This window comes from Streptococcus sp. A12, assembly GCF_905372335.1.
Lineage (GTDB): Bacteria > Bacillota > Bacilli > Lactobacillales > Streptococcaceae > Streptococcus.
Genome location: NZ_CAJPOU010000010.1, coordinates 1 through 43,932, shown reverse-complemented (window position 1 = coordinate 43,932; position 43,932 = coordinate 1). Strand labels below are relative to the sequence as shown.

General features: G+C 41.1%; 41 protein-coding genes and 4 pseudogenes. 27 read left to right on the top strand and 18 right to left on the bottom strand.

The annotated features are described in order from the left end of the window. Together QZ158_RS02620 and mutY are read left to right on the top strand one after the other, a co-directional pair. The coding region (locus QZ158_RS02620; RefSeq protein WP_293874432.1) for a phosphate acyltransferase at positions 1 to 551 on the top strand (551 nt) is incomplete at its 5' end. Between the two features lie 91 nt (positions 552 to 642). Then, positions 643 to 1,797, top strand: coding sequence for an A/G-specific adenine glycosylase (gene mutY / locus QZ158_RS02615; protein WP_293874429.1), 1,155 nt, complete (start codon positions 643 to 645; stop codon positions 1,795 to 1,797). 26 nt (positions 1,798 to 1,823) lie between these two features. On the opposite strand, the gene QZ158_RS02610 is transcribed toward mutY, so the two are convergent. From QZ158_RS02610 to QZ158_RS02590, 5 genes are all read right to left on the bottom strand, one after another. Next, positions 1,824 to 2,171, bottom strand: a complete 348-nt coding sequence (locus tag QZ158_RS02610; RefSeq protein ID WP_293874427.1) for a thioredoxin — start codon at positions 2,169 to 2,171, stop codon at positions 1,824 to 1,826. Positions 2,172 to 2,280: 109 nt separating this feature from the next. Beyond that, positions 2,281 to 3,999: a phospho-sugar mutase gene (locus tag QZ158_RS02605; RefSeq protein ID WP_125329434.1), complete on the bottom strand. Its 1,719-nt coding sequence runs from the start codon at positions 3,997 to 3,999 to the stop codon at positions 2,281 to 2,283. Between the two features lie 155 nt (positions 4,000 to 4,154). Beyond that, on the bottom strand, positions 4,155 to 4,727 hold the full coding sequence (locus QZ158_RS02600) for an ECF transporter S component (RefSeq protein WP_125329433.1): 573 nt from the start codon (positions 4,725 to 4,727) through the stop codon (positions 4,155 to 4,157). Then, complete coding sequence (gene coaC, locus QZ158_RS02595; protein WP_293874415.1) at positions 4,724 to 5,263, bottom strand: phosphopantothenoylcysteine decarboxylase; 540 nt, start codon at positions 5,261 to 5,263, stop codon at positions 4,724 to 4,726. The genes QZ158_RS02600 and coaC overlap by 4 nt, the downstream gene beginning before the upstream one ends. 5 nt (positions 5,264 to 5,268) lie before the next feature. Continuing rightward, on the bottom strand, positions 5,269 to 5,955 hold the full coding sequence (locus QZ158_RS02590) for a phosphopantothenate--cysteine ligase (RefSeq protein WP_293874412.1): 687 nt from the start codon (positions 5,953 to 5,955) through the stop codon (positions 5,269 to 5,271). A 267-nt stretch (positions 5,956 to 6,222) separates the two neighbouring features. Here QZ158_RS02590 and QZ158_RS02585 point away from each other — a divergent pair, with 267 nt between their 5' ends. From QZ158_RS02585 to QZ158_RS02475, 23 genes and pseudogenes are all read left to right on the top strand, one after another. Next, positions 6,223 to 7,893, top strand: a complete 1,671-nt coding sequence (locus QZ158_RS02585) for a formate--tetrahydrofolate ligase (protein ID WP_293874409.1) — start codon at positions 6,223 to 6,225, stop codon at positions 7,891 to 7,893. A 79-nt stretch (positions 7,894 to 7,972) separates the two neighbouring features. Continuing rightward, positions 7,973 to 8,471: pseudogene (locus QZ158_RS02580) on the top strand (N-acetyltransferase family protein). Between the two features lie 140 nt (positions 8,472 to 8,611). Continuing rightward, positions 8,612 to 9,271, top strand: a pseudogene (locus QZ158_RS02575) (DNA alkylation repair protein). 320 nt (positions 9,272 to 9,591) lie between these two features. Beyond that, positions 9,592 to 10,668 (top strand): aspartate-semialdehyde dehydrogenase, encoded by a 1,077-nt coding sequence (locus QZ158_RS02570; protein ID WP_293874406.1) that lies wholly within the window; start codon positions 9,592 to 9,594, stop codon positions 10,666 to 10,668. A gap of 88 nt (positions 10,669 to 10,756) precedes the next feature. Continuing rightward, positions 10,757 to 11,692 (top strand): 4-hydroxy-tetrahydrodipicolinate synthase, encoded by a 936-nt coding sequence (gene dapA / locus QZ158_RS02565; protein ID WP_293874403.1) that lies wholly within the window; start codon positions 10,757 to 10,759, stop codon positions 11,690 to 11,692. A gap of 71 nt (positions 11,693 to 11,763) precedes the next feature. Continuing rightward, positions 11,764 to 12,102, top strand: coding sequence for an ATP cone domain-containing protein (locus tag QZ158_RS02560; protein WP_006597242.1), 339 nt, complete (start codon positions 11,764 to 11,766; stop codon positions 12,100 to 12,102). Positions 12,103 to 12,235: 133 nt separating this feature from the next. After that, the gene (gene ylqF / locus QZ158_RS02555) at positions 12,236 to 13,087 is read left to right on the top strand and encodes a ribosome biogenesis GTPase YlqF (RefSeq protein ID WP_293874385.1); all 852 of its coding nucleotides are present in this window, start codon (positions 12,236 to 12,238) and stop codon (positions 13,085 to 13,087) included. Beyond that, on the top strand, positions 13,074 to 13,844 hold the full coding sequence (locus tag QZ158_RS02550; protein ID WP_293874382.1) for a ribonuclease HII: 771 nt from the start codon (positions 13,074 to 13,076) through the stop codon (positions 13,842 to 13,844). Before ylqF ends, QZ158_RS02550 begins: the two co-directional genes overlap by 14 nt. 11 nt (positions 13,845 to 13,855) lie before the next feature. After that, positions 13,856 to 14,782: an ROK family protein gene (locus QZ158_RS02545; RefSeq protein WP_293874379.1), complete on the top strand. Its 927-nt coding sequence runs from the start codon at positions 13,856 to 13,858 to the stop codon at positions 14,780 to 14,782. Positions 14,783 to 14,858: 76 nt separating this feature from the next. Then, positions 14,859 to 15,701, top strand: coding sequence for a DNA-processing protein DprA (gene dprA / locus QZ158_RS02540; protein WP_293874376.1), 843 nt, complete (start codon positions 14,859 to 14,861; stop codon positions 15,699 to 15,701). Positions 15,702 to 15,793: 92 nt separating this feature from the next. Next, the gene (gene topA, locus QZ158_RS02535; RefSeq protein ID WP_293874373.1) at positions 15,794 to 17,881 is read left to right on the top strand and encodes a type I DNA topoisomerase; all 2,088 of its coding nucleotides are present in this window, start codon (positions 15,794 to 15,796) and stop codon (positions 17,879 to 17,881) included. Between the two features lie 107 nt (positions 17,882 to 17,988). Further along, positions 17,989 to 18,666: a SatD family protein gene (locus tag QZ158_RS02530; protein WP_293874370.1), complete on the top strand. Its 678-nt coding sequence runs from the start codon at positions 17,989 to 17,991 to the stop codon at positions 18,664 to 18,666. Further along, the gene (locus QZ158_RS02525; protein WP_293874367.1) at positions 18,650 to 19,354 is read left to right on the top strand and encodes a DUF3307 domain-containing protein; all 705 of its coding nucleotides are present in this window, start codon (positions 18,650 to 18,652) and stop codon (positions 19,352 to 19,354) included. The genes QZ158_RS02530 and QZ158_RS02525 overlap by 17 nt, the downstream gene beginning before the upstream one ends. A gap of 160 nt (positions 19,355 to 19,514) precedes the next feature. Next, positions 19,515 to 20,849, top strand: coding sequence for a methylenetetrahydrofolate--tRNA-(uracil(54)-C(5))-methyltransferase (FADH(2)-oxidizing) TrmFO (gene trmFO, locus QZ158_RS02520; RefSeq protein WP_293874363.1), 1,335 nt, complete (start codon positions 19,515 to 19,517; stop codon positions 20,847 to 20,849). A gap of 94 nt (positions 20,850 to 20,943) precedes the next feature. Further along, positions 20,944 to 21,771, top strand: a complete 828-nt coding sequence (locus QZ158_RS02515) for an alpha/beta hydrolase (RefSeq protein WP_061563962.1) — start codon at positions 20,944 to 20,946, stop codon at positions 21,769 to 21,771. A 35-nt stretch (positions 21,772 to 21,806) separates the two neighbouring features. Beyond that, a complete protein-coding gene (locus tag QZ158_RS02510; protein ID WP_293874351.1) occupies positions 21,807 to 22,547 on the top strand; it encodes an alpha/beta hydrolase-fold protein in 741 nt (246 codons plus the stop codon). A 21-nt stretch (positions 22,548 to 22,568) separates the two neighbouring features. Further along, on the top strand, positions 22,569 to 23,735 hold the full coding sequence (locus QZ158_RS02505) for an ATP-grasp domain-containing protein (protein WP_293874348.1): 1,167 nt from the start codon (positions 22,569 to 22,571) through the stop codon (positions 23,733 to 23,735). Between the two features lie 364 nt (positions 23,736 to 24,099). Further along, complete coding sequence (locus QZ158_RS02500) at positions 24,100 to 25,068, top strand: thiamine pyrophosphate-dependent dehydrogenase E1 component subunit alpha (RefSeq protein WP_293874346.1); 969 nt, start codon at positions 24,100 to 24,102, stop codon at positions 25,066 to 25,068. Positions 25,069 to 25,084: 16 nt separating this feature from the next. Continuing rightward, on the top strand, positions 25,085 to 26,077 hold the full coding sequence (locus tag QZ158_RS02495) for an alpha-ketoacid dehydrogenase subunit beta (RefSeq protein WP_293874344.1): 993 nt from the start codon (positions 25,085 to 25,087) through the stop codon (positions 26,075 to 26,077). A 333-nt stretch (positions 26,078 to 26,410) separates the two neighbouring features. After that, entirely contained in the window at positions 26,411 to 27,454 is a 1,044-nt protein-coding gene (locus tag QZ158_RS02490; protein ID WP_048789010.1) for a dihydrolipoamide acetyltransferase, read from the top strand. 41 nt (positions 27,455 to 27,495) lie between these two features. Next, a complete protein-coding gene (gene lpdA, locus QZ158_RS02485; protein ID WP_293874332.1) occupies positions 27,496 to 29,202 on the top strand; it encodes a dihydrolipoyl dehydrogenase in 1,707 nt (568 codons plus the stop codon). A 374-nt stretch (positions 29,203 to 29,576) separates the two neighbouring features. Further along, complete coding sequence (locus QZ158_RS02480; RefSeq protein ID WP_014713327.1) at positions 29,577 to 30,566, top strand: lipoate--protein ligase; 990 nt, start codon at positions 29,577 to 29,579, stop codon at positions 30,564 to 30,566. Positions 30,567 to 30,676: 110 nt separating this feature from the next. Continuing rightward, positions 30,677 to 31,317 (top strand): annotated as a pseudogene (locus tag QZ158_RS02475) (hypothetical protein). Between the two features lie 87 nt (positions 31,318 to 31,404). Here the strand turns inward: QZ158_RS02475 and xerS are convergent. The 13 genes and pseudogenes from xerS to QZ158_RS02410 form a co-directional block, all read right to left on the bottom strand. Beyond that, on the bottom strand, positions 31,405 to 32,475 hold the full coding sequence (xerS, locus tag QZ158_RS02470) for a tyrosine recombinase XerS (protein WP_003001539.1): 1,071 nt from the start codon (positions 32,473 to 32,475) through the stop codon (positions 31,405 to 31,407). 143 nt (positions 32,476 to 32,618) lie between these two features. Continuing rightward, entirely contained in the window at positions 32,619 to 32,909 is a 291-nt protein-coding gene (locus QZ158_RS02465; protein ID WP_293874322.1) for a hypothetical protein, read from the bottom strand. A gap of 1 nt (position 32,910) precedes the next feature. Then, entirely contained in the window at positions 32,911 to 33,282 is a 372-nt protein-coding gene (locus QZ158_RS02460; protein WP_293874319.1) for a hypothetical protein, read from the bottom strand. Continuing rightward, positions 33,264 to 33,407, bottom strand: coding sequence for a hypothetical protein (locus tag QZ158_RS02455; RefSeq protein ID WP_293874316.1), 144 nt, complete (start codon positions 33,405 to 33,407; stop codon positions 33,264 to 33,266). The genes QZ158_RS02460 and QZ158_RS02455 overlap by 19 nt, the downstream gene beginning before the upstream one ends. A 77-nt stretch (positions 33,408 to 33,484) precedes the next feature. Continuing rightward, entirely contained in the window at positions 33,485 to 34,534 is a 1,050-nt protein-coding gene (locus QZ158_RS02450; RefSeq protein WP_293874313.1) for a hypothetical protein, read from the bottom strand. Further along, positions 34,534 to 34,968, bottom strand: coding sequence for a hypothetical protein (locus QZ158_RS02445; RefSeq protein ID WP_293874310.1), 435 nt, complete (start codon positions 34,966 to 34,968; stop codon positions 34,534 to 34,536). The genes QZ158_RS02450 and QZ158_RS02445 overlap by 1 nt, the downstream gene beginning before the upstream one ends. A gap of 118 nt (positions 34,969 to 35,086) precedes the next feature. After that, a pseudogene (locus QZ158_RS02440) lies at positions 35,087 to 35,582 on the bottom strand (chloride channel protein); the annotation flags it as partial. 52 nt (positions 35,583 to 35,634) lie between these two features. Beyond that, a complete protein-coding gene (locus tag QZ158_RS02435; RefSeq protein WP_293874307.1) occupies positions 35,635 to 36,618 on the bottom strand; it encodes an acetylxylan esterase in 984 nt (327 codons plus the stop codon). 106 nt (positions 36,619 to 36,724) lie between these two features. Beyond that, positions 36,725 to 37,492: an alpha/beta hydrolase gene (locus QZ158_RS02430; protein WP_293874304.1), complete on the bottom strand. Its 768-nt coding sequence runs from the start codon at positions 37,490 to 37,492 to the stop codon at positions 36,725 to 36,727. Positions 37,493 to 37,558: 66 nt separating this feature from the next. Beyond that, positions 37,559 to 39,130, bottom strand: coding sequence for a signal recognition particle protein (gene ffh / locus QZ158_RS02425; RefSeq protein WP_009731038.1), 1,572 nt, complete (start codon positions 39,128 to 39,130; stop codon positions 37,559 to 37,561). A 17-nt stretch (positions 39,131 to 39,147) separates the two neighbouring features. Further along, positions 39,148 to 39,363 carry a hypothetical protein gene (locus QZ158_RS02420; protein ID WP_037615282.1) on the bottom strand — a complete coding sequence of 72 codons (216 nt, stop codon included), beginning with the start codon at positions 39,361 to 39,363 and terminating at the stop codon, positions 39,148 to 39,150. Between the two features lie 2 nt (positions 39,364 to 39,365). After that, entirely contained in the window at positions 39,366 to 39,698 is a 333-nt protein-coding gene (locus tag QZ158_RS02415) for a putative DNA-binding protein (protein ID WP_003001435.1), read from the bottom strand. Between the two features lie 157 nt (positions 39,699 to 39,855). Further along, positions 39,856 to 40,554 carry a GntR family transcriptional regulator gene (locus QZ158_RS02410; protein ID WP_293874272.1) on the bottom strand — a complete coding sequence of 233 codons (699 nt, stop codon included), beginning with the start codon at positions 40,552 to 40,554 and terminating at the stop codon, positions 39,856 to 39,858. A 138-nt stretch (positions 40,555 to 40,692) separates the two neighbouring features. Here QZ158_RS02410 and guaA point away from each other — a divergent pair, with 138 nt between their 5' ends. Next, the gene (gene guaA, locus QZ158_RS02405) at positions 40,693 to 42,258 is read left to right on the top strand and encodes a glutamine-hydrolyzing GMP synthase (RefSeq protein ID WP_293874269.1); all 1,566 of its coding nucleotides are present in this window, start codon (positions 40,693 to 40,695) and stop codon (positions 42,256 to 42,258) included. 354 nt (positions 42,259 to 42,612) lie between these two features. Beyond that, a partial coding sequence (locus tag QZ158_RS02400; RefSeq protein WP_293874266.1) for a hypothetical protein occupies positions 42,613 to 43,932 on the top strand: 1,320 nt, incomplete at its 3' end.

The following is a 43,932-nucleotide window of genomic DNA, read 5'->3' as shown; positions in this document are numbered from 1 at the left end:
GTCCGAATGTCAAACGCACTTCAGGTGCCTTCCTCATGGTTCGTGGATCTGAACGTTACTTGTTTGGAGACTGTGCGATTAACATCAGTCCGGATGCTGAAGGATTGGCAGAAATTGCCATCAACTCTGCTATCACAGCCAAGATGTTTGGCATCGATCCGAAAATCGCCATGTTGAGCTATTCAACTAAAGGTTCTGGTTTCGGTGAAAGTGTTGATAAAGTTGTTGAGGCAACAAAAATCGCTCATGATCTTCGCCCAGACCTTGAAATTGACGGGGAATTGCAATTTGACGCTGCCTTTGTACCAGAAACAGCAGCATTGAAAGCGCCAGGAAGTAAGGTGGCAGGACAAGCCAATGTCTTTATCTTCCCAGGTATTGAGGCAGGAAACATTGGGTACAAGATGGCAGAACGTCTTGGTGGCTTTGCCGCAGTAGGTCCTGTTTTGCAAGGGTTGAACAAACCAGTTAACGACCTCTCTCGCGGATGTAATGCAGATGACGTTTACAAATTGACCTTGATCACAGCAGCTCAAGCTGTGGAACAATAAGAATAATTGAAAGGCTTAGGAATTTCCTAAGCCTTTTTATGGTAGAGTCAGAATCTCTAAACTAGAACCCATTCTATGGTATACTAGGAATATGATGGATTTAAAAGACTATGGGATTAATATGTGGGAGGAGGAAAAAATTGCCTCTTTCCGAGAAAAGTTATTAGCCTGGTACGATGCCAATAAACGGGATCTCCCCTGGAGACGGACGAAAGATCCTTATAAAATATGGATCTCAGAGATTATGCTCCAGCAGACACGAGTGGATACCGTGATTCCCTATTATGAGCGTTTTTTGGATTGCTTTCCGACGATTGCAGATCTGGCTCAGGCTCCGGAAGAAAAGCTATTAAAAGCTTGGGAGGGCTTGGGCTATTACTCACGGGTCCGCAACATGCAGAAAGCTGCCCAGCAAATCATGGAGGACCATGAGGGTGTTTTCCCATCAAGCTATGAGGCTATCTCTCAACTCAAGGGAATTGGACCTTATACAGCTGGTGCTATAGCCAGTATTGCCTTTAGCTTGCCAGAGCCAGCAGTGGATGGCAATGTCATGCGAGTTTTAGCTCGTTTGTTTGAGGTAGACTACGATATCGGAATCCCGACTAATCGCAAGATTTTTCAGGCCATGATGGAAGTCTTGATTGATCCAGACCGCCCGGGTGATTTCAATCAGGCTTTGATGGATTTGGGCTCAGATATTGAATCCCCAGTCAATCCACGTCCGGAAGAGAGTCCTGTAAAAGAGTTTAGCGCGGCCTATCAGCATGGGACCATGGATCGCTATCCCATCAAGGCTCCAAAGAAGAAACCAGTACCCGTTTATTTAACAGCCTTTATTGTCAAGGATAGTCAAGGGCGCTACCTGCTGGAAAAAAATGAACGAGAAGGACTCTTGTCAGGCTTCTGGCATTTTCCCATGATTGAAGTGGATAGTCTATCTGAGAATCTGGGCCAATTGTCTCTATTGGATGAGAAAGAACAAGCAGAGGACAATCTAGAGATTCTCTCCTTTGAACAGGACTATGACTTGGTCATTGATTGGCAAGAGAGAACTTATCCCTTGGTCCAGCATGTCTTTTCGCATCGCAAGTGGCAGGTTCAAATCCGGTACGGATTGGTAAAAGAAGGAGAACAAGCAACCAGTGAATCGACTGTTTGGTTGCAACCAGAAGAATTTTCGGCCTATCCTTTTGCCAAACCTCAGCAGAAGATTTGGACGGCTTTTACAGAAAATGAAAATTAGCTAGAGAATAATCTCTAGCTAATTTTTTATAGATGAGCGATTGCTTTGATTTCTTCTTCTGACATGGATGAGTCGCAGCGAACGGTAACTTCACCGGCTTCGACATGTAAAAATCCAGGAACAGTAGGAATGCCATAGGTAGAGCGGAAGGCTTGCAAAGCATCAAGTTGACTTGGTTCTTCACTATTAATGAAGTAGATATGGGCTTTAGTTTCGGCTACTACCGTTGCTAATTTAGCAGCGAACTTACGGCAATATGGGCAAGTCTTACGTCCAATAAAGAAGGTTGCTGTTTCTTTTTGATCGATGGCTTCTTGCGCACGCGCAACAGTGGTTACTTCAAGATCTTTAATATCTTCTAAAAATTGTTCCATGAGATTACCTCGCTTTCTTATAAATCTAGTATGCCATAAAGGGCGAAAAAATGCTGTATTTTGATACGAAAAAAAGATGAGATTGGTTGATCTCATCTTTTGTGGTTGCTTATTTTACAAAGGCATTGATTTCAGCTTCGATGTTAGCAATTTTAGCTTGAGAATCTTCGTTGCTTTCACCAACAACGGCAATGTAGAACTTGATTTTTGGTTCTGTACCTGAAGGGCGAACGGCAATCCAAGAACCATCCTCAAGTGTGTATTTCAATACATCACTTGGAGGAGTTGTCAAGGCTGTTACAGTGCCATCAGCGGCAGTAGATGTTTGTGCTTTGAAGTCTTCAACGACAGCGATGGCAGTTCCATTGAATTCTTTTGGACCGTTTTCACGGAATTTCGCCATGATCGCTTTGATTTGCTCAGCACCGTCAACACCAGAAAGTGTAACAGAGATTGTCTTTTCAGCATAGTAGCCGTACTCTTTGTAGATTTCTTCGATACCGTCAGCAAGTGTCAAACCACGAGAGCGGTAGTAAGCAGCAAGCTCAGCAACGACAAGGACAGCTTGGATGGCATCTTTATCACGTACGAATGGCTTAATCAAGTAACCGAAGCTTTCTTCAAATCCCATCATGTAAGTGTGATTGTGTTTTTCTTCAAATTCTTGAATTTTTTCAGCGATAAATTTGAAACCAGTCAGAACGTTGAACATAGTTGCGCCGTAGCTTTCAGCAATCTTAGTTACCAAGTCAGTTGATACGATAGATTTGCAAAGGGCTGCATTTTTTGGAAGAGTACCAGCATTTTTATGGGCTTCCAAGATGTATTTAGCCATGATAGCACCGATTTGGTTACCTGAAAGGTTGAGATAGCTACCATCTTTTTGAAGGACTTCAACACCAACACGGTCAGCGTCAGGGTCAGTTGCGACAAGAACATCAGCGCCTACTTGGCGACCAAGTTCTTCAGCAAGAGCAAAGGCTGCTTGGCTTTCAGGGTTTGGAGATTTAACAGTTGAGAAGTCTGGATCTGGAGTTGCTTGAGCCTCAACGACCTGAACAGAGTCAAATCCTGCTTGAGCAAGAGCACGACGAGCCAACATTTCACCAGTACCATGAAGAGGAGTATAGACAATCTTCATGTCTTTACCAAATTCTTCAATCAAGGCAGGGTTGATGTTAACGTCTTTTACTTCTTTGAGGTATTCAGCATCAATAGCTTCACCGATGACTTCAATCAAACCAGATGCTTTTTCAGCTTCAACATCCGCAACTTCTACAGCGAATGGATTGTCGATGGCACGGATATAGGTTGTCAAAGCGTCCGCGTCGTGTGGAGGCATTTGACCACCATCTTCACCGTAAACCTTGTATCCGTTAAACGGAGCAGGGTTGTGGCTAGCAGTAATCATGATCCCTGCGAAGCAGTTGAGGTGACGAACAGCAAATGAAAGTTCTGGAGTTGGACGGAGACTTTCAAAGACATAGGATTTAATACCGTGTTTTGCAAGAACGGCTGCTGATTCAAAGGCAAATTCTGGAGAGAAGTGACGGCTATCGTAGGCAATGGCTACACCACGTTCTTTTTCTTTTCCACCTTTAGATTCAATCAAACGAGCCAAACCTTCGGTTGCTTGACGGACTACATAGATGTTAATACGGTTTGTACCCGCACCAATCAGTCCGCGCATACCTGCAGTACCGAATTCAAGGTTTGTGTAGAAGGCATCTTCCTTCGTTTTCTCATCCATGTTTTCCAAATCACGACGAAGGTAATCTGGTAAATCAGCGAAATCAGCCCATTTTTGGAAGTTTTCTTGATAAGTCATAGTGCAACTCCTTATTTCTATAAATTAATCGCTTACATTATAGCATTTTTTTTCTGAAAAAACTAGATTCAATAGCAATTGTTTTCAAATTTATATGCTGAGTGTCCACAAAAAAATCACACCTCCATTTGAAAAGTGTGATAATCGAAAATGACTTATAATGAATTCTTAACTTTTGAGAGAGGTGGGATGATCGCTAGTGTCAGAATGACTGTCGCAAGGACCTCAATCAATGAGTTGGTGGTTAAAACAGCGCCGAGGAAGGCTTGGATACCACCTGGATAATTTTTTGAAAAGAAGATGAAAATACCTGAAAGCACAAAGAAAGTGTTGGTGAAAGATCCAACAGCTGCAGCGATTGCCAGTCCGGACTTATTATGGATCAACTTGTACACAAAGTAAGGGGTGATCCCGATGAGGATACGGGGAACCAGTACGATGATCAGAGAGTATATGTTTCCTTTTTCAACAAAGGGACTGAATAAATAACTACTTGGTAGCTGAACGATGGTGTTGATGGTAAGGCTAAAGAGTCCCATCAAGAGTCCCAAGGTCCCACCAATACGAGGTCCATAAAGAATGGAGGCAATCACCACTGGAATATGAACGAAAGTCGGTGGAATTAGAAAGGGGAAGAATTGGAAGATCATGGTTGATGTAAAATGAATGGTCACCATGATAGCGAAGAAGATAGAAATTTGTGCAATGGATGAAGAAGATTTTCTCATGAGAGCGACTCCTGTATAGTAGTTAGAATGGTTTCGATGGAAGCTAAAGCGCCAGATCCCTGATCGCCACAAGCTAGTAAAGCTTCACGCGGTGGGATGATTTGGTAGCCGTAGCTTTTTAGAGTTTCAAGATTGTTTTGTGTAGCGGGGTGGTCCAACATCTTGGTATTCATAGCGGGTGCTAGGAATTTCTTCACCTCAGACGGGAGGGCCAAAGAAGTGCTTGTTACGATATTATCTGCAAAGCCGTGGGCTAATTTTGCAATGGTATTGGCACTAGCAGGTGCGACTAGAAAAAGATCGGCCTCTTTCCCCAAGTCAATATGTTGGATTTGTTTTGGATCCTCTTCTGTCATGACTTCTACCAGGACAGCTTGTTTGGAGAGGACTTGAAGTGTTAGAGGGGTAATAAAAGCTGTAGCTGCAGGAGTCATCAGAACCTTTACCTGGTGACCGAGCTTGGTCAATTGACTGGTGAGGTCTGCTGCCTTGTAGGCAGAAATGCTCCCAGTTACAGCCAGTAGTATATTCGCCATAGGTTTTATCCTTTGTTCCTAATGTGATGATAAATTTTTTGAGCAATATCCAATTTCGTTTCGGCTATTTGAGTAGCATCTTTCGTAACTAAGTAAGCACGATGTTTTCCGTCTTGAATTTCGCTTAAGTCATTGGCAACAATCATTTCTGCCTGATTTTTTTCGAGACTAGCACGAGCAACGGATAGGAGTTGATCCTGTGCTACATCAACCAGCAGTTTAAAGCCAATCAAGCGAATATTTGGATTCCACGTTTTTACTAAGGAAATCAACTTAGGATTTTTCTTCAAAAAGAGAACTTGGTAATCTTCCTCTGAAGAAATTTTCGATTCCTGGTTGGTTTGATGGAGAAATTGCTCTAAATTGCTAGCTTCTTTGACAGCCTGGAAACCTGACATATAGACAGGGCTGTAGTCAGAGACGGCCATAGCATGGATGAGCACCTGGTGAGTTGGAGTTTCTTTTTCAAGAACTGTTTGAAGTTCAGCGACATTTTTGATAAATATCTTTCTTAAATGAGGATGTTCTTTAGGCTGAACCGCAGTTGGAGTTGTTACCAGAGTCACAGAAAAACCTGCCTCTAAAAAACGTTCGGAAATGATTTTTCCAAGTTGACCAGTGGAATGGTTCGTAATCGAACGAACCTGATCGATCTTTTCACTCGTCCCACCGGAAGTAATCAAAATATTCATAGGCTTATTTTACAAGAATTTTATATTTTAGTAAAGCCAGGAACACGGCTCATACGATTGTTGGTCAAGGGGATGCAAAGGCGGTAGAGTAGACGATGAAGGGACTAATAGTTATTTCATATAGAAGGGTATAAGAAATTAGAATGAAGGCTGATAAGGTCCATTTTAAAGTCAAAAACCGAACGAATGGAAAAAGTTTGACATTAAAAATATATATCCTCGCAAAATTTCTGTATAATAGGATTATAAAATAGTGAGGAGATTCAGATGAAGACAGATATCGAGATTGCACAAAGTATTGAATTGAAACCAATCACAGATGTAGTAGAGAAATTGGGCATTCAATTTGATGACTTGGAACTCTATGGAAAGTACAAGGCAAAATTAACCTTTGACAAGATCCAAGCCGTTCAGAAGGAAGAACCAGGAAAACTCATCTTGGTAACAGCCATTAACCCGACTCCAGCTGGAGAAGGGAAGTCTACCATCACCATTGGTTTGGCAGATGCATTAAATAAAATTGGAAAACAAACCATGATTGCCATTCGCGAACCTTCTTTAGGTCCTGTTATGGGGATTAAAGGTGGTGCAGCTGGGGGAGGCTATGCTCAAGTACTCCCAATGGAGGATATTAACCTTCATTTCACGGGTGACATGCATGCCATTACAACAGCAAATAATGCTCTTTCAGCATTGATTGATAATCATTTGCATCAAGGAAATGAGCTAGGCATTGACCAACGTCGGATTATCTGGAAACGGGTAGTGGACTTGAATGACCGTGCTTTGCGACACGTATCGGTTGGTCTCGGTGGACCGCTCAATGGGATTCCTCGTGAAGACGGGTTTGATATCACCGTTGCTTCTGAGATTATGGCCATCCTTTGCTTGGCGACAGATATTGAAGACTTGAAACGTCGTTTGGCTAATATTGTGATCGGTTACCGCTATGATCGTAGTCCAGTTTATGTCCGTGATTTGGAAGTGGAAGGGGCGCTTGCCTTGATTCTGAAAGATGCAATCAAGCCAAACTTGGTCCAAACCATCTATGGAACTCCAGCCTTTGTTCATGGTGGACCTTTTGCTAATATTGCTCATGGATGTAATTCTGTTTTAGCTACCTCAACCGCTCTTCGTTTAGCCGATTACGTAGTGACAGAAGCAGGTTTTGGGGCGGATTTGGGAGCCGAAAAATTCTTGGATATCAAAACACCAAATCTTCCTGTTAGTCCATCTGCAGTGGTGATTGTCGCAACGATTCGTGCTTTGAAGATGAATGGTGGAGTTGCCAAAGATGCTCTTTCTGAAGAAAATGTAGAAGCTGTTCGTTCAGGTTTTGCGAACTTGGAGCGCCACGTAGAAAATATGCGTAAATTCGGAGTTCCTGTAGTAGTGGCTATTAATGAATTTGTCACAGATACAGAAGCTGAAATTGCAGCTCTGAAAGAACTCTGTGCTTCTATTCAAGTTCCTGTTGAATTGGCGAGCGTTTGGGCTGATGGTGCTGATGGAGGATTGGCCCTAGCAGAAACAGTAGTGGAGACACTTGAAACAAGTCCAGCCAACTACAATCGTCTTTATGATAATGACCTTTCTGTTGAAGAAAAGATCACTAAGATTGCCCAAGAAATTTATCGGGCCGACAATGTTGTCTTTGAGAAGAAAGCCAAAACTCAGATTGCTCAGATCGTGAAAAATGGCTGGGACAAGTTGCCAGTTTGTATGGCTAAGACCCAATATAGTTTCTCAGATGATCCAAGTCTCCTCGGGGCGCCGTCTGGTTTTGACATTACCATTCGCGAATTGGTACCTAAGACTGGTGCAGGCTTCATTGTTGCTTTGACAGGTGAAGTGATGACTATGCCTGGATTACCAAAACGTCCTGCTGCTTTGAACATGGATGTAGCAGAAGATGGTACTGCTTTAGGATTGTTCTAAAAAAATATATAGAGGTTGGCGGACAACCTCTATTTTTTTGCTTTTGGGGTATAATAGAGAGATAGAAAGCGAGAAGACCATGCTGAAGATAAGACCAGTCACACTTGAAGATGCTCCTGAACTTGTCAGGATTTATGCCCCTTATGTTGAGAAAACAGCCATCACTTTTGAATACCAGGTTCCGACGATTGAGGAATTTGAAGGGCGTATCGAAAAGATCCTTCAACGTTTTCCCTATTTAGTAGCTGAAGTAGACGGTCAAGTTCTTGCTTATGCCTATGCCTCAACCTATTATGATCGATCAGCATATGATTGGGTGGTGGAAGTATCTGTCTATGTAGATCAGGATTATCGTGGGCAAGGACTGGGTTCTCGTTTGTATGAGGCATTAGAGATCGAGTTAGATGTTGCGGTTCTTAGCTTGCATTACCCTGCCAAATCCAGCTAGTATTGCCCTCCATGAGAAACGAGGCTATGTGAAAGTTGCTCATTTTCCTAAAATTGGTTATAAATTTGACCAATGGCATGATATTGTCTGGATGCAAAAGACTATCGAAGGGCCTGTCAGGAAAATCTAGTAGAAACCACGACAATTGTAAATCATAATAGCTAATTATCCCTGCCTTTTGCTAATGTTAAAATGAAACTAGATGAATCGCTCAATGAAGGCAGATACTCACAATGTGCATACAGTTTATTGTAGAAGAGGAGTATTCATATGGATACAAAATTTCTTTTGAAACTGTTAGAAGACCAGGCTGATCCAGCGAAAGTCCCAGCTATGGAAGCTTATATGAAAAATAAATTCAGCTTTCTTGGCGTGCAAAAACCAATTCTCAAAAAGATTGAAAAAGATTTTTTTAAGCCTTTCATAAAGGATCCAATTGATTGGGCTTTTGTGGAAGAGTGTTGCCAGCAACCTTACCGTGAGTTTCAATATATTGTTATGGATTATCTGGATAAAAAGAAGAAAGAGCTTAGACCTGAAGATTTTCCAAAGCTAAAGGAATTGGCTCAAACCAAATCATGGTGGGACAGTATTGATCAGTTGGACCGCATCATAGGAGAGATTACTTTCACCTATCCAGAAACCAAGCAGGTTATGCTGGATTGGAGTAAGGATCAGGACTTTTGGTTGAGGCGGATTGCCATTGATCACCAGCTTATGAGGAAAGAAAAAACAGATACGGATTTGTTAGAAAAAGTGATCATCAATAATCTAGGTCAAAGCGAGTTCTTTATAAATTAGGCAATCGGCTGGAGTTTACGCAATTATTCCAAGGTTAATCCGGATTGGGTAGGGGCCTTTATCGACCGCTATCGAGATCAGTTATCTCCTTTGAGCATTCCAGAGGGAAGCAAGTACCTACCTTCTTGACAGTTTGTGGACGTTCATGGTACACTAAGTCTATGCGATGAGTCGATTGGCTCTTAGGAGCCTTTTGTGCTGAGGAGGTCTACATTCAATTGTAACGCAGGAGCGGACCTTGAACAGTTATGTGAACCGGCTGTTCTCATCGAAAGATGCCTCGATCCCTTACCTTTTGGTAGGGGATTTTTTATTTACTTAAGAATCCTTTATAAACTATAGCAATCGAATGTTGAATTGAATGCAAATTGCTCTTTTCATTTGTTAGGAAAAATAGTATAATAGATAAAATTCACAAATTTTTAGAAAATTCCGAAAGAGGTTTTATTATGGGATATACAGTTGCTGTTGTCGGTGCTACAGGTGCCGTTGGTGCACAAATGATCAAAATGTTGGAAGAATCAAGTCTTCCAATCGATAAGATTCGCTATCTAGCATCTGCGCGTTCAGCAGGGAAAGTCTTGCATTTCAAAGGGCAAGACGTGACCATTGAAGAAACAACTGAAGAGGTTTTTGCAGGAGTAGATATCGCTCTCTTCTCGGCTGGAGGATCAACTTCAGCAAAATACGCGCCATATGCTGTTAAAGCTGGTGCGGTCGTAGTAGATAATACTTCTTACTTCCGTCAAAACCCGGATGTGCCACTGGTTGTTCCTGAAGTAAATGCTCACGCGCTAGATACTCACAATGGTATTATTGCCTGCCCTAACTGTTCAACGATTCAAATGATGGTAGCTCTTGAACCAGTTCGTCAAAAATGGGGCTTGGACCGTATCATCGTGTCTACTTACCAAGCTGTTTCAGGTGCTGGTATGGGAGCCATTCTTGAAACCCAACGTGAATTGCGTGAAGTATTGAATGATGGAGTGGATCCACGTGATTTGCATGCGGAAATCTTACCTTCAGGTGGCGATAAGAAACATTACCCAATTGCCTTTAACGCACTTCCTCAAATCGACGTCTTCACTGATAATGACTACACATATGAAGAAATGAAGATGACCAATGAAACAAAGAAAATCATGGAAGACGATAGCATCGCTGTCTCAGCAACATGTGTACGTATTCCAGTATTGTCAGCTCACTCAGAGTCTGTTTACATTGAAACCAAAGAAGTAGCTCCGATTGATGAAGTAAAAGCAGCAATTGCAGCTTTCCCAGGTGCAGTGTTGGAAGATGATGTGGCTCATCAAGTATACCCACAAGCTATCAATGCGGTTGGTTCTCGCGATACCTTTGTTGGTCGTATCCGTAAAGATTTGGATGCTGAAAAAGGGATTCACATGTGGGTGGTTTCTGATAACCTTCTTAAAGGAGCTGCTTGGAACTCTGTTCAAATTGCAGAAACCCTTCATGAACGTGGACTCGTGCGCCCAACAGCTGAGTTGAAGTTTGAGTTGAAATGATTCATTAACTAAATAAATTGTAAAGGGGACAGCTATCAACTTTTGGTGCTGTCCCTCTTCCCTATGGTTGTCCCAAAAAGGAGTATGTATGTCTTATCAAGAATTAAAAAATTGTAGAATGATCACTGCCTTTATCACTCCCTTCCATGAAGATGGTTCGATAAATTTCGAAGCCATTCCTCCACTCATCGAACATCTTTTGGCTCATCACACAGATGGGATTCTTTTAGCTGGTACCACAGCGGAAAGCCCAACTCTAACGCACGATGAAGAATTGGAACTTTTTGCAGCGGTCCAAAAGGTAGTCAACGGACGGGTTCCTTTGATTGCGGGTGTCGGAACCAATGAAACCCGAGATTCCATTGAGTTTGTAAAAGAAGTGGACCAATTTGGTGGTTTTGCTGCCGGATTAGCGATTGTCCCTTATTACAACAAACCTTCTCAAGAAGGTATGTACCAACATTTTAAGGCTATTGCTGACGCTTCTAACTTGCCAATCATAATCTATAACATTCCTGGGCGCGTGGTTGTCGAAATGACACCAGAAACCATGCTTCGTTTGGCAGAACATCCAAATATCATCGGGGTAAAAGAGTGTACAACCCTTGCCAATATGGCTTACCTAATTGAGCACAAGCCAGAGGAGTTCCTCATTTATACGGGAGAGGATGGAGATGCATTCCATGCCATGAACCTTGGGGCAGATGGTGTGATTTCAGTAGCTTCCCATACCAATGGGGATGAAATGCACGAAATGTTCCAAGCCATTGAGAATAATGATATTAAAAAAGCGGCGGCCATTCAGCGCCGATTTATCCCGAAAGTCAATGCTCTCTTCTCTTATCCAAGCCCAGCTCCAGTTAAAGCAGTTTTGAACTATATGGGCTTTGAAGCAGGGCCGACTCGTTTGCCATTGGTCCCAGCACCTGCTGAGGAAGCTAAGCGCATTATCAAGGTTGTAGTGGATGGAGATTATCATGCGACAAAAGAAATCATTACGGGAGTTCTTCGTCCGGATTATTGATGTTTTAGATTCTTGACAAATCCCCTATTTATTTAGATAATAGAAGTATATTGATGATCAAGGAGAATAAGATGGAAGTCATTAAACGTAGTGGTGAAGTTGTAGAATTTGATCCAGATAAAATCTATCAAGCTGTTTTGAAGGCAGCACAAACAGTCTATGTCTTGACCGATGATCTTCGCCAAAACTTGGCGCAAGTGACTAAAAAAGTTGTGATGGATTTGGAAGAAGCGAAAGTGGAACGTGCTACAATCAGCATGATTCAATCAATGGTTGAGCACCGTTTACTTGGTGCTGGTTATATTACCATTGCTGAACACTATATTTCTTATCGTTTGCAACGCGATTTGGAAAGAAGTGGTTATGGAGATCACATCGCTGTTCACTTGCACTTTGAACAAATTCGCTAAAATAAGAAACGAAGTTACAAATGTAGCTTCGTTTTTTTATGGCAAATATGGCAAAATGGGAAGCAGTTTTAAAAGAAAATACTGTATTTCATGGTATAATAGATAGGATTGAATGTTGAAAGGATTTCATATCATGGCGATTATTCAATGGTTTCCTGGACATATGTCCAAAGCTAGAAGACAAGTACAAGAAAATTTGAAATTTGTGGATTTTGTGACGGTTCTGGTGGACGCACGTTTGCCCTTATCTAGTCAAAATCCGATGTTGACAAAAATTGTTGGTGACAAGCCTAAGTTGATGATTCTGAACAAGGTAGACTTGGCCGATCCTGTCGCTACAAAAGAATGGCAGGAGTATTTTGAGTCACAAGGAATCAAAACTTTGGCTATTAACTCCAAAGAGCAATCTACGGTTAAGAAAGTCACAGATGCTGCTAAGTCTTTGATGGCCGATAAAATTGCCCGCCAGAAAGAACGGGGGATTCAAATCGAAACCCTTCGGACCATGATTATTGGGATTCCCAACGCTGGTAAATCAACGCTGATGAACCGCCTAGCAGGGAAAAAGATTGCGGTTGTTGGAAATAAACCAGGAGTGACCAAGGGGCAACAGTGGTTGAAAACCAATAAGGACCTCGAAATCTTGGATACCCCAGGGATTCTTTGGCCAAAATTTGAAGATGAAGATGTAGCTCTAAAATTAGCTTTAACGGGTGCCATTAAGGACCAGTTATTGCCAATGGATGAGGTGACTATTTTTGGTCTTGAGTATTTTAAATCCCATTACCCAAAAGAGTTACAAGAACGCTATAAGCAAATGGATTTGGAGCAGGAAGCGCCAGAAATCATCATGGAAATGACTCAACGCTTAGGCTTCCGAGATGATTATGATCGCTTCTACAGTTTGTTTGTCAAGGATGTACGTGATGGTCGTTTGGGTCGCTATACCCTTGATCGTGTAGGTGAAGTGGATGCCAACGATTAAAGAAATCAAAGAGTGTTTAGCAACGATTGATGAGCTAGATCATCCCTTATTTGAAGAGTTGATCCTTGATGGTCGAGCGGGCGTTCAAGCGGCTATCAGCAAACGAAAACGTGAACTCCAAAAACAAGTGGACGAAGACTTGCGTTTAGAAAAAATGCTAGCCTATGAGAAAGAACTTTATGCTCAAGGGATTCATCTTATTGCAGGTGTGGATGAAGTAGGGAGAGGCCCTTTGGCTGGCCCTGTCGTCGCAGCAGCCGTTATTCTGCCGGAAAATTGTAAGATTCCAGGTTTAAACGATAGTAAGAAAATTCCAAAATCGAAGCACTATGCTATTTATCAAGCGGTTTTAGACCAAGCTCTCTCTGTCGGGATTGGGATAAAAGATAATCAGGTCATTGATCAGGTTAATATTTATGAAGCAACCAAATTAGCCATGCTAGAGGCAATTCAAGAATTGGACCGACGACCTCAACACCTCTTGATTGATGCTATGAAATTGGATCTCCCTATTTCTCAGACATCCATCATCAAAGGAGATGCTAATTCTCTGTCTATCGCTGCGGCTTCTATTGTGGCGAAGGTGACACGAGATCAGATGATGGCAACCTATGACCAAGAGTATCCAGGTTATGATTTTGCTCAGAATGCGGGGTATGGGACAAGCAATCATCTTGAGGGCTTGGAAAAACATGGGGTCACCCCTATCCATCGCAGAAGCTTCGAACCCATTAAGTCCATGACGGATCTTGACTAGGAGGGAAGGAAATGCTCTTATCCTTTGACATTGGCGGAACCTTTATTAAATATGCCTTAGTGGATGAAGCCTATCAGGTGAGTGATTCCTCTAAAGTTCCAACACCAGCTACTATTGAGGAATTCTGGGAAGCTCTTGAGCGCGTGATTTGCTTGTTCCAGAATCGAATCACTGGGATCGCCATCTCTTGTCCGGGTGAAATCAATAGTCGACTGGGATTTATCTTCAAAGGTGGCCTCATTCCTTATTTAAGGAATATTCCTTTAGCTTCTCGTTTAAATAAGACTTTTCAAGTCCCTGTGACCATCCTCAACGATGGGGATGCTGCAGGCTTGGCAGAAGCACGAATTGGAAACCTCCAGAATTGTGACTGTGGTGCAACCTTTGTGTTAGGAACTGGGGTAGGCCTAGCCTTGACTTCCAATGGTTCCTTAATTTCTACCTGGAATCTCAAGGATTATCTTCGTTGGCCAAGCTTAGGTGAGAAGCAAGTGACTCCTGAACAAAAGCAATATCAGACCGAGATTTTGAGACATGGGATTTCCAGTTTGGTTCAAAATTTAGGCTCTGCAGTCAATTTTGTGGCTAATGCTAGTCGGCTCTTAGAATTACCAGAAGAAGATGGGATTCAAGTTTTTGAAGTCCTTGAAGCTGGTCATCATGAGGAATTGCAAGACTTATTTGCTTCTTATTGTCGGGAAATTGCGATCCTAATCTATAACCTTCAGTCTTTGGTTCGCCTTGAAAAAGTGACGATTGGTGGGGGAATTAGTAGTCAACCCCTTCTTTTAGAAGAGATTAACCATCAGTATAAAAGCCTGATGGAGGAAAGTGGGGAGCAACGATTTTCTTTAGTGGAGATTCAAGCAGCTCGTTACCACAACTCAAGTAATCTTTTGGGGGCAGTTTGTCATTTTAACATCTTAGAAAATCATTAAAAAGTTCTATTTTTAGAGCTTTTTTTGTTTTCTTTTACGAATATTATAAATAGATAGTAGAAAATGAGGTTTACAAATGAACAAATATGAACTTTATAAATTAAAGGTTGCTGGCCTGTCAAATTTACAGGTTTTTAACATTGTCAATTACTGGGAAATGAATGGGGAGTGGCCCTCTTTAGAATTAATGGCAAAAATTGCAGGTTGTCGCAATCAAACACTATTTATGGAACGGTATATCCGGATTGATGACAAGGTCTTGAGAGAAGAGTTCAAGGAGTTTGATTCGATTTCTATTATGGATCCGGAATATCCTGAAGAACTTCTCTGGATGCATAACCCACCTGTTTTGTTGTTTTACTCAGGCAATATTGATCTTCTTAAACAGCCAAAGATTGCGGTCGTAGGAAGTCGATCCTGTAGTCGTAACGGGATACAATCCGTCGAGAAAATCATTAACGAGTTAAATAATGAATTGATTGTGGTGAGCGGATTAGCCAAGGGAATTGATGCTGCAGCCCATTATGCTGCTATTCGAAATGGAGGAAAGACAATTGGAGTGATTGGGACTGGCTTAGATATCTTCTATCCTAGATCCAATAAACAATTGCAGAAGTACATGAGTGGGAACCATTTAGTGTTAACAGAATACGGTCCAGGCCAAGGTCCGCAAAAACATCATTATCCAGAACGTAATCGGATTATTGCTGGGCTTTCTAGAGCAGTGATTGTGGCGGAAGCGCGGATGCGGTCTGGAAGTCTGATTACCTGTGAGCGTGCTATGGAAGAAGGGCGAGATGTCTTTGCTATTCCTGGGTCGATCTTGGATGGACGTTCAGATGGCTGTCACCACCTCATTCAAGAAGGTGCAAAGCTGGTCACCAGTGGAAAAGATGTCCTAGATGAGTTTGAATTTTAAAATGAGTTTTCCTATAGGAGAACTTCACGGTTGACATCCCGAAAAAAATAGTTTACACTCTATGAGGTTTATTACAAAATAGAGGTAAAAAAGTGGCTACTAAAACAAAAAAGAAAACCACAACAACTAAAAAGAATTTAGTCATCGTGGAGTCTCCTGCGAAAGCGAAGACGATTGAAAAGTATCTTGGTAGAAATTATAAGGTCATGGCCAGCGTGGGTCATATTCGTGACTTGAAAAAATCTACCATGTCTATTGATTTTGAGAACAATTACGAACCAGAGTACATCAATATTCGCGGAAAAGGTCCTTTGATCAATGATTTGAAAAAAGAAGCTAAAAAAGCCAAACAAGTCTTTCTCGCAAGTGACCCGGACCGTGAAGGAGAAGCTATTTCTTGGCATTTGGCGCATATTCTTCAGTTGGATAAGGAAGATAAGAACCGCGTTGTTTTCAACGAAATTACCAAGGATGCGGTAAAAAATGCCTTTCAAGAACCCCGTAAGATTGATATGGATCTGGTAGATGCTCAACAAGCGCGCCGTGTCTTGGACCGGATTGTTGGGTACTCCATCTCACCAATTCTATGGAAAAAGGTGAAGAAGGGACTTTCGGCTGGTCGGGTGCAATCCGTTGCTCTTAAATTGATTATTGACCGGGAAGAAGAAATCAATGCCTTCCAACCAGAAGAATATTGGACAATTGATGGAACCTTTAAAAAGGGGATCAAGCAATTCCAAGCCAATTTCTATGGAATGAATGGCAAGAAGATGAAGCTTCAAAACCAGGAGGATGTGAAAGCCGTTCTTTCACATCTCGATGGGAAAGAGTATATCGTTGAAAAGGTAGAGAAGAAAGAGCGCAAACGCAATGCGCCGCTTCCTTACACAACTTCTTCCATGCAGATGGACGCAGCCAATAAGATTAACTTCCGTACTCGTAAGACCATGATGGTGGCCCAGCAATTGTACGAAGGTATCAATATTGGATCTGGTGTTCAAGGTTTGATCACGTATATGCGTACGGATTCGACTCGGATTAGTCCAGTCGCTCAAAATGAAGCAGCTAGTTTTATCGTTGATCGATTTGGAGACAAGTATTCTAAGCATGGTAGTCGGGTTAAGAATGCTTCTGGTGCTCAAGATGCCCACGAAGCCATTCGTCCTTCTAGCGTCTACAATACGCCTGAGAAAATTGCCAAGTATTTGGACAAGGATCAGCTCAAGCTCTACACCTTGATCTGGAATCGTTTTGTGGCTAGTCAGATGACAGCAGCTATTTTTGATACCATGAATGTCCGTTTAGGGCAAAATGGAGTTCAATATACAGCAAATGGAAGTCAGGTGAAGTTTGACGGCTATTTGGCGATCTACAATGATTCGGACAAGAATAAGATGCTACCGGACATGGAAGAAGGTGACACCGTCACTCAGGTCAACAGCAAACCTGAACAGCACTTTACCCAACCACCAGCTCGTTACTCTGAAGCGACTTTGATTAAGACTTTAGAAGAAAATGGAGTTGGTCGTCCTTCAACTTATGCACCGACCATTGAGACCATTCAAAAACGCTATTACGTGAAGCTTGTAGCCAAACGCTTCGAGCCAACCGAATTAGGAGAAATCGTCAATAAACTGATCGTTGAATTCTTCCCAGATATCGTCAATGTAACCTTTACCGCTGAGATGGAAGGGAAGTTGGATGATGTTGAACTCGGGAAAGAACAGTGGCAAAAGGTCATTGATTCCTTCTACCAACCCTTTAAAAAAGAAGTAGCCAAGGCTGAAGAAGAGATGGAGAAAATCCAAATCAAGGATGAGGCTGCTGGATTTGACTGTGAGGTTTGTGGAAGTCCGATGGTTATCAAGTTGGGTCGATTTGGTAAGTTCTTCGCTTGTAGCAATTTCCCTGATTGTCGCCATACGCAAGCTATCGTTAAGGAAATTGGAGTGGAATGTCCAGACTGTCACCAAGGCCAAATCATCGAGCGTAAAACCAAACGGAACCGTCTCTTCTATGGCTGCAATCGCTATCCAGACTGCGAATTCACCTCTTGGGATAAGCCAATTGGCCGTGACTGTCCGAAATGTGGTCACTACCTAGTTGAGAAAAAAGTTCGTGGTGGCGGTAAGCAGGTCGTATGTAGCAACGGCGACTACGAAGAAGAAAAAGTAAAATAAGATTTTAGAATCATTTGATGTCTATTATAACGGCAATTTTAACAAATGTCTGTTATAATAGACATTTTTGTTTTTTTTCGTTATAATAGACACAAGGAGGTGGGCTTATGTATCTTGCTTTGATTGCAGATGTCATTGATTCCAAAATGGTTCAAGAGCGTTTTGACCTGCAAAAACAGTTAGAAAAAACGCTTCAAACGATGAATGAACTATTTGGAGAATTCTTAGCATCCAATTTTACCTTGACCCTAGGCGATGAGTTTCAGGGGCTCTTAAAGGTGGATGCTCCGGTTTTTCAAATGATCGATACCCTGCGTTCTTTACTAACTCCTACTCAACTTCGTTTCGGGATTGGTCTCGGGGAGATTGTAACGGATATTGATCCCTTACAAAGTATCGGTGCGGATGGGCCAGCCTATTGGAATGCACGCGCCGCCATCAATCTGGTTCATCAGAAAAATGACTACGGCAATACCCAGATCTATTTTTCAAGTGGGAAGGAAAAGCAAGACTTCTTTGTGAATGCCCTCATCGCTTCCGGTGAAGCTATTCGTTCGGGTTGGCGTGGCAGTCAGGAAGAAATCCTGCTAGATCTTCTTAAGAGATGTGTATATAGTGAGAATTTTAGTCAGCAGGATTTGGCCCAATCGCTGGAGATAAACCCAAGTGCTCTCTCTAAACGGCTGAAAAGTAGCAGTATCCGTGTTTACTTACGGGGGCGAGCAGCAGCACTAGCTAGTATTCAAAGTTTAGCGAAAGGAGAGGCTTATGACAGGATTATCTAGTATCGTAACAAATCCATACTTGCTTCTCTTGTTGAGTTGTCATTTGTTATCGGATTATTATTTTCAAAGCCAAAAGATGGCGGACCACAAGGACCAGGATAAGAAGGTGCTCGGCCTTCACGTTCTGTATGTAGCTCTGCCTCTATTCGTCGTTTCCCTCTGTCATCTGGACTTGTGGTGGATTTGCTTGATTATTTTGTTTACTCATGCGGGAATAGATTTCTTGAAACCGATCGTGCAGAAGCAATTGAATGTAACAGCCGCATGTACTTTTGCATTGGATCAAGTCTTGCATGTCGGTATCATTAGTTTCCTAGTCCTTTGGGGAGCTAAAAATGGCACGACTTATTTGCCTATTGACAGTTTAAAGCTAATCTATTATGTCCTCCTAGTGGGAAAACCGACCAATATCGTCTTTAAAATTCTTTTTGCTAAGTACCAGCCGACGATGGAGGAGAAAATGGATACCATCACTGGGGCTGGTTCCATGATTGGCTTCTTAGAGCGGTTGATTATCGGTGCCTGTCTCGTCTACGGCCAATTTGCTTCTATCGGACTGGTCTTTACGGCAAAATCTATCGCCCGCTACAATAAAATTTCGGAGAATCCAGCCTTCGCAGAGTATTATTTAATCGGGTCCTTATTCAGTATCCTATCAGCCCTCTTTGCTGCTTGGTTGTGTCTATAAGAAAACAAATAACAGACTTAGGTCTAAGACAGGAAGGAAAACCCTCCCTGTCTTTTTACTTGGCTTTCTGGTATAATGGACCAAGTAGAAAATTAGAAAGATTTGTGGGTGTCTAACAGTCCAGTGGGGTGGTTTGGATACCCAAAGAGGTATTAGTGTCATGTCTCAATCTTATATCAATGTTATCGGTGCAGGCCTTGCTGGCTCGGAAGCGGCTTATCAGATTGCCCAACAGGGTATTCCGGTCAAGCTTTACGAAATGCGGGGAGTCAAATCTACTCCACAACACAAAACAGACACCTTTGCTGAGTTAGTCTGTTCCAACTCTCTCCGAGGGGATTCTCTAACCAATGCTGTCGGGCTCCTCAAAGAAGAAATGCGACGTTTAGGTTCTGTTATCCTTGAAGCAGCAGAAGCGACTCGTGTACCGGCTGGTGGAGCATTGGCAGTTGACCGGGAAGGCTTTGCTAGTCGGGTAACGGAGAAGGTATCTCAACACCCGCTCATCGAAGTGATTCGCGATGAAATTACAGAATTGCCGACAGACGCGATCACAGTGGTCGCAACGGGTCCTCTAACCAGTGATGCCTTGGCGGAAAAGATCAACGCGCTCAATGGTGGCGATGGCTTCTATTTCTACGATGCAGCAGCTCCTATTATCGATGTCAATACCGTTGATATGAATAAGGTTTACCTCAAGTCTCGTTATGACAAAGGAGAAGCGGCTTATCTCAACTGTCCCATGACCAAACAAGAGTTTATGGACTTCCATGAGGCTTTGGTGAATGCGGAAGAAGCCCCGCTCAACTCTTTTGAAAAAGAAAAGTATTTCGAAGGTTGTATGCCAATTGAAGTCATGGCCAAACGAGGCATCAAAACCATGCTCTATGGTCCTATGAAACCAGTTGGTCTCGAGTATCCAGATGACTACAAAGGACCTCGTGATGGGGAGTTTAAGACCCCTTATGCGGTAGTCCAATTGCGTCAAGACAATGCGGCTGCTAGCCTCTACAATATCGTTGGCTTCCAAACGCATCTTAAATGGGGCGAGCAAAAACGAGTATTTCAAATGATTCCTGGTTTGGAAAATGCGGAGTTTGTGAGATATGGTGTCATGCACCGCAATTCCTACATGGACTCTCCAAATCTGCTTGAACAGACTTATCGTTCTAAGAAGCAAGCCAACCTCTTCTTTGCAGGTCAAATGACAGGTGTAGAAGGTTATGTTGAGTCAGCTGCCTCAGGTTTGGTAGCTGGAATCAATGCAGCTCGCCTTTTCAAAGGAGAAGAGGCAACCATCTTCCCTGATACGACAGCTATCGGAAGTCTAGCTCACTATATTACCCATGCTGACAGCAAGCATTTCCAACCCATGAATGTCAACTTCGGAATTATTAAGGAGTTGGAAGGCCCACGCATTCGGGATAAGAAGGAACGGTATGAGAAAATTGCCGAACGTTCTTTACAAGATCTGGCTACATTTATTGGAAAATAAAGTCAATCAATGAAAAAGTTTGGAGAAATCCAGACTTTTTCTTATAAAAATGGTATAATTAATAAAAATTTAGAATATAGAGAGTTTTCTGACAATGAATAAATCCTACTTTTATTTAGAGATGAAGACACACGAGTTGAAAGTGCCTTATACCGGAAAACTCCGTCGTGTTCGAGTCTTATTACCTAAGAATTATGAAACAGATACAGATCGTCGCTACCCTGTGGTTTATTTCCACGATGGGCAAAACGTTTTGTATAGCAAGGAAGCCTATGCGGGTCATTCCTGGAAAGTTATTCCAGCCATTAAGCGAAATCCAGACATTAGTCGCATGATTGTCGTTGCCATTGATAACGATGGTTTGCAACGGATGAACGAATACTCTGCCTGGAAGTACAAGGAGTCCAATATCCCTGGTATGCAATTTGGTGGCAAGGGTGTAGAGTATGGGGAGTTTGTCATGGATGTCGTCAAACCCTTTATCGATCAAGAGTATCGTACCCTTGCTGACAGAGAACATACAGCCATGATTGGATCTTCGCTTGGTGGGAATATCACCCAATTTTTGGGCTTGGAATACCAAGACCAAATCGGTTGTCTGGGAGTCTTCTCCTCTGCCAACTGGTTGCACCAAGAGGCCTTTGACCGCTATATCGAGCGGAAGAACCTTTATGCAGATCAACGGATCTACATCTATGTGGGGACTGAAGAGGCGGATGATACAGATAAAACGCTAATGGCTGGGAATATCAAGCAAGCCTATATTGACTCATCCCTTCGTTATTATCACGACGTCATTCAACAAGGTGTTGCTTTGGAAAATATTGCCATTCGGATTCAATCTGGGGCTATTCACCATGAAGAAGCCTGGGCTGAGAATCTTCCAGAATGCCTTCGTTTTTTGGCAGAAAAATGGGATTAATTGTCTTAAAATAAATAAAGAGAAAGAGGGAATTTATGAATATTGAACATCTAAGCCACTGGAGTGGCCAACTCAACCGCGAAATGTATCTAAACCGCTATGGACATACGGGGATTCCTGTTGTGGTCTTTGCTTCATCAGGTGGGAGCCATAACGAGTACTATGACTTTGGTATGATTGATGCTTGTGCTCAGTTTATCGAAGAAGGTCGGGTTCAATTCTTCACCCTTTCGAGTGTCGATAGTGAAAGCTGGCTTTGTGATTGGAAAAATCCTCATGATCGAGCAGAGATGCACCGTGCTTACGAGCGCTATGTGATTGAAGAGGCCATTCCTTTCATCAAGCACAAAACAGGCTGGTTTGACCCGATGATGACAACTGGTTGCTCTATGGGAGCCTACCACGCGCTTAATTTCTTCTTGCAACATCCAGATGTCTTCAACAAGGTTGTTGCTTTGAGTGGTATCTATGATGCTCGTTTCTTTGTTGGTGAATTTGGTGGCGATGAAGCGATTTATCAAAACTCGCCATCTGATTATATTTGGCATCAAAATGACGGCTGGTTTATCGATCGTTACCGTCAGGCTGAGATTGTCGTTTGTACCGGCCTAGGTGCTTGGGAACAGGATGGCCTACCATCTTTCTACAAACTGAAAGAAGCCTTTGACCACAAAAATATCCCTGCTTGGTTTGCAGAGTGGGGACACGATGTAGCCCATGATTGGGACTGGTGGCGCAAGCAAATGCCTTATTTCCTAGGACAAATGTATCTTTAAGTTAAAAGGGAGGAGATCTCTATGAATTATCTTGTTATTTCACCTTATTATCCGCAAAACTTTCAACAATTTACCATCGAGCTGGCTAACAAAGGCATCACGGTCTTAGGGATTGGACAGGAGCCTTATGAACAGTTAGACGAGCCATTGCGCAATAGTTTAACAGAGTATTTCCGAGTTGATAACATGGAAAACTGGGACGAAGTGAAGCGTGCAGTAGCCTTTCTTTTCTACAAACACGGGCCAATCGATCGCATCGAATCTCACAATGAATACTGGTTAGAATTGGATGCGGCGCTTCGTGAGCAATTCAATGTCTTTGGTGCAAAACCAAAAGATTTGAAGAAAACCAAGTTTAAATCAGAAATGAAAAAACTCTTCAAGAAATCAGGTGTTCCAGTCGTACCTGGTGCAGTGGTCAAAGTCGAAAAAGACATAGACAAGGCTGTGAAGAAGATTGGGTTGCCATTAATTGCCAAGCCTGACAATGGTGTAGGAGCAGCAGCAACCTTCAAGCTTGAAACAGCAGATGATGTGGACCATTTTAAGGCAGAATGGTATGGTCATACCGAGTACTTCTTTGAGAAATTCGTCACTTCTAGCGAGATTTGTACCTTTGATGGTCTGGTCGATCGTGATGGTAATATTGTCTTCTCGACTACATTTGACTATGCTTATACACCACTCGATTTGATGCTCTACAAGATGGATAACTCTTATTATGTCCTTAAAGAGATGGATCCAAAATTGCGTCAATACGGAGAAGCGATTGTTAAAACTTTTGGCATGAAGGAGCGTTTCTTCCACATTGAGTTCTTCCGTGATGGGGATGACTATATTGCGATTGAGTACAATAATCGCCCTGCAGGTGGCTTCACCATCGATGTCTACAACTATGCTCACTCGATCGATTTGTATCGTGGCTATGCTGCTATTGTAGCCGGCGAACATTTCCCAGCTTCTGAGTTTGAGCCACTTTATTGCTTGGCGACTTCACGCCGTGCCAATGCGGCTTATGTCCTTTCTGAGGAAGAAGTCTTGGCCAAATACCAAGATCAGTTCCGTGTGAAGAAAGATATGCCTGCAGCCTTTGCGGAACTCCAAGGGGACTACCTTTACATGTTAACAACTCCAAGTCGTGAAGAGTTAGAACAAATGATTCATGACTTCGGCCAACGCCATCAATAAATGATTGAGAGTGGGACAGAAATCGGTAATTCTTTAGAATTCGATTTCGTCGTCCCACCTCCGCACAGTTGAGTAGGGCTGTAAAAGCTGATGAAATCAGCGTAGTAGAGCCCACTCAACCACTGCGTTTTGCTTGATAATCCAAAGACAATTGAGAGGCTAGGACTTTTGTCCCAGCTTCTTTTTTGATGTGACTTGTATAGTATGTGAAAGTTTGTGAAATGTTTAATAAATTCGCTTAAAAGCCAGCCTTTAGTGCTATTAGAGGGTGTTTGATTGTGATTTTTTAAGCAAATTCTTTGACAGTGCTTACATTTTTGGCTAGAATGAAAGAGAATGAATAATTGCTTAGAAAGGCGAAATAATGGCAACATTAGATAAAAGTCTCTTATTGGATATGTTCCGTAAAATGGAAGAAATCCGTCGCATGGACTTAAAAATTGCACAGTTAGTAAAAAAAGGAAAAGTGCCAGGAATGACGCACTTTTCTGTTGGGGAAGAAGCGGCGAACGTTGGAGCGATGTTGGCTTTGAACGATGATGATTTGCTGACATCTAACCACCGTGGTCACGGACAAGCCATCGCTAAGGGAATCGATTTGAATGGTATGATGGCAGAAATCCTTGGTAAGTATACCGGTACTTGTAAAGGGAAGGGTGGATCCATGCACATCGCCGACCTTGATGCTGGTAACCTTGGTGCCAATGGTATCGTTGGTGGTGGTATGGGGATTGCCGTAGGTGCAGCTCTTACCCAACAAATGCATAAGACTGGAAAGATTGTTGTCTGCTTCTTTGGGGACGGCGCAACCAATGAAGGTGTCTTCCATGAAGCGGTCAATATGGCCTCCATTTGGAATCTTCCGGTAATTTTCTACTGTATCAATAATGGTTACGGAATCTCTGCTGACATCAAAAAAATGACCAATGTGAAGCATATACATGAGCGTAGTGCTGCTTACGGCATTCCTGGAATGTTTATTCCTGATGGAAACAACGTCATTGATGTCTATGAAGGATTTAAGAAGGCAGTTGACCATGTTCGTTCTGGTAAAGGCCCTGTTTTGATTGAAAGTGTCACTTATCGTTGGCTTGGTCACTCATCTTCAGACCCTGGTAAATATCGGACACGTGAGGAAGTCGAGGAGTGGAAGAAGAAGGATCCAATCGAAAACCTTCGCAAGTATCTCCTTGAAAATGAGATTGCGAGCGCAGAAGAATTGGATCAGATCCAAGAAGAAGTAAAAGAAGCAGTGGAAGCTTCAGTAAAATTTGCGGAAGAAAGCCCATTCCCTCCACTCGAATCAGCTTTCGAAGATATTTACGCAGACTAAGGAGGAGTAGAGAATTATGGAAACTAAATTAATGTCTTTCCGCGATACCATTATCCTTGCTATGTCTGAGGAAATGCGTCGCGACGAAAATGTATTGTTGATGGGGGAAGATGTCGGAGTTTTCGGTGGAGACTTCGGAACTTCAGTAGGAATGCTTGAGGAATTCGGTCCAGAACGTGTTCGTGACTGTCCAATTTCTGAGGCTGCGATTTCAGGTGCGGCAGCAGGGGCAGCCATGACCGGACTTCGGCCAATCGTTGATATGACCTTCATGGATTTCTCAGTAATTGCCATGGATGCTATTGTCAACCAAGCTGCTAAAACTCGCTACATGTTTGGTGGAAAAGGGCAAGTGCCGATGACCGTTCGCTGTGCTGCAGGTAACGGAGTTGGTTCTGCAGCTCAACACTCCCAATCTTTGGAATCATGGTTCACCCATATTCCTGGTTTGAAAGTTGTTGCTCCTGGTACGCCAGCGGATATGAAGGGGCTTCTCAAGTCATCTATCCGCGATAACAATCCAGTAATCATTCTTGAGTACAAATCAGAATTCAATCAAAAAGGGGAAGTGCCAGTGGATCCAGGCTACACGATTCCACTTGGTGTCGGAGAAATCAAACGCGAAGGAACTGACGTCACTGTTGTAACCTACGGGAAAATGCTTCGCCGCGTGATGCAAGCAGCTGAAGAATTGGCAGAAGAAGGTATCTCAGTAGAAGTAGTAGACCCACGTACCTTGGTCCCACTCGATAAAGAGATTATCATTAACTCTGTCAAGAAGACAGGAAAAGTAGTCCTTGTCAACGATGCCCACAAAACAAGTGGCTATATCGGTGAAATTTCAGCTATCATTTCTGAATCAGAAGCATTTGATTACTTGGATGCACCTATCCGCCGTTGTGCAGGAGAAGATGTGCCAATGCCTTACGCACAAAATCTTGAGAATGCAATGATCCCAACAGTTGAAAGCATCAAAGAAGCCATTCGTAAAACGTATAACAAAGAATAATACATAACATAAATTATGTAATGTCATTTAAATTAGACGAGGAAACTTTGTATCTTTTTAGGTACAAAGTTCTCTGCGTCCTTGATATCTTAGATTAGTGCACGGGCTAAAAGCTCGGAAAAAAGATAAATCTCCTTGACTTCATCGAAGTCTGCGTCGATTTCCTATTTTTCGGTCGCTTTTAAACGCCCTTTGCATCATAAAATTGAACTCGGGCTAAAGTCTGTGTGAAAAAGATAAACTTTCCTAGAAACTAAAGTTTCTTCGTCAAGTTTCCTATTTTCACTTTGACTTTTGACGCCCTTAGTATCTTATAATAGAATAGGAGAGGTCATGGCTGATGATAAGCTAAGAGCGACTCCTGCGGCTAGAAAATTAGCGGATGATCTTGGGATCAACCTCTATGATGTTTCTGGTTCAGGCGCAAACGGTCGTGTCCACAAAGAAGACGTGGAAACATATAAAGACACAAATGTGGTTCGCATTTCACCACTTGCAAAACGAATTGCTTTAGAACACAATATTGCTTGGCAAGAAATCCAAGGAACTGGTCATCGTGGTAAGATCATGAAGAAGGACGTCCTTGCTTTCCTTCCTGAAAATATTGAGAATGAGACCATTAAGTCACCTGCTCAAATTGAGAAAGTCGAAGAAGTTCCTGATAATGTGACACCTTATGGTGAGATTGAGCGGATTCCGATGACACCAATGCGTAAGGTAATCGCTCAACGGATGGTGGAATCTTACTTGACAGCACCAACCTTTACATTGAACTATGACGTTGATATGTCTCAAATGTTGGCCCTTCGTAAGAAGGTATTGGATCCAATCATGGAAGCAACTGGTAAGAAGGTGACTGTAACAGATTTGCTTTCTCTAGCAGTGGTTAAGACCTTGATGAAACATCCATACATCAATGCGTCATTAACAGAAGATGGCAAAACCATCATCACTCACAATTATGTCAACTTAGCGATGGCAGTTGGGATGGACAATGGATTGATGACTCCAGTTGTCTACAATGCTGAAAAGATGACCTTGTCAGAGTTGGTCGTAGCCTTCAAGGATGTTATCGGCCGTACCTTGGATGGTAAGCTTGCTCCAAGTGAATTGCAAAACTCAACTTTTACTATCAGTAACTTGGGGATGTTTGGCGTTCAATCATTTGGACCGATTATCAACCAACCAAACTCTGCCATCCTTGGAGTTAGTGCAACGGTTGAAAAACCAGTGGTTGTGAATGGTGAAATTGTCATTCGTCCAATCATGAGCTTGGGCTTGACCATTGATCACCGCGTTGTCGATGGAATGGCTGGTGCCAAATTCATGAAAGACTTGAAAGCCTTGATTGAAGACCCGATTTCAATGTTGGTCTAATCAACGAGAGAGAATAGAAACAAGAAGAAGAGGGAAATAAAATGGCCTTAGAAGTAATTATGCCAAAAGCCGGCGTAGATATGACCGAAGGACAAATCGTTCAGTGGAATAAAAAAGTCGGCGAATTTGTAAAAGAAGGAGAAGTTCTCCTTGAAATCATGACAGACAAAGTCAGCATGGAGTTGGAAGCGGAAGAAGATGGTTACTTGATCGCTATCCTAAAAGGGGACGGTGAAACAGTTCCTGTAACAGAAGTGATCGGTTATCTTGGTGAAGAAGGGGAAAACATCCCAACCGCTGGAGGAGCTGCACCAGAAGCAAGTCCAGCTCCAGCTGCAGCAAGTGCTTCAAACGATGACAATAAGAGCGATGACGCTTATGATATCGTAGTGATTGGTGGTGGTCCTGCTGGTTACGTATCTGCTATTAAAGCAGCTCAATTAGGTGGTAAGGTTGCTCTTGTTGAGAAATCTGAACTTGGTGGAACGTGCTTGAACCGCGGATGTATCCCAACTAAGACTTACCTCCACAACGCTGAAATTATCGAAAATATCGGACATGCGGCCAACCGTGGTATTATCATTGAAAATCCAAGTTTCTCAGTAGATATGGATAAACTTTTAGAAACTAAATCTAAAGTTGTTAATACTCTTGTTGGTGGTGTTGCGGGTCTTCTTCGCAGCTACGGAGTGGATGTTCACAAGGGTATCGGTACCATTACGAAAGATAAGAATGTCTTGGTAAACGGTTCTGAATTGCTTGAAACGAAGAAGATCATCCTTGCTGGTGGTTCCAAAGTCAGCAAGATTAACGTTCCAGGTATGGAATCATCCCTTGTCATGACCAGTGATGATATCCTTGAAATGAATGAAGTTCCAGAAAGCCTTGTCATCATTGGTGGTGGTGTTGTTGGTATCGAACTTGGTCAAGCCTTCATGACCTTCGGTTCAAAAGTTACGGTTATTGAAATGATGGACCGCATCGTTCCAGCTATGGATGCGGAAGTATCTAAGAACCTTCGCTTGATCCTTGAACGTAAAGGTATGACCATCTTGACGGATACGAAATTGCAAGAAATCATTGAAGAAGATGGCAAACTCCGTATCAAAGTTGAAGGAAAAGATGATATTATCGCCAACAAAGCTCTTCTTTCAATCGGGCGTGTTCCAGATCTTGAAGGTATCGGAGATGTTGAATTTGAATTGGATCGTGGACGGATCAAGGTTAATGAATACATGGAAACGTCTGTTCCAGGTATCTATGCGCCAGGTGATATTAACGGTACCAAGATGTTGGCTCACGCTGCCTTCCGTATGGGTGAAGTGGCGGCTGAAAATGCTCTTAAGGGAAATCATGCTGTTGCCAAATTGAACTTGACACCTGCAGCCATCTACACACTTCCAGAAGTTGCAGCTGTTGGTTTGACAGAAGAACAAGCTCGTGAGAAATACGATGTTCAAATCGGTAAATTCAACTTTGCGGCGAACGGTCGTGCTATTGCATCAGATGCAGCTCAAGGTTTTGTTAAGGTTATTGCAGACAAGAAATACGGTGAGGTTCTTGGGGTTCATATCATTGGTCCAGCAGCAGCTGAATTGATCAACGAAGCTTCAACCATCATTGAGATGGAAATCACTGTGGAAGAAATGCTCAAGACCATTCATGGACACCCTACCTTCTCAGAAGTGATGTACGAAGCTTTTGCGGATGTACTCGGCTTGGCAGTTCACTCACCTAAGAAGAAATAATACTATTCTTTCAACTAAATTTTCTTAAAGTAGTACGGACGGCAGCGACCTCTCTTAGAGTTCCATGCCTAAAAATTGAGCCACTTGTCTCAATTTTTCCGAGAAATAGCTTAATAAATAATTTTCCTTATCGAAGAAATGTTTGGAAGGATTAGTCAGACGCAGTGGTTGATTGGTATCTTTGTTCGCTGGACAAGCTTCAAAGATACCTAATCAACTGTGCGGGGGTGGGAATACGAACTTTTTTACTAGCGAAGTTCTGTCCCACTCCCTTCTTTTTACTACTTCAGAAAATTCAAGTGAAATTCAACTATTTCTGTCTAATGCTTATCTTACTATGAGTAGGATTTATAAAACGAATTTTTGGAATTACTATGAAATACATTATTAATTATTCAAATGATACTGCTTTTAATATTGCTTTAGAAGAGTATGCTTTTAAGCACCTCTTGGATGAAGATCAAATCTTCCTTCTTTGGATTAACAAACCTTCTATCATTGTTGGTCGTCACCAAAATACCATCGAAGAAATCAACCGTGACTACGTTCGGGAGCATGGGATTGAAGTGGTTCGTCGGATCAGTGGTGGTGGGGCTGTTTATCACGATTTGAACAACCTCAACTACACCATCATTTCAAAAGAAGATGAAAACAAAGCCTTTGACTTCAAGAGTTTTTCTACTCCTGTGATCAACACCTTGGCTCAACTTGGGGTTAAGGCTGAATTCACGGGTCGTAACGACTTAGAGATTGATGGCAAGAAATTCTGTGGAAATGCCCAAGCTTACATTAATGGTCGGATCATGCACCATGGATGCCTTCTTTTTGACGTTGATTTGTCAGTCCTTGCCAATGCTCTCAAGGTTTCTAAAGACAAGTTTGAGTCCAAAGGGGTTAAATCAGTCCGTGCTCGTGTGACCAATATCATCGATGAGTTGCCAGAAAAAATCACGGTTGAAGAGTTCCGTGACTTGCTTTTGGACTACATGAAGAAAGAATACCCTGAGATGACAGAATATGTCTTCTCGGATGAAGAATTAGCTGAAATCAATCGTATCAAGGAAACCAAGTTCGGTACCTGGGATTGGAACTATGGAAAGTCTCCTGAATACAATGTCCGTCGTGGCACTAAATTCCCAAGCGGTAAGGTGGAAATCTTCGCTAATGTCATTGAATCAAAAATTCAAGATATCAAGATTTACGGTGACTTCTTTGGTATCGAAGATGTTGCAGCAGTAGAAGATGTTCTTCGTGGTGTCAAATACGAACGTGAAGACGTCCTCAAAGCCCTTCAAACCATTAACCTAGGTCGTTACTTCGCAGGTATCACTGCAGAGGAAATTGCTGAAGCAGTGGTGGAATAAAGTAAAGGATATCCATTTAACATGGATATCTTTTATCTTAAACTTGATATTTAAATACCATGAGTGTACAATATAGAGGAAATCTGAACAAAAAAAGGGGATCATATTCAATGATGAAAATTCCAGTGGAAAATCTTGGTCTATTTGAACAGTTAGCTCGTATAGTAGTGGCTTTTTTTAGCAAGCAGCAACCTTCCAGTCCTTATGATTTGAATGTCAGTATTACACAAGGACACCTTGACCAGAAAAAGCAAGAGCTCGAACCATTAGGCTATCAAGCTGTCCAACTACCATTAGGAATGGCTTTAGATAATATCATCCAGCAACCTCATTATAAAAATTAAATCCTTGGCGGACTTGCTCCCGACGAAATTATAGTCAGCAAAGAAGAATTAATGCCTTTGAAAGATATCGTGGATAGCTTTTGTATTATGTACGCTGCAGCGAATAACAGACTAGAAAATAGTAAGGCTTATGAATTAATGAAAGATAAGACGGTTTATTTTATTGGTAAACTATTTACAGATTTTCAAAAGCCGGTGATGAAATTGCTTATTTAGGAATTGATCGAATAGCGAGCGATGGTACACCATATGAAGCAGTTAAATGCTTTTTAACGGAAGGAAGTGCAGAAAAGTATAATGGTGAAAAAAGACCTGTCACCCCTGCAAACTTGGCCTATCTAAAATCATTCTGGGGAAAACCAGTCATTATTGAGCCCCACCGTAACTATTGGATTGAGTTTTTATAGAAAGTATAAAAGAGCGTAAGATTCCATAAAAAATCTTACGCTCTTTTTCTAATAGAATACCTTTTACATAATTTACGTTATGTAATTTTATAAACTATCCAAAGCATTTTTCTGCTCATCATTAACGATATGCGTATACAAGTCTGTAACTTGGGTGCTAGCATGTCCCAGCTGGTGGCTGACCAAAACCTGTGATTTGGTTGCATCATAAAGGCGAGTTGCTAATGTATGGCGAAGTTTGTGGGGGGTTACGCGGACTTTGAAGTCTTCCGAATACTTGGCCACCATTTTTTCAACACTAGAAGCATCAATCCGGTTTGGAACACCTCGATACAAGGTCAGAAAGAGAGCCGTATCAGTCTTTTCTGTCTTGTAACGTTTGTCTCGAATAGCGAGATATTGTTCTAAATAAGGTTTAGCAAAGGCAGCAACATTGACCGAGTCACGTTTTCCACCTTTTCGAGTAACGTCAATGACCATCATCTTAAGATTAAGGTCACGAAGGTCCAAGTTGACTGCCTCAGATAAACGGACACCAGAGGCAAGAAGGAGTGCTATAATGGCTAAATCTCGCTCTTTATTCTTATTAAAGGAGGATAAGGCGCGATTTGAGAGTGTTTGAGGATACTCCTGGTCGATATAGTTAAGAAAACCTTCTGTTTCATCTCCTAAAAAGAGTTTTTGTTTGATATTTTCAGCCCGGGCTGCCAAGGTTTCTTTCTTTTTCTTGGTAGCAACCTTCTTCATGACGTTGCGGTAGAAATAAGGTTCCCCTTGCTCATTTTCAACTTCCTCGGTCAAATACTTATAGAGACTGGACAGTGCAGAAAGTGTGCGGTTAATAGTTGTTTGGGAAACACCGTTTTTTGTCGTATTGGCATTAAGCAGAGGACGTTCACGTAGGTAAAGAATAAAGGATTCCATGTCTTTCTTGGTCATGTGTTCCAGAACGTCTAAAGGGATCTCGGCCATGGTATCAGCATCCGATATACCAGATTCCAAGACCCAGGTGAAAAATCGATCGTATTCCTTTAAATATTCGTATAAGGTTGTAAAACTGTATGGAACGGCCAGTTTCGATTGGTAATATTCCAATACGTACCAGGGCATGACTTGTTTGAGTTTATCAATCCGTTCTAATAAGATCTCGCGTTTCATGTTTTTCTCCAAATCTTTCTATACTAGTAGTATAGCATAGCCAGATATATTTTTCAAGAAAATTATAGTTTTTCGGAAAAATGTTATATGGAAAATTTGGGAATTAGAAATAGTTTTAATCAGGCAAGCTATTAGAGTATTTTCTATATTTCATCATACTTAAGTAACATCTTCGGAATCTTTATTTCAAGACTCTTGCGAATTTTACCTTTTATTGCTGTGTCCATTTGGTTGTTGATGCTAGTTATAACGGCTTTGGTATCTCTAGCAAGTATTTTAGCTTGTTGTTCAAAGTTATCTTTTATTTGATTTTTAGCCGCCAACGCCAGTCGACATTCAGCTAGTATCCGATTTCTTTCCATAATCCGATACATTTGTTTTAAAGCGAACTGATATTCCTCTTCAGTATAGTATTCATCCATTGGTGCTAGCATATTATCTCCTTAAACTATTAAATCCTTCTTCAAGTTGATTTTTCTTTTTGCGAAAATCTTTATCAAGTTTTTCTTTTTCTTCCTCTATTTTTAGTATATTTCTTTTATAGACTGAAAAAGATTCTTGCCTAAAATCCTCCATATCTATAAAATAATCTCTAATATCATTTTCTGAAGCAACAAATCTTCTCAATGTTAGGTTCATTTTATCAAATTCTTGTTCCAAAAGTATTTCTAAGTTCCTATTTCGTTCTTCTATATCAAGTGCTTTAGTTTCTAATTTTTTCTTTTCTTGATAATATTGTTCTTCGAGGTAATGTAATTCTCTTTCTTTTTTTCTTAAAGTTTCCCATTCTACATCTCTGCTTTCCATTGCTGAAACTCCTTAGCTAATTCTTTATCTGTTTCAATTGTTTTTTCGATAACTTCCTGTAATTGTTTATCTAACTGTTCAAATGTTTGTGCGATAGCATTCATTTTTTCAACTGTTTGATTCAATTCTACCTCAAAAGTATTAATAAACTGCGTTTGGGTGATTCCTTGGCTAGCGAAAAGAGCTTCGACTTCATAAGGCGCTAAGGCTGTGTAGCTGGTAAAGTCAATTTTCGCCCAAACTTCTTGTAATTCTTGATTGGATAATTTTGCAAGTTATTTACCTCATCAGCTCCAGTTCTTGATGCTGTGGCCATTGATGATGATAAGATAGATCCTTGCGCGGCATCTAGGTAAATCTCCTCTGAACTGCTGATGCTATTTTTTGACCATCTTATTTTTAAGTTTTTAAAGTTTGCCATCCCTCGAAGACTGTTGGCATAAGCACGATAAACGCCGCTAATTAAGGGCTTTCCACCTTTACCATCTACAACTTGACCAGTTACAGGATCAAACTCCCAGTCCTCAATTTTGTGACTAGATCCATCAAGCCAGTGAATCGTGTTAGGCATAGAACTTGTAATATCACTTGGACTGGTATACCATTCTGGGTGGTTGAAATCATTGGCGACTACTACTTCATCATTTTTTCTACGGTAATCTATAAACATAGCAGGGTTACTTTCAATATATGCTTTTTCTTCCAGTGTAAGTGCACCATATTTGAACCAAGCATTAAATGTTGTTGTAGGTATGTGATATCTAGCCCCTACTTTCAGCATATAAGATCCTTGTGAATAGCCTGATAGTTGACTGACTTCATATCTTGGATCGTCCATAATCTCTTTTACAAATTGATCAGCAACAATATATTGTGGAGATAAAAACAATTGTCTTGCAAGTATGGCAGTATAGACATCGCGTGAAAAAGGACCTTCTTTATTAACGGGACTATCAGGATCTGTGCCAGTAGCAATCACGGCTACATTTTTATAATCTGGTTTACCATTGACAATTGGCGCAACTGCCAAACCATCAAAACCAGTTTTAGTGTCAGATTTAGTCGCAACTACACAGAACTCTTGACCATCCGATGTTGTTATAGTGTTGGTTTCGTAGCTAGCTAATTCAGAATCAGCTTTATTAACAACAAGCTTTTTATGTTTTCGTCTAGCAAATTCTGAATTCACACTGTAAACCCCAGTATCTTTGTTTAAATTATTAAGCTGTTTATCAGTATAATTAAATGTCATTATTGATCTCCTTCGTCATTATCAGAATAAGTTACTCTGATTTTCGAAGTGGTTTTACCCTTATTTTCATTCAAAAATTGTCTATCTTTTAATCTATCTTCCCATTCCAATGAAGCATCTGTTATTTCTTCAGTGTCTATAGAATATCCAATTCCATATTTAATTTTTCTTTCATCTTTAAACTTAATTTCGACATCACAAGACCATGATCCCGGCGGGTTTGTATAATCAGGATTCGTAATCTTAATCTCCTCAATCCCTTCATAGGAATTTTTTAAGGCATTTACCAAACTCACTTCATACTCTCTATTTCGACGCTCTTCTTGAGATTTACCTAACATACTAAACATAAAAACTCCTCCTGCTGTGATAATTGCGAGTGACAAGACGATTAGTAGCCATTTATGACTTTTTTTAATGCTGGAATGGTTCATTTAAGCTTTTCTCCTTTTTCTTATTATACTATAAGATTAGTCTATATTACACTATAATAAGAAAAAGTTGTTTTACATCTGACAATCTTAGTAGGACTCCATGGATCCGTTTCTGTAATTTATCATAGATTAAACCTGAAAGTTCGAGAAAAATTTCCATTAACAGATAAATCCAATACTGTCTCAAATTCATAAGAGGGATATTATCTGGCATATCAAGCACAGCGCGTTAAGACAAAGATTAGAAGAGAAACGAAGTTTGTTACTAGACTAGCGCCCAAGGTAAGAACTTTAAAAGTGATGATAGACTTCTTCTACTACAAAGAGGAGTTCCTGCAATAGGAGCGTTAAAAGCTATAGCAAGTCCAGCAAAAGCTCCTCTTGCGATCCCCAATAGAGTTATAGATAACCCACTTAGAAACTCCTTTACCTCCCACAGCACCTAGCCGAATACTTGGTCCTTCACGACATAACATTAAGCTACATGTTATTCCTAAAATAAAATTTTAATTTAAAAGGACATCTAACAAGTTGAGTGACATAAGACCTTTTAACTCTGCTTCAACTTGAGGAATACCAGAGACTATGTCATCTTTTTCTTTCGACCTTTTTAAAACAAACAATCAGTAAATCTCATGGATCTACTGATTGTTTTTCTTCTGTAACTTATTTTTCTACATATCGAAATGGAATCTTGCTACCACAGAGCCAATTATAGACTCGATCATTGACTTGAACATTCATAGCTTCGTGGGCATATTCTGGCATGATTAAATGCTCTTTTGGACATTCTAATCGATTATAAATGGCAAACTGTGTCTCAGGATAACAGACATCATCATCTAGTCCGGTTATCATGTGAACTTGTCCTTTGATCCGATGGGCAAAGTTTTTTACATCAATATAGGCCAATGTCTGCATCAAACGATCTTCGGTTTCGTGGAATGGATCATGGAACTTGAAATAACGGAAAAGCTCGTCATAGGCCTCACTGGTGTTCCCAATCTCCAATACCCGTCTGAAATCCGATAAGAATGGGTAAATGGTTACCGTTCGTTGTATACGAGAATTCAATCCAGCAGCAACCAGAGCAAGGGCACCGCCTTGAGATGCTCCGTAGCTAGCAAGTTTGCTGTCGTCAACTTGAGGGAGGCTGGCTACAATTTCAATTAACTGGTAAAGATCCAAGTAGACATCCTTATAAAAGAGCTCATCAGGACCTTCCACGGCTCCGCGGATAATCTGTCCTTTTACCGTATTTCCAAGCGGTGAGCGATCTCCGTCTGTTGAATAGCCTGACTGCCCTCTTACGTCCATTGATACAACACCATAGCCGGCTACTGTATAAGCCAACATATCAGCCCAATCCCAACAACGACCCATATAGCCATGAAAATGGAAAATAACGGGAACCTTTTGATCCGTTTTTGGCAGGATTATTCTTGAATAGACAAGGCCATTTCTGGTTCCTTTAAATGTTAATTCATAACAAGCAACATTTGGAATGCTGAAATCTCGTTCTTCAAGCTTGTATTCAGGAAGTTCAGTCATCTTTGCTAGGGCTTGATCCCAAAAAGCATCAAAATCTGCGGGAATCTCATCCCGTCCCTTGTAATCTTTCATTGTTTCTAATAATTTGGGATCTTTCATAAAATCCTCCTTAAGTATGTGTAATCGCTACCAAAAATGTACCATATTTACTTAAGGATTGCAAGAGACAAATAAAAAATTACATAACCGAAATTATGTAATTTACTTATAGATTCAAAAATAGACTTAATTGTTTCACTAGATCTGGATTAGTGGGTAAAGCTGAATGATGAGCCTTTCGTCCTTTTAAATTTACTTCTGTATAGGCTTGTTTCTCAAAAATAGATTTTGCTGCTTGTGCACTAGAAAGAGGGACGATACCATCTGATTTCCCAGTAAAGCTACCGACAAAGTTAAGGACTTCTACTTCTTTTTCTAAGCAATGCTTCCATTTTTGAAAATCGTAAAACATTTCTTGATTGAATTGGTAAGGACTACCAATAATAACCAGCTTGCTTACGGTCAGTTTTTTCTTTTCTAAAAAGCCACTTTCCAGTAACCCAGTCAAAACTAGTCCACCATTGGAGTGCCCAACTGCCTTGAACTCTGTAAAATAATAGTGATCAAGAAGATAGGTTAAAGCAATCTTAAGGGATTCGATTTGCTGCTTGATATTGCTGTAGCCATCTCGATTGTTCTCAAAGCCAATCACAATCATCGGATTCGGCTCTTTTGTATTCAGTCTTCCCTCCATCTCTATAGACTCATCTTTATTGACTTTTATTTTTAAGAGACTCTGTTTTTTTCTAGAAAATCGATGGAGCATGCGGATGGTTCTGTTGAATCGCTGGATACTGGCTGAACTTCCAGGTACAAAGATAATCGGTCTGATCGGTGGTTTCTTCGACCCTTTAGGAAATTCAAAGGGCTTGCTGTGCGAAGAAAACAATCTTGTAAAGAAACGAATGACTTGTTGAAATAGTTTTTTTAACATGATCCTCTAGTAGTAGTTTCTAAAAGAACCCAGAACAGTGTGTTCCAGGCCCTTTATTAGAAACGATTATTTCCGTTTTTTCTTATTTTTGCGCATTTGTTTGGCCATCTTGTTCATCGCCCGTTTCATCATGAATTCACCAGCTTTTCCTTTGAGACCACCGCCAAACATTTGGCTCATATCAGGCATTCCAGCGCCTCCACCAAGAGCTGACAAATCAGGCATGCCACCTTGTCCCATCATGCCTTCAAGGGCAGACATATCAGGCATTCCACCAGGCATATTCTTCGGCATGTTATTTGGATTGAGCCCCATTTGTTTCATCATCTTGTTCATATCGCCAGAGAGGACGCCTTGCATCATCTGTTTGGCTTGGTTAAAGTCCTTGATGAATTTATTGACTTCGACAAAGCTATTTCCTGAACCAGCCGCAATCCGACGACGACGGCTTGGATTTAACAAATCTGGATTTTCCCGTTCAGCTGGTGTCATGGATGATACGATCGCACGTTTACGAGCAATTTCTCGTTCATCGACCTTGAGGTTCTTCATGGCTGGGTTGTTGGCCATACCTGGAAGCATCTTGAGCAGATCTTCCATTGGTCCCATGTTTTGAACTTGGTCTAACTGATCGATGAAATCGTTGAAGTCAAAGGTATTTTCCCGCATCTTCTCAGCGAGTTCAAGGGAACGTTTCTCATCGTATTCTTGAGAAGCCTTCTCGATCAGCGTCAGCATATCCCCCATACCGAGGATCCGACCAGACATACGGTCTGGGTGGAAGGTTTCGATATCAGTGATTTTTTCACCAGTACCAGTGAATTTGATTGGCTTCCCAGTAATTTGACGGACAGAAAGGGCTGCACCACCACGGGTATCCCCATCGATCTTGGTCAAGATGACCCCGGTCACTTCGAGTTGTTCATTGAACTCACGCGCCACATTGGCTGCTTCTTGACCAATCATGGCATCGACAACCAAGAGGATTTCATTTGGCTCAGCAAGGGCTTTGACATCACGCAATTCGCCCATGAGTTTTTCATCGATTTGCAGACGACCGGCTGTATCAATTAAGACATAGTCATTGTGGTTGGCTCTCGCCTGCTCCAAACCTTGACGAACGATCTCCACTGCAGGGACTTCTGTACCAAGTGAAAAGACAGGGACATTAATCTGCTGACCAAGCGTCTTCAATTGGTCAATGGCTGCTGGACGATAGATATCAGCCGCAATCATTAAAGGACGTGCGTTCTCCTCCTTGACCAATTTGTTGGCCAATTTACCAGCAAAGGTTGTTTTACCAGCCCCTTGAAGACCGACCATCATGATAATGGTTGGAATCTTAGGAGATTTGATAATGTCTGCTGTTTCTGAACCCAAAATCGCTGTCAATTCTTCATCGACAATCTTCACGATTTGTTGGGCAGGGTTGAGGGTTTCGATGACTTCATGACCTACAGCACGCTCGCGGACGCGTTTGATAAAGTCTTTTACAACTGGAAGGGCGACGTCGGCCTCTAAGAGGGCTAGACGAATCTCTTTGGTTGCCTCTTGGACATCCGCTTCAGAGATTTTCCCTTTCTTACGAAGATTTTTAAAGACGTTCTGTAAACGTTCGGTTAAACTTTCAAATGCCATTATTTTCTCCTATTTTTTCAATTCAGTGGATATCGTCCGAAATGTTGCAAACATTCTAGTTCTTCGGGTGTGACTTCTTTCATGATTTCATTTGGATATCCCCAACAGCTAAAACCTATTTGCATAGCTTTGGAGATATCATTGGGCGAGATAATCTGTAGTCGAGTAGGAAATACTTCCTCTGCGACTAATAGTTTGCAAGGTATTCCTTGATAAATGACCAGACTGCCCATAATCACTCCCGATTATCAATGCTTGATAAAATTTCAACCTGCTCTTGTAGAAAAGTATCTTCCGGATAGCGTTCTAAAATCTGATCAAAAATCTGGCTGCGTACAATGTAGTCCGAGTACATGTGCAACTTCATTTCGTAATCCTCTAGAATCTTCTCTGTCCGCTTGATATTATCATAAACTGCCTGGCGACTGACCCCAAACTCTTCCGCAATCTCAGCCAAGCTGTAGTCATCTGCGTAATAGAGCTCGATATAATTCATTTGCTTGTCTGTCAAGAGCGCTGCGTAAAACTCAAAGAGCGCATTCATTCGGTTGGTTTTCTCAATTTCCATACCTTTCATTATATCAAAAAAGCCCGCCAAAGACTAGCGGGACTTACCTATTTTGACTCACGAGAAACAAGAAAGTCAGATTCCAAATGGTCTAAAACTAGATTGATGTTTCCTAGCGAAAGACTTCTGTGAATTACGTAATATCAATTATGTAAATCTAATTATTTTCTAAGTAAAACTCAAAGCGTTCTCCAACATATTGGCTCTTTACATACTCAAAAGCGATACCATTATCAAAATATGAGATCTGAGTCAATCCAAGGATGGCCTGTCCTTTGGGGATTTCTAAATATTCAGCAATCTTCTCTTTGGCTAATCGAGCATAGATGGTTTGTTGAGATTTACCGATACGATAACCGTGCTCTTCCAAAGTTTGGAAGAAATGGCTAGTTACTTCTTCCCGTTTGAAGTTTTTGATAAATTTTTCTGGAATCGAGGTGACTTCATAAACCACTGGTACACCATCTGCATAACGAACCCGTTCCATTCGAACGATTGTTTCAGTCTTGTCGATACCAAGCTTATCTACTTCTTGAAGGCTAGGAATGGTGCGTTTGTAGGAAATAACCTGTGTTGAAGGGATCTTTCCTTGGGCCTTCATGATTTCAGTAAAACTAGTCGTCCCCCGCATCTTTTCCTGGACGCGCGTGCTAGCGACAAAGGTACCACTACCAACACGGCGCTCCAGTACTCCTTCTTCTACCAAAAGTGTAATAGCTTGACGGAGGGTCATGCGACTCACTTGGAACTTCTCAGCCAAGTCCCGCTCACTAGGGAGGCGTTGTCCAATTTTCCAGATTTTCTGGTCAATTTCGGCTTTAATTTGATCGTGAATTTGTATGTAAGCTGGAATCATCTTGCTACTCTTTCTGTGTGTTATAACCTATTGTAGCGCAATTTTGTTAAATCTTCAATCCTAGTCAGTCTTGGTTGGTAATGAAGGGGCTTTTGTGTTAGAATATAGGAAAAGAATTTTCTAGAAGAAGGGGAAAAGATGACAAACCTATCAACTGATTTGCATGATGTTGAAAAAATCATCGTGCTTGACTACGGTAGCCAGTACAATCAGCTCATCTCTCGTCGTATTCGTGAGATCGGTGTCTTTTCAGAATTGAAGAGCCACAAGATTACTGCAGCTGAAGTGCGTGAAATCAATCCAGTTGGGATCGTTCTTTCAGGCGGACCAAACTCAGTGTATGAAGAAGGATCTTTCGATATTGATCCAGAGATTTTTGAACTTGGAATTCCGATTTTAGGGATTTGCTACGGGATGCAGTTATTGACTCACAAGCTTGGTGGGAAGGTTGTTCCTGCAGGCGATGCTGGTAACCGTGAATATGGTCAATCTGAGCTTAGCTTGACGGAGTCTTCTGCTCTCTTTGCAGGCACACCAGAAAAACAATTGGTCTTGATGAGCCACGGGGATGCTGTTACAGAAATTCCGGCTGACTTTGTTCGTACAGGTACTTCTGCTGACTGTCCGTATGCATCGATTGAAAATCCAGATAAGAAAATCTATGGTATCCAATTCCACCCAGAGGTTCGTCACTCAGTACATGGTTATGATATCCTTCGTAATTTTGCCTTGAATATCTGTGGTGCCAAAGGTGACTGGACTATGGATAACTTCATCGAGATGCAAATCAAACAAATCCGTGAAAAGGTTGGAGACAAACGTGTTCTCCTCGGACTTTCAGGTGGTGTTGACTCTTCTGTAGTTGGGGTTCTTCTCCAAAAAGCCATCGGTGATCAGTTGATCTGTATCTTTGTAGACCACGGTCTCCTTCGTAAGGGAGAAGCTGACCAAGTGATGGATATGCTTGGTGGTAAGTTTGGTCTCAATATCGTCAAAGCAGACGCTGCAAAACGTTTCCTTGATAAATTGGCTGGTGTGTCTGATCCAGAACAAAAACGGAAGATTATTGGGAACGAGTTTGTTTATGTCTTTGATGACGAAGCAAGCAAGCTAAAAGATGTGAAATTCCTTGCTCAAGGTACACTTTATACAGACGTGATCGAGTCAGGTACGGATACTGCTCAAACCATCAAGTCTCACCACAATGTGGGTGGTCTACCAGAAGACATGCAGTTCGAGCTGATTGAACCACTCAATACTCTTTACAAGGATGAGGTTCGTGCTCTTGGTACAGAGCTTGGTATGCCAGACCACATCGTATGGCGCCAACCATTCCCAGGTCCAGGTCTTGCCATCCGTGTCATGGGTGAAATCACGGAAGAGAAACTTGAAACTGTTCGTGAATCCGATGCGATCCTTCGTGAAGAAATTGCCAAAGCAGGTCTTGACCGCGATATCTGGCAATACTTCACTGTTAACACTGGCGTTCGTTCCGTAGGTGTTATGGGAGATGGTCGTACTTACGACTATACCATTGCCATCCGCGCTATCACTTCTATCGATGGAATGACAGCTGACTTTGCCAAAATCCCTTGGGAAGTACTCCAAAAAATCTCTGTACGTATCGTAAACGAAGTTGACCACGTCAACCGCATCGTCTATGATATCACAAGTAAACCACCTGCAACTGTTGAGTGGGAATAGTATATAGTACTAAATTTATGTGATTTAATTAATGAAACAGCATTATAATTACGAATAAAGATCGGAAACCATCAGAACCTATTTTGATGGTTTTCTTAATTTTATATACTGCTCTATATTTTATTATCAAATATAACACCCTAGATACTAATTCTTCTTATGTTTTTAGTTAAAAATCCAAACAGAACCCTTATATTTTTGAGATATAAAAAGATAGGATTTTGTTGTGTTGTTTTTAATGATATTGACAAAGAATGTGATTTTTATTATAGTTATTATGTTATAAATACTTAACGTTCATTAAGAGATTTGTGTTAAGTATTATAATTAATCTACTAATTTTACGAGGATATTATGGAAGAAAACAATCAGTTAATCCTAAAAGGTCACCAATTAAATAATTTGTCTAATCATCATTTACAAGATGTTATTTCTATGGCTGTAGCTGAGAAAAAACCAGTAGAATTAGCTTGGAACAACTATTATTATGCATCAGAAAGAGAACAGTATAATGACTATCTGTTTGATCTCGGGCTAACTCAATATCAAATAACAAACTCAATGATCGGACAAAAATTACCTTTTTCTCAAAAAGATGTTGAGGAAGCTATACATAATAAAATTAACGAAAATATAAGTATGGCTGAAAATCGCTTAGCCAAACTTGATAAATCCTGGAAGAATGATAGTAAAATATTCTTAGAAAATCTAAAAGCAGAAAATCCTGAATACTTTTTAGACTGGTCAAAAGAACAGATTAGTAAAACAAAATCTCCAGGCTTCTTTACATTAAGTCTATCGGCAATGCTATCTGGTTTAGTTTTGTTGTATATTTTTTATATGAGTGTATACAGTATGAGTAGTGAGCATTTTTTTCATTGGGTATTAGAACCTTTGATTAGTCTAGTCACGTTGGAATTTTTGGAATATCCATTTTTATCCTTCTCATTCTTTGTAGGATTTGTAATTGCATTTGCAGTTTTATTGACTATCACAAGTCCACTAACTATTTCTCTCTGGGAAAAATTTGTAAGAGATCCTTCAGCAGAATCAAAATCTAAAAAGATTGCTAACGATCGTTATATTCACTCACAAACAGTCTTAAAAGAGTATACAAATAAGCCTCTATCAGAATTTATTGAAAAGAATGTTTATAACCAATTAATTACTGATGCAATCCCTACTGATTATTTAAATAAATTAATTAATGACTATAATAAGAATATAGAATTGCTAAAAACAACTGATGCTTGGAAAAATAGATACCCTAAAGCAGCAATTAAAAAGGTTTTCAAGTTAAATGAAAAATTGTCTACGGCTTTGCAAGACTATAATAATAGAATTGAAAACGGTACTAGTATGATTGCATTACTACCAAAATCGTATCATGATTCTAAAAGTTTATCAGTTATTTGGCAGTTATTAAACGAGGGACGGGCAGATACATGGAAAGAAAGTGTCAATCTTATGAAAACAGATCAATTCCAAGATCAGATGCTCTACACCATTAATAATCTTTATCAATCAGTTGATAACCTTTCATCTCAACTGGCTAATGATGGTAAGAAATTGCGTGAAAGTCTAGAATTCTCCATTCAGCAACAACACTCTCATTACTCTGAACTGAAACAATCAAATTCTAAACAAAATACTCTATTAGAGCAAAACAATAAA

Excerpts from the sequence above, each read along its gene's own strand:
- dapA (WP_293874403.1), top strand. The coding sequence starts at position 10,757 with ATGTCTTATCAAGAATTAAAAAATTGTAGAATGATCACTGCCTTTATC.
- QZ158_RS02610 (WP_293874427.1), bottom strand. The coding sequence starts at position 2,171 with ATGGAACAATTTTTAGAAGATATTAAAGATCTTGAAGTAACCACTGTT.
- QZ158_RS02590 (WP_293874412.1), bottom strand. The coding sequence starts at position 5,955 with ATGAATATTTTGATTACTTCCGGTGGGACGAGTGAAAAGATCGATCAG.
- QZ158_RS02460 (WP_293874319.1), bottom strand. The coding sequence starts at position 33,282 with ATGGAAAGCAGAGATGTAGAATGGGAAACTTTAAGAAAAAAAGAAAGA.
- QZ158_RS02525 (WP_293874367.1), top strand. The coding sequence starts at position 18,650 with ATGACAGGATTATCTAGTATCGTAACAAATCCATACTTGCTTCTCTTG.
- QZ158_RS02515 (WP_061563962.1), top strand. The coding sequence starts at position 20,944 with ATGAATAAATCCTACTTTTATTTAGAGATGAAGACACACGAGTTGAAA.
- QZ158_RS02495 (WP_293874344.1), top strand. The coding sequence starts at position 25,085 with ATGGAAACTAAATTAATGTCTTTCCGCGATACCATTATCCTTGCTATG.
- QZ158_RS02500 (WP_293874346.1), top strand. The coding sequence starts at position 24,100 with ATGGCAACATTAGATAAAAGTCTCTTATTGGATATGTTCCGTAAAATG.
- xerS (WP_003001539.1), bottom strand. The coding sequence starts at position 32,475 with ATGAAACGCGAGATCTTATTAGAACGGATTGATAAACTCAAACAAGTC.
- QZ158_RS02435 (WP_293874307.1), bottom strand. The coding sequence starts at position 36,618 with ATGAAAGATCCCAAATTATTAGAAACAATGAAAGATTACAAGGGACGG.
- lpdA (WP_293874332.1), top strand. The coding sequence starts at position 27,496 with ATGGCCTTAGAAGTAATTATGCCAAAAGCCGGCGTAGATATGACCGAA.
- QZ158_RS02430 (WP_293874304.1), bottom strand. The coding sequence starts at position 37,492 with ATGTTAAAAAAACTATTTCAACAAGTCATTCGTTTCTTTACAAGATTG.
- ylqF (WP_293874385.1), top strand. The coding sequence starts at position 12,236 with ATGGCGATTATTCAATGGTTTCCTGGACATATGTCCAAAGCTAGAAGA.
- QZ158_RS02510 (WP_293874351.1), top strand. The coding sequence starts at position 21,807 with ATGAATATTGAACATCTAAGCCACTGGAGTGGCCAACTCAACCGCGAA.
- QZ158_RS02450 (WP_293874313.1), bottom strand. The coding sequence starts at position 34,534 with ATGACATTTAATTATACTGATAAACAGCTTAATAATTTAAACAAAGAT.
- QZ158_RS02605 (WP_125329434.1), bottom strand. The coding sequence starts at position 3,999 with ATGACTTATCAAGAAAACTTCCAAAAATGGGCTGATTTCGCTGATTTA.
- QZ158_RS02560 (WP_006597242.1), top strand. The coding sequence starts at position 11,764 with ATGGAAGTCATTAAACGTAGTGGTGAAGTTGTAGAATTTGATCCAGAT.
- QZ158_RS02585 (WP_293874409.1), top strand. The coding sequence starts at position 6,223 with ATGAAGACAGATATCGAGATTGCACAAAGTATTGAATTGAAACCAATC.
- QZ158_RS02600 (WP_125329433.1), bottom strand. The coding sequence starts at position 4,727 with ATGAGAAAATCTTCTTCATCCATTGCACAAATTTCTATCTTCTTCGCT.
- QZ158_RS02570 (WP_293874406.1), top strand. The coding sequence starts at position 9,592 with ATGGGATATACAGTTGCTGTTGTCGGTGCTACAGGTGCCGTTGGTGCA.
- QZ158_RS02445 (WP_293874310.1), bottom strand. The coding sequence starts at position 34,968 with ATGAACCATTCCAGCATTAAAAAAAGTCATAAATGGCTACTAATCGTC.
- QZ158_RS02465 (WP_293874322.1), bottom strand. The coding sequence starts at position 32,909 with ATGCTAGCACCAATGGATGAATACTATACTGAAGAGGAATATCAGTTC.
- ffh (WP_009731038.1), bottom strand. The coding sequence starts at position 39,130 with ATGGCATTTGAAAGTTTAACCGAACGTTTACAGAACGTCTTTAAAAAT.
- QZ158_RS02545 (WP_293874379.1), top strand. The coding sequence starts at position 13,856 with ATGCTCTTATCCTTTGACATTGGCGGAACCTTTATTAAATATGCCTTA.
- guaA (WP_293874269.1), top strand. The coding sequence starts at position 40,693 with ATGACAAACCTATCAACTGATTTGCATGATGTTGAAAAAATCATCGTG.
- dprA (WP_293874376.1), top strand. The coding sequence starts at position 14,859 with ATGAACAAATATGAACTTTATAAATTAAAGGTTGCTGGCCTGTCAAAT.
- QZ158_RS02550 (WP_293874382.1), top strand. The coding sequence starts at position 13,074 with ATGCCAACGATTAAAGAAATCAAAGAGTGTTTAGCAACGATTGATGAG.
- trmFO (WP_293874363.1), top strand. The coding sequence starts at position 19,515 with ATGTCTCAATCTTATATCAATGTTATCGGTGCAGGCCTTGCTGGCTCG.
- QZ158_RS02410 (WP_293874272.1), bottom strand. The coding sequence starts at position 40,554 with ATGATTCCAGCTTACATACAAATTCACGATCAAATTAAAGCCGAAATT.
- QZ158_RS02490 (WP_048789010.1), top strand. The coding sequence starts at position 26,411 with ATGGCTGATGATAAGCTAAGAGCGACTCCTGCGGCTAGAAAATTAGCG.
- QZ158_RS02530 (WP_293874370.1), top strand. The coding sequence starts at position 17,989 with ATGTATCTTGCTTTGATTGCAGATGTCATTGATTCCAAAATGGTTCAA.
- coaC (WP_293874415.1), bottom strand. The coding sequence starts at position 5,263 with ATGGCGAATATACTACTGGCTGTAACTGGGAGCATTTCTGCCTACAAG.
- QZ158_RS02415 (WP_003001435.1), bottom strand. The coding sequence starts at position 39,698 with ATGGAAATTGAGAAAACCAACCGAATGAATGCGCTCTTTGAGTTTTAC.
- mutY (WP_293874429.1), top strand. The coding sequence starts at position 643 with ATGATGGATTTAAAAGACTATGGGATTAATATGTGGGAGGAGGAAAAA.
- QZ158_RS02505 (WP_293874348.1), top strand. The coding sequence starts at position 22,569 with ATGAATTATCTTGTTATTTCACCTTATTATCCGCAAAACTTTCAACAA.
- QZ158_RS02480 (WP_014713327.1), top strand. The coding sequence starts at position 29,577 with ATGAAATACATTATTAATTATTCAAATGATACTGCTTTTAATATTGCT.
- QZ158_RS02420 (WP_037615282.1), bottom strand. The coding sequence starts at position 39,363 with ATGGGCAGTCTGGTCATTTATCAAGGAATACCTTGCAAACTATTAGTC.